Origin of the sequence: Shewanella sp. 5_MG-2023, assembly GCF_030547465.1 — a bacterium.
Taxonomy (GTDB): Bacteria; Pseudomonadota; Gammaproteobacteria; order Enterobacterales; family Shewanellaceae; genus Shewanella.
Map to the genome: position 1 here is coordinate 1 of NZ_JAUORC010000035.1, position 47,290 is coordinate 47,290.

Genomic DNA, 47,290 nt, shown 5'->3' on the forward strand with positions numbered 1-47,290 from the left:
ATGTCGCGATCACATGGTCAATGATGTTCCCGACATCATCATGACATTTCCCAAATCCCTATGGGTCAGATGTGAAAAAGCGACCTTATGTGCAGATACAACTGCGAGACGCTGCATTCTTTATATAAATCAAAAGGTCCATGTAAGCTCTGCCAAAACAAATAACATCCATGTTAAACGGCCAGTTCGGCATCTCTGCCTCTCGCTCAGAGCGTTTCACGCTGTGAAACTTCGCCATGTTTTGGTCAAATTTGTTCCAGAAAAATAATGAAATTCTTGCCATCCTTGGCAGTCAGAAGCTCGCTGCTGCATCTACACCGGGATTATTATCTCTTCGATTTGACTGTATTCGTGGCAATTAAAAAAGCTAAAAAAACCAAGAATCTAATCAGCTAAAGGACTCCCTTTGAATTGAGGACGCAGAGAAAATAGCGTGAGCTTGACAGGACGTCAGGCTAGCTTTCGCGGTGCAGGGATGCACCATCGGAAGCGTTAGCATTTTCACTCTTTATAATAAACAGGGACCGAAGTTATCAACAAACGAAGTTAAAAGCTGGATCAATCCCCATCGAAAATCATGCGCTTTTCAGCATTTTTCGTTAGGGCGCTGAGGGTTTGTTAAGGGCTTCTTTTGTAAAATGTGTGCGCTTTCCCCCTTGACTCTGCTCTTTGCAAAAGAAGGGGCGAAGCGCCACGACGTTAATCCAAACGGAGTTTGGAATTACAGGCTGAAACCCAGATATCAAAATCAGCAGTGGGCAGAAAACCCACGATATTAATCCAAACGAAGTTTGGAAATGCAGAATAAAATCCACAGGTCAAAATCAGCTGTGGGTGGAAAACCATGACGCTAATCCAAACGAAGTTTGGAAATACAAAAAGGAAACCAATGGTCTAAATTAGCTAAGCGCCGAAAAACGGTTTAAAATCACAAAAAATAGCAATTATTTAATGCTGTTAAGATGTTCTATTTTTTATCATTTACAATGTCAGTCCGACAAGAAATAATAACAACAATAACGATTTCTCTTGAGCTTATCTATGCCTACTTCTAATAACACTGAAATTTTTGCTAAAGCAGAACAACTATGTCACGACAATGGTGTAAAGCTAACGGCAAAAAGAAAGAATGTTTTAGGTGTATTACTTAACTCTAGCAAACCCTTATCAGCCTATGAAATCGTTGATATTTACCGTGCGACACACCAAGAATCATTAGCACCGATGTCTGTTTATCGTATGCTGGATATACTCAGTGAACTGCCTTTAGTGCATAAGCTATCATCTGAAAATAAGTACCTTGCTTGTTCACACATCACTTGCGCTCACAAGCACCAAGTACCGCAGTTTTTGATTTGTAAAAGTTGCGGCAAAGTGGCCGAGAAGGGCATTCAAGCCAGCGTGATCGAGGCTTTAAAAGAGAGCATTCAACAAGCGGACTTTCAACTGCTCAACTCTCAAATAGAATTACAATGCTTGTGTAATGACTGTGCTAACCCTAGTGAAAAGCCCAATGATTAACGCATTCTTTATATTTGACACTTGAGCCACTCAGCCCAACTGATAGATTCACCTCTGATATCCTCAACAAAAAAGCGACCCTAAGGTCGCTTAATGTCATTGTGGTACTAAAACAATGCAGTTTGAGTTTACACCGCGGACTTGCCCCTTGTCAGTCGGGACTAGTGACAAGGTTTAACGCTATCAAATTTAACTATCAAATTTAACTATCCAAATAGCGTTAGTGGCGATGCTAAGACAATGAAGTTTGGGGTTTACCGCGGAGTTGACTGATGTCAATGAGCAGTGAAAACCTTAAACAGAAGTCGTATTAGCAAGCCCAAGCAGCAATTAATACTGAAAATTAGAATTGATACTTAACACTCGCGGTGAAATTAATCGGCTCACCCGGCATAGTCCATAACCTGTGATAGGAGCTTTCAAAGTATTGCTCATTAAACAGGTTATTCACATCAAGCATTACACTAAACTTGCTGCTTAACTCTATCGCTGCGGATAGGTTCACTAAGGTGTATGCAGGTAAAATATAATCAGGTGATGTGGTTTCACCTAGACGGTCGCCAACGTAATTGACCGTAGCGCCAAAATAAGCTTCTTTACCCATAATGTCAGTATAATGTCTTAGGGCCACATGACCGACATGCTCTGCAACGTTGATTAAACGTGAACCTTTAGGGATTGGCACGCCCCAGTCATTATCAATCAAATCGTTTGCTGTTCTTGCATCGGTATAAGCGTAGGCTAACTCAATGCTGGTATCAGCCGTTAGTAAGGTGGTCAGCTGAAACTCAACTCCCTGACTTTCAACCTCACCTAAAGTCGCAGAAAGCCCTGTGTCTGGCTCTGCTGTTAACATATTGGTTTTGCTGGCATCAAACAGTGCAAGGCTACCGGAGAACCTGTCAGCGACATTTTGCCATTTAAGACCGACTTCGAAAGATTTAGTTTGTTCTGGGTCAAAAGCATTTCTGTCTGAATCAAGCCCAGGATTAGGTCTGAAACCTTCAGCGTAGCTGGTGTAAATATTGATATTGTCATCCAATTCATAGACAAAACCGAAACGAGAAGATACTTCAGTTTGATCTTGCTCTTGAGACTCATTATCCAGTTTATTGACAATGTGCTGATTAAAGCTATCGACTCTGAAGCCCAATAACAGCTTGGCTTTATCAGTCAACTCAATTAAATCTTGGGCGTAAAAACCAAGGCCTTTTTGCTCTTCAAAGGTTAAGGTTGTTGGTGTGGTTTCAGGCTGATACATAGTGTAATCAGGGTTATTAGGGTTGATTGAGTATGTCGCATCGCCTGAACCCCAAGCGGTTCGCCACACTCTATAATCAGTATCTAGCTGGAAGTTATAATAATCTAACCCAATTAATAGATTATTGGTCATTCCACCAAGCTCTACGTCACCGCTAACTTCAAAACGCGCCGAGAAGTCTTGCGCCTGATAATCACGCTCTCTTCTTTGTCTTGATAAGGTATTTGGGTCGCTATAAATCAGCTGGCGGCCGTCAGATAGTTCAGCATCTGAAGATTGACCTTTAAAGGATGAATCCCGATAAGCTAAACCGGCTAATAAGTGCCACGAGTTATTAAGCTGATGATTTAATAGTAGTTGGTGTCCTAGCGCTTCAACTTTATGGGCTCCGTCTCGGGTATCACCATAAAATGCGGCAGTATCGACAGCGTCAAAATCATTATCTAATACATAGACACCGCGATCTAACGGCTTGCTTTGATGTAGAATTTCCATTTCATAACTTAAGCTGGTGGCGTCAGAGATATTCCACAAAAGTGACGGGCTTAAATTCAAGCTTTCAATATCAACATGGTCACGAAAGGTATCTGAATCTTCGTAAAAGCCATTGATGCGGTAAGCAACATCGTCACTAATGCCTTTGGTGTGATCAAATTCCACTTGTTTTTGATTGAAATTACCTAAGGTTCCCTGAATATAACCTTGTTCATCAAATTGCGGCTTTTTAGTGATGATATTGACCGTGCCACCCGGTTCACCTTGTCCGTACAGTGCTGAGCCTGGCCCTTTCATTACTTCAATGGTTTCAATATTGGCGGTATTTCTGTTGCCGTTATAACCTCGCGAGTTAAAGCCATTTACTAAGTAACCTGTCGGGTTATTTTCGTCGCCCGAAAAACCGCGAATAGCAAAGCTATCAAACATACCGCCAGAGTTATTTTGCCTTACGATACTAGGCGAAAAGTCCAAGGCGTCCATGAAACGAGTAATGCCCTCGTTTTTGATGGTATCGGCATTAATTCTATCTACTGCTTGGGGAGTATCAATCAATGGTACGTTGCCTCGGTAAGGCTGCCAAAGTCTATTTACCTCAATGCGCTCAATATCATCATTAGTTTCTGAGGTTGGGTTATTGCTATCTTGCGCTAACGCACCATTAGAAATGACAATAATTGAATATAGAAAATGCTTTTTCACGTGCTTTGCCCTATCAAGGATGGATTAAAAGGCAATGTTATAACATATCATTTATTTCGTCAAAGTGAAGCCAGTAACAAACAGTCACTTTGGCCACTTAAGGGTTTTGAAATACATAAAGCTATTGAGAACGGCAAACAGAAAGTCCGCTGCTGGTACTTTTTAGCGGGGACAGTGAAAAACCAGTTAATCCCAAAGGAGTTTCGAGGTTCAGAAAGGGCGCATCTGGCTTAAACAGGAGATCTTTATTAATCCCATAGTTAAATACAAATAGTTAAATACAAATAGTTAAATACAAATAGTTAAATACAAATAGTTAGATGCAGAATGTTAAATAAAAACATTTAAATACAGTAGGTTAGGCGCAATCTGTTAGGTGGAATTAATTAGAGACAAATAGTTAGGTGCAATTTATTAGGTGGGATTAATTTGGGATATATAGTTAGATGCGATTTGTTAGGTGAAATTAATTCGAGACAATTAGTTAGATAGCATTATTAAACTATAAATAGTTAGCGGCAAATTGCGCTAATATCGCACCTTTTTCCTGTCGATTTAGAGTCCTTATCAAAGGCTATTTTAAGTTTTACCATTGAGTGTGTTACTGCTGCAGATAAGTTCACATTTTCAATCACGAAACAGCCTTTCGACTCGCATCTTTTATCAAAACCTATGTGTTCATCACCATGGGATCCTATTCCGTAGCTGTCAATAACGATAAAGGCGGGCGCGTTAAGTAGAATTTGCTCAATAGCATCACTGGTTAGCGCAGTATTCATAACGCCATAGTTTGGCGTGCCGTAACCATTTTGCTCAATGTTTGCGGTAAAAAGTACCAATGCTTTGTCTGCTAACGCTAAAGGCTCTAAATCATCCACTGACGGCATTTCGTGAGTACAATTTATAACAACGACATCGACTTCATACTGTGCTTCTAATGGCTCTGAATCGTAACAATCAATATGAGTACCTATGTGACCAAAAGCGCCGACGGCGTCAGACTGCTTTTTTGCCCATTCATAGGCAGGGTGGCCGCTTTCAATAACAAGGCTTAGCTTTTGTTCATGCATATGTCATCTCTTTAGGATTCATCGCCAACGAGTATTGGGCGGGGGCAACTAATGGGCAATATATAGATTATTATATGATTATATAAGCAGTAGTGTCCTAACTTATGTGTCCTAACTTATGTGTACTAACTTATGTGTCCTAACTTATGTGTCCTAACTTATGTGTACTAACTTAGAGTTTATGGCTATGCATTGATTACTCTGTTGCAAGCGCCAATGATAAGCAAACTTTAAATTAGACAATAAAAAGCCCCTTAGAATATTAATCCTAAAGGGCCGATTATTGCTCTATGTTGCAAGAGCTGTTTTGCGCTAACAAAACATCAAGGGTAAACGTCCAACGGATTTAGCAAGCAATTGCATACTTAATGCGTCTTTAGTTTTATTGCTGCTAACACTCACCTAAATTGTAGGTATTGATGCTAGCAACAACATAATAGCGTTTAGTACGATTTGTGCATTTCAACAAAGATACGTTTGTAGCTGTTGATTACGCGATCAAATAATTTAGTCATCTTTTAAATCTCCACTCAGTAATAATTTCAAATTAGTAGAGTTGGGGATGTAACTTGAAATCCATTCTGTTCAAGTCCAATCGACCTTCTCTCAACACGGGGCGAATATTAAAGCCTGCCGATGTTTTTCTCAAACGAGTTAAATTAATCTCACGCATTAGCAAAACTAATGAGTGAGATGTGGTTGCCTGCTTTGTTTTTGAACTATTATTTTTATTTGTTGTTTGTATTCAATTGTTTAATTATTTAAATTGAAGCCGTAAGGGTTAAAATATGTATCCCATGGTTTTGTTTTGATCTAATTTTGTTACTTAGGTTAAATTCATTAGCAAAACATGGATTAGGGAACACTATTTTAAAAAAATGTAAAAAAATCCCTAGCAATATTTGGGGTATTGGTCAATACATAAAAGTTGGTAGTTTGCGCTATTGCCCAAAACCCACAGAAAACCCATTAAGGGTGGCAAGTTTGATTGATTTGAATCAAATTTAGATGATATAAAATAGAGGTGTGCACCATTAATTATTTTTATAAGTAACTGTTTTTGCTGATTTTATGATTTTGGTGGGCTTGGTTTGTTTGCGCTGTGTCACCCTTTGCTATCTTGGTGTGACAAACGTCTCACTATTGTGGTGCTAAGGCGAAATAAACTAAAAACGAAATTGAGTTACGGTAGTCTTAAAGTAACAATTCATTAACCTGTTTTTTGGGTGCTGCTTTAGATTAATAAATTTATTTCCTGCAATAACACTTTTGTTTTTGAGGAAGTCGACATGACATTTGGATGTACTGGGTAAGGAGTCGCCAATGATTATTGAAGAGGTTGTTGAACTGTCACGGTTACAGTTCGCGCTAACAGCCATGTACCACTTTATATTTGTACCTTTAACCTTAGGTCTAGCGTTTATTTTGGCTATTATGGAATCCGTTTACGTGATGACTAATAACCAAATCTACAAAGACATGACTAAGTTTTGGGGTAAGTTATTCGGAATTAACTTTGCTTTAGGTGTTACCACCGGTTTAGCAATGGAATTCCAGTTCGGTACTAACTGGGCGTATTTCTCACATTATGTGGGTGATATTTTTGGTGCTCCACTGGCGATTGAAGGCTTAATGGCTTTCTTCTTAGAATCTACCTTAGTGGGTATGTTCTTCTTCGGTTGGGATCGCTTTAGTAAGCGTCAACATTTAGCGGTTACTTGGTTAGTTGCTATCGGCTCTAACATGTCAGCTTTATGGATCCTGATTGCTAATGGTTGGATGCAAAACCCAGTAGGGTCAGTGTTTAACTATGAAACAATGCGTATGGAAATGACCAGCTTCGCTGAAGTACTGTTCAACCCTGTTGCGCAAGTTAAGTTTGTTCATACAGTCGCATCAGGTTATGTTGCCGGCGCGATGTTCGTCTTGGCAATTAGTTCTTACTTTATCCTTAAAGGTCGTGATTTACCGTTTGCCCGTCGCTCGTTTGCGATTGCTGCAAGTTTTGGTATGGCGTCAATCCTATCGGTAATGGTACTAGGCGATGAGTCTGGCTATGAAGTAGGTGAAGTACAGCGCGTTAAATTAGCGGCAATTGAAGCGGAATGGCACACTGAGCCAGCACCAGCGGCCTTTACTGCAGTGGGTTTCCCAAATCAAGAAACCATGCACACTGACTACGCGATTAAGATCCCATACGTAATGGGGATCATTGCAACGCGTTCTTTAGATGAGCAAGTGACTGGTATTATCGACTTAATCGACGAGCATGAAATTCGTATCCGTAACGGTATGATTGCTTACTCTTTACTAGAACAACTTCGCGCAGGTAATGAAACAGAGCAAATTCGTGCTGATTTTGAAATGACCAAAGGCGATTTAGGCTATGGTCTACTGCTAAAACGTTACACAGAAAATGTAGTCGATGCGACAGAAGAGCAAATTAAAGCTGCCGCTAAAGACTCTATTCCTAACGTTGCCCCTATGTTCTGGTCATTCCGTATCATGGTTGCGTGTGGCGTGATTATGCTATTGGTATTTGCTGCGGCATTCTGGCAAAGCACCCGTCATAAAATTGAAGAAAAACCATGGGTATTACGTGCAGCGCTATACAGCTTGCCACTACCTTGGATTGCAATTGAATGTGGTTGGTTTGTGGCAGAGTATGGTCGTCAACCTTGGACCATTTCAGAAGTCTTACCGACCTTTATGTCAGCATCAACGCTAACGCCAGGTGATATATGGTTCAGTATCATTTCAATCACTGTGTTCTACTCAATACTATTAGTGATCGAAATGTTCTTAATGTTTAAGTTTGCTCGTCTTGGCCCATCATGCCTTAAGACAGGTAGATATCATTTTGAAAACCAAGATGCTTAATCTGAGGACCTGATTATGTTTGATTATGAAATGCTAAGATTTATCTGGTGGGCTCTGGTTGGCGTATTGCTAGTTGGGTTTGCTGTGACAGATGGTTTTGATATGGGTGTGGGTGCGTTATTACCAATTATTGGTAAAGACGACACTGAGCGCCGTATCATGATTAACTCGATTGCCCCTCATTGGGATGGTAACCAAGTTTGGTTAATTACTGCAGGTGGTGCGTTATTTGCTGCTTGGCCAACAGTATATGCCGTGTCGTTCTCGGGTTTTTATGTGGCAATGATGTTGGTGTTATTCGCCTTATTCCTGCGCCCTGTTGGTTTTGATTACCGCTCAAAAATTGAAGATCCAAAATGGCGTAAGTCGTGGGATTGGGCCTTGTTTGTCGGTGGTTTTGTACCTCCATTAGTTATCGGTGTTGCTTTTGGTAACTTATTACAAGGTGTACCGTTTGAGTTCGATGAATACCTACGTGCAACTTATCAAGGTGGCTTACTAGGCCTACTAAACCCATTTGGTTTATTAGCTGGCTTAATCAGTGCACTTATGATGATGATGCAAGGTGCTTCATGGTTACAAATGAAAACCGAAGGTGAGCTACGTGTTCGCGCTGCTAAAGCATCACAAGTGTGTGGTTTGTTAGTGACAGTGTTGTTTGCTGCTGCGGGTGTTTGGTTAGTAAATGGTATTGACGGTTATGTGGTTACTTCAGTAATCGATACTGCTGGTCCTTCTAATCCAACGGCTAAAACTGTTGCTATAGAAGCAGGCGCATGGTTAGTTAACTATGACAAGTATCCTCTGACTATGCTGTTCCCAGCATTAGGTTTGTTGATGCCAATCTTGGTGATTCTAGCAAGTCGCTTTAACCGAAGTGGTTTTGCATTCTTATTTAGCTCACTAGCTATTGCAGGCATTATCGTGACATGTGGCGCATCAATGTTCCCATTCGTCATGCCTTCATCGCTTGATCCAAATGTGAGCTTAACGATGTGGGATGCAACCGCAAGTGAAATGACCCTTAATGTGATGACTTGGGCGGCGATTATTTTCGTACCGACAGTATTAAGTTACACCATTTGGACTTACTACAAGATGTTTGGTCGCTTAAACCGCGACTTCATTGAAAAGAACAAAGCATCACTTTATTAATTAAGGAGCCATTATGTGGTATTTCGCTTGGATTTTAGGTGTATTACTGGCCTGTGCTTTTGGCATCATTAATGCGCTTTGGCTTGAAAACACTGAAAACTTAGACCGTATTAGCGAGTCTGAAGCTAAAAATAAGTAAGTGTTTTAAGTTGTAAAATATCAAACCCTGCCTAGTGCAGGGTTTTTTATTGTTTAAAATTAGCTGATGGGTGAAATAAGGGAAGCAAGCTTACAAAGGTTGAATGAGTTATCGTTTTTAAAGCGCTTAAATAGACTGGTACTGGGCTGCGGTAATAAACTGACCAAAGCTTTCACACCAAATAATGATGGTGTTGTAAGTTGCGATATCGACCTCTTTTGGTATTGGCACTAAGAAATTGTTGAAGGTTTTGATGTCGGCCACTTGCACCATCGTTGATTTTAAACGGTTAAAATCCGCTTCTGTTTCTACAAACTCTTTGGCCAAATACACTTTAAAGTCAGGACCTGGTGACAGCTTGCCATTCAGTGCAATAAATTCATCGCCTAGGGTCACTTTGCCTTCGCCCCAATGCAATGCGTCGCTATCTTTGAGGTTACGGCTGAATTGACCTGTAAAGCGTTGCACAGAGTCAATTGACTGCACTTGCTCGCGACTTGGTGCATCTGGTGCAGTAAGAATAGGTAAGGTATAAATGCCCGTGCCAAAGCCAATGGCGAGTACGAGTGCATGGGTTGAAAGCAGTGCGATAACGGTGCGTTTTTTCATTCTGTACCTGTTCTGTCATTAAAGTGGTAGTTAATCGTAACCTCATTATCAAATAAAGGGGCATGAACTTTACCGTTCATGCCCCTTATAACGACCTGAGTTAACAATCTTTTATTACAAACAAATGATTAAATTTTAAAGAAGTTAATCTTGGTTTTTAGCTCTCCTGCTAGCGCTGTTAGCCCGTCAGCGACTTCAACGGTTTCTCCGGCGCGCTCTTGCCCTTCATTGGCAAGGGACGACATCTGATGCAAGTTGCGGGTGATTTCATCAGCAACGGCGCTTTGCTGCTCTGTGGCGCTAGCGATACTGCTAGAGAAAGTGCTAGTGAAAGTCGCTTGCCCTAACACAGCACAATGCTTTGATTATGCATCAGTGCAGGGCGATATTACTGTAGGTTTAAAAGTTAACTTCTACACTTAAGCCGGGCTTATTATCATGTAATGCTATTTTGCCGTTATGCAGTTGAATAATGGCTTGTACTAAGGTGAGTCCTAAACCAAAACCGGCGATTTGACGACTTTTTTCGATGCGGTATAAACGCTGAAATACCTTGTCTTTCTCGCTATCACAAATACCTGGGCCGTTATCACTAATGATAAAACCGTTGGCGGTTAGCTCAACGTTAATGGCGGCATTAACGCCTGCGTATTTAGTGGCGTTTTCTAATAGATTATATATGGCCCGAAACAGGAGTGTGGCATCGCCTTGAATAGACAGAGCGAGAACGCTTTTTATGCTGACCACTTGCTGGTTTTCTTCCGCTAGCGGCTCAATTAAATCCACGGCATCGATAATGACGTCATGTAAATCAACCATTTTGAACTGTTGGCTATTATCGTGCTGTTGTTGCTGGAGACGGGTGAGTTCAAGCATTGCACTAAAGGTAAATAATATTTCGTCGAGCTTATTGAGCATATTCTGCAGCGGCTCAGTGGGCAAATTATGCTGTTGTTTATCCAGTAGTTCAGATTCAATTTGTTGCCTTAAATGGCCAAGCGGGGTGCGTAAGTCATGGGCAATGGCATCAGTAATGCCGGCAATGGTGTCAAAGGAGTGCTGTAATTGGCTAAGCATAGTATTGATATGCAATGCCATATGGTCATATTCATCATTTTGTTCAGAGACCGTCACCCGCGCGCTTAGCTCGCCAGATTCAACCCGTAATGCCACTTGGTTAAAGCTATTAATTCGCTTTAATACCCGCATAGAAAAAATCAAGCCTGTGAGTAAACCCAATAAAACAGCCAATAATAATGCCATGACTGAGGCACTGATAAATTGCGCTTTAAGTTCATGTAATGACTCATCATCGACCGCAATAATCAGCGTACCTGTAGCGGTTGAGTGAGCACAGCCTGAAACCAGTCTGATTTCATCATATTGATCAAGCCAAATAGGAAAGCGCGTTAAGCTTGGGCACTGGGATAGCGCAGTCGGGACTTCACTCAGCCTGCCTATAAGCTGTTGCTTGGTTTGATAACTGAGAATGTACTGCCGTGAGCTTTGGGCTTGCAGCTCAAATTGTTCACTAAATTGTTCGGGGGGTAATTGCTCAGCAAGTAAGGTTTGCTGCGCAATCAGGTTATCCATTTGCAACTGCTGTTGGCGGTTCATCTGCCCAATACTTAATTGGTACAAAACCACCAGTAAAATGCTGACAACCGCTAATAATAAAACGGTATATAAGCGGGTTAAACGCCAAACTGAATGGGCGCTTTTAACCCTGTGCCACCATTCTGTAACCAACGCCACGTACCGTTTCCAGTAAAGGGGGAAGACCATCAAATTCTACCTTTTTACGCAATCGTGCCATATGCACATCAATAACATTGGTTTGTGGATCAAATTGATAATCCCAAACGGCTTCAAACAGTAACGAGCGAGATAGTACTTGGCCACTGTGCTCCATTAAATGGCGTAACAACTTAAACTCTTTGGGTTGTAGTGAAATCTCAGTTAAGCCTCTAAACACCTTATGGGAAAGCAGATCCATTTTAAGATCGGCGACCTGTAACGTGCTGATGATTTTTTCATGATGGGTGCCTTTGCGCTGAATTAATATTTCAATACGCACCAGCAGTTCAGAAAGGGCGAAGGGCTTGATCAAATAATCATCCCCGCCTTCACGCAGGCCTTTTACACGCTCAGATACACTGTCTAAGGCACTTAAAAATAGCACTGGGGTTTGCTTGCCTGCATTTCTTAGGGTGCTTAATACACTTAAGCCATCTAATTTAGGCAGCATCCTGTCCAGTACAATTAATTGGTAATCACCCTCTAGGGCTAAAAATAACCCGTCTTGGCCATTATCCGCTAGGTCGATTTCATAGCCTTGTTCTTGCAGGGCTTTTTGCAAGTATTGCTGGGTTGTTAGATTATCTTCAATAACAAGAATGCGCAAAATACTCTTCCTCAAGGGGAGTTACCTCCCCAAAAAACAATGCTGAATTAGTGCTTTATAACAGGAATGATGGTGCCAGTTTTTACATCCACTATGATGCGTTTTGCGCCTTCTTCACCCATCAGTTTAAACTTGTAGAAAGTAATGCCTTTTTTGTTCTCTAATTCAAATTCAAAGATATCAGCCTGGTATTTTTGCTTTAATGTAGCAATGGTTGTTGCTAAGTTAAAGTCTGAAGCTTGCAACTCTTGTAATGCTAATAGCTCATCATCATCTAAGCGGCTTAGACTATTTTTGGTTTTGTGTTTTAGCACTGCGCCATCTTCAAGGCTGAGTTCAAGCTTATGCTTCTTTTGGGCATCAAGATTGACGGCTTCCATTTCATAGATGGCTTGATTGTTATGCTCATCAATTTCAAATTCAGTAATGTGCTTTGCATAATCAGTGCTGACCTTTTCAATCGCTTGCTCTAAGCTGAAGTTAGCCCGTTGCATTGCCAGTGTTGCCAATACGTCGTCTTCTTGTCCTGCGAATGCCGATAATGAGGTAATGGCCAATGTGGCGCAAATGAGTTGAGTCAATTTCATGTTATTTCCTAGTGATTTGTCTGTTGAGAACTGAATTGTACGCGTTAATCCATTTCAGCAGGGTGGACAAAAAATTACAAAAAGTTAATGTTCGAATTTAGGCTGCAATACAGGCGTTGATCTAAGTGTAGCGTAATGCAATAAGCTACTGCATCAACATGGTTAGGCAAATATAAAAAACGGCGCTTAATAGCGCCGTTTTTTATTGCAGAGGTAGCGACTAATATTAGGCGCTTAATGGTGTAAGGCTTGGCTGTTGCTGTGGCCTTTTCTTCATTAATAAAAGGTACATAGTCGGTACCCAAATCAAAGATAACAAGGTGGTGAGTAAGGTGCCGCCAGCGATAGCAATCGCAAAGGGAGGCCAGAAACCGCCGCCTGCGATAATCAGTGGCAAGAAGCCGCCAATGGTGGTGATGGTGGTTGAGCCAATATGTCTGCCGCAGCCGCTAACAATGTTGATGATGGTTTCAAGGTTGCCAAGTCTTGCCTCTGGCATGTCTTCAAGTTCTGCCAAAATAACAATAGCGGCATTAATGGCCAGCCCCATTAGGCCTAATAAGCCGATAATCACGGTAAAGCCAAACGGAAACCCAAACACATACACTGCCAGCAGACCAAGTCCTGCTGATTGAAATGCGCTTAATAAGATAATCGCAGTTAATCTAAATGAGTTAAAAGACAGCACCACTGTTGCCAGTAATAAGGTCACCACCACTACGATGTTTGACAGTAAATTGCCCACCGCTTCATTGCGTTTGGCGCTTTCACCGCCGATCTCGATATGGTAACCCGCTGGCAACTCAATTTGGGCGAGTTTATCTTTAACATCATTGAGTACTTTTCCGGGCAGTACGCCACTGACAATGTAGGTTTCAATGGTGTTAACCCGCTCGCCATTGCGCCTTGGGATCCCGCCGCGACTGACATTGATTTCATTGTGGGAAATGGCTGACAGCGGAATAATATTGCCATTATTAGACAGTAAATTAAGCTCAGATAAACGAGTGGCTTGCTCTCTTGAGCTATCTGCTAACCTTACTCTTACTGGTAGCGATTCAGTTTGCTCTAAAATACTGCCGCCTATGATACCTGTGGTAGACATTTCAATTTGTTTGGCGATATCAGTTAAGCTTAAGCCGCTCATTAAGCTGGCATCTTCATTGATTTGCATCCACACCTTTGGTGAGCCTGCACTTAAGGTGGCGCGGGTATGGATCACATCTTTGGTTTGCATAAACAAGCCGCGGGCCTGTTCTCCTAGCTGAGTTAATACATCTAATGATGGCCCGTAAATGCGTAATTCAACTGGGGCGTTAAATGGTGGGCCCTGTTCTAGTTTTCTCACTAAAATTTGCGCTTGGGGAAAAGCATCATCAAACTCAGCTTGTAGCGATAAAATCAGTCGATTCGCCGCATCAAAGTCGGTCACTTTGACCATGGCTTGGGCGTAGTTAGCCGCCCCTTGTTGGCGCTGGGTCAGGTTGTAATAAAACGATGGCGTATTGCCGCCAATGACCCAAGTGCTCATTTCAACATCTTCAAGCACCCGTAAACGCTGATCAATTTGTTCAACTTGCTGACGGGTATTGGCTAAGCTCACATATGGCGCTAAATACACTTCAATTTGAAACATATCCCGATCCGATGGCGGGAAAAACTGCTCGGTCATTTTAGTTGAAGCAACAAAACCGACAACCGGCAAAATACCAATCAGCACAGCGGTGATCACGGGTCTTTTTAAGCCAATGCGTAAACTGGTTTGAAAAGCATGACTAAGACGCGGGAAGGCCATGCCTTTTTGATACCACGCCATAGACGCATTATCTTGGCTAAAACGCCCCGCCAAACCAGCAATGATGGTGTGTGAAATTAAGTATGAGCCCAGTAGAGCAAACATCACTGAAATGGCGATACCACCAACAAACTCACCTGCTGCGCCGGGCATTAAAACTATCGGAGCAAAGGCCAACATGGTGGTAATGGTTGAGCCCGCAAGCGGCAGCCATAAGTGGTGCAAGGTTTTACTCACGGCTTCAAGTTTACTTAAGCCTTGTTTGCGGCGCTGGGCAATAGCATCAACAATTACAATGGCGTTATCCACCATAATCCCCAGTGCCACCACTAAACCAGTGACTGACATTTGGTGGATGGGCAGTCCGGTGTACTTCATACAGGCGAGGGTAAACAAGGCCGTTAGCGGCAGTGATAATGCCACAATCAGCGCATTTCTTAGCCCAAGGGTGAGCATCAGTACCAGTAAAATAATCACAAAGCCTTGGATTAAATTAATGACTAAATCCCCTAGGCGCACACTGGTATAGCCTTGTTGATCAAACAGCCATTGCACTTGAATGTTAGCCGGTAAGTTAGCGCTAAAGTCATCGACCACTTGGCTTACTTGCGCTTGCCATTGATCAACTCGGTTATCGTCAAGCATTCGGGCCGACACCAATACCCCTTCAGCGCCATTAATCAGCGCAATGCTGGTGGCAGGTGTTTTAGGTTGACGGCTAATATTGGCGACATCACCTAGGCGAATGATCTGACCATTAGTATCAATTTTTAACGGCACTTGGCCCACGCGAGTGATTGAATCAAGCTCGCCTGATACTTCTATCAGCGCTTTAAAGGTAGCGTTATGGATTTCACCAGCTGATATTTTACTGTCAGCATTAGACAAAATAGCGGCAATAGCAGCGGGAGTTAATTTAAGTTGACTGATTTTATTGCCATCAAGCTCAACCAGAATTTCTTCATCTGGGGTGCCAGACAAGTTGACGAAGTCAGTGCCATTAAGTACCCGTAACTTGCTTTGCAGCTCTTTAGCATAACGCTTGAGTACGTCAGTTCGAATTGGGCTGTCGTTTTGCCACACTAAGCCTAAAATCGCGGTGTTGGCGTAACCTGTTTGGTCATCCAAAATGCTGTTTTGCGCCGGTAGCGGCAGTGTAGATTTACTGTCGGCGACTAAATCACGGGCTCGAGACCAAACCGGAGCTGTGTCAGTTACCGTGTCTTTAAGCTCTAACTGGATAACGGAAATGCCCGGGCGCGAGGTAGATTGCACTAGCTTTAATTCTTCTAAGCGGCGCAGTTGATTTTCTAACACTTCAGTGACCAAAGCTTCCACTCGCTCAGCCGATGCGCCGGGGTAATGAGTCACCACCGAAGCAAAGCGGTTGGTAATGTTAGGGTCTTCAGTGCGGGGTAAACTGCTAATGGCGCCTAACCCCGCCACCAATAGCAGGGCAATCATTAAACTTGCTAGCCTGCCATTTTCAACAAAGGCCTTAATCATAATGACCTCGCAACAGCTTGTGAGCTTGGGCTAACAATTTGGCCAACCACCAATTTATGTAAGCCCTGAGTGACTATGACATCATTTTTATCAATCGCGCCATTAATAAAGGCTTGTTGCTGGTTGGTGTAAATAATATCAACGTCGCGGCGCTCTAGTTGGGCTTGTCCGTCAGCATTTTTGGTGACCACAAACACATTCCATAAGCCTCGCATACCATCAGTGAGTGCGGAAATGGGCACCCAGTAACCGGCGCTATTGACCTGTTGTTGGTATTCAAGATAAGCGATTTCACCATTGATCATGCGGCTGTTATTGGGTAAGTCTACCCGCAGCTGCACAGTGCGAGTGACCGCATCGATTTCTGCGCTGATCCCGGCAATGGTGCCAGTGTAGGTTTGATTGCCAACAGTGATGTTGACGCTTTGATTGGTTTGCATGGTCATCGCGACCGTGTTTGGCACCCCAATATAAGCCTGCTGCTGGTTGTTACCAATTAAGGTAAACACCGGACTACCCAAGGCGATAACTTCGCCGATATTATGGTGACGCTTACTGATGTTGCCATCAAAAGGCGCCACTAATGTGGATTTTGCTAGCTTTAATTCGGTGGCATGAAGCGAGGCTTGTAGGCGTTTTTGATTGGCTTGCAGGCTGGCGACTTGCTGCTGGCTTTCATCAAACTGCTGCTGGGATACATACTGCTTTTTCTTCAGCTTAACGGAGCGATTAAAATTACTTTGCGCTAAATCTAAATCGGCTTGGGTTTGCAGTAGTGACGCCGCTAATTGTTGCTGCTCAGCCTGAAGTAATTGGGTATTAAGCTTGGCCAGTTGTTGCCCTTTAATGACGCTATCGCCACTATCAACAACAATGTCGCTTAATTTGCCCGCCAGTTCAAAGCCTATGGCGGTGGTATCGCTTGAGCGCACAATACCCGTGTATCGCTGCTGCTGAAGGTAACTGCTACTGGCATTAAGTGGCTGGGTCATCACATTAGGAATAGTTACTGTTGCCGTATTGGATATTGCGGCCTCATTACAGGCCGTTAACAAAATCAAACTGATGATAATGCCAAGCTTATTGACGCGACGCTGTACGGTGACTTTATTCATGGTGAACATTCCTATTGCTACTGCAACTTCCTTAATTTTAATTAAACCAAGGCTTAATAGCATTGACCAATTGAATACATCATGTGATGCTGGGCTAATAAAGAACTAGACTGTCTAGTCTATTTGGGTTTTAGTTTATTTCTATAAAACTAGACTGTCCAGTCTAATTTGTGATTAAATGTTATTTATTGTTAAGGTGTGGTTGCGCTTGTAGCGAAAACAAACATAAATACAAGAAGATGTGATTATGATAAATGAGGCAAACTCAGCACCGTGCAATCATGGTGCGGTGAAAACTCGTAGCGAACAAAAACGAATGCGGATTTTAGATGCAGCCATTGAGCTTTTTTGCGTGCAAGGTTTTCCTAATACCAGTATGGATTTGGTCGCGAAAAAAGCTGAAGTCTCTAAGCAAACGGTGTATTCACACTTTGGTTCTAAAGATGAGTTATTTGTCGCGGCGATAGAATCTAAGTGTGTGGTGCATCAACTGACCGGCAACTTATTAAATGACTCACTCAATGCTGAGCAAACAATAGTTACCTTTGCGAAACAGTTTAGTGATTTGGTTGTGAGTGAAGAAGTATTAGCAGTTTTCAAAACTTGTCTTGCTCATGCTGATAGCCATCCAGAGCTATCAAAGCTGTATTTTGATGCCGGCCCTAAGCATATTTTAGCCTTGCTGGCGGATTACTTTACCGCGGTGAATCAGCACGGTGAGTATTATTTCCCCCAGCCCCATGACAGCGCCGTTCGCTTAAGTTTAATGCTTTTTGGTGAGCTGAAGCTGCGTTTAGAGCTGCGCCTAGATGCCACAGACTTAATGCCTAAACGGGCGCAATATATTGAAGATACCACGGAGATGTTTTTAAAAGCCCATCGAGTGTAGCAGCGGTAAGCTGGGTTATCGCAAACTGGCTTAGATAACATGGTTTTCAGCGCTGAAAAGTGTCATAAAATATTGAAATAGTGATCCAATTTAAAAGCGTTCCAGTATAGACGTTATGATTTATACCTGATAATTTCGATCGATATAATAATGAGAAAGGAAGCGATTAATGAAAACGATTTCAAGTTTGTCCCTCGTGCCAGAGCAAACTGCCTTTGAAGTTAAAAAGCGTTATTCAAAAAGGCTTTCTATTCCCTATGTTGCCAAGCTAGCAGCAGTGTCTAGCTTAGCGTTTAGCGCAACCGCTTCTGCCTACGATTACTCACCGTTTAAGTTTCATGTATCGCGCACTTCAACTGAAGCGGCTCAAGTCGGCAGCTCAGATACCGAACTGCAACGTGATGTATGGCGCATGAAGCTGTCGGCATCGATGCCTATTGGCAAAGAGTGGTCTATCGGCGCCAATGTAGGTTATGACAACCTCGATTATGGTTTTAAAAATGTTGGCGCAGGCCTACTGCAAGGTAACGTTACCCCTTGGAGTTCCATCAATAAATACAGTGCCGGTTTATCTTTAAGTTATCGCCCTAATGCCCAGTGGATGTTTTTATTCGCACCGAAATTACAATATTCCTATGCTAATACGGCATCGTCTTCAGATGCGCAAAGTTATGGGGTTGTGGCTTCAGGTATGTACCGCTTTAAGTCAGGTAACATGCTTGGGGTTGGGGTGGCGTACTTAAATGATATCTCTGAGGTAAAAACCATTCCTTACCTAGCGGTAAAATGGAACATAACCGACAAACTGTCGTTAAGTAATCCATTCCAAGCAGGCTTTAGTGGCCCAGCAGGTTTGGAGCTATCTTATAAACTTGATGACAAATGGAATTTTGGTTTAGGGGCTTCAAGACGTACCGAGCGCTTTCTAGTGACTGATGCTGAGCAAACTATTGAAGTAGAAGAGTGGGTTAGTTTTATTCGTGCGGGCTGGAATATCAGCAAGAAAGTATCGATTAATGCCTATGGTGGTTACTTCTTTGCTGGTGAAATGGAGCTAAGTCAACCTAAGGTGTCTGATGATATTGAAAATCAAGCGGCAGCAGGTTTAGCCATTGATATTAAGTTTTAAGCTTTATTAACTAGCCTTTTAGCAAAGGTGTTACATAAAACTAGCTATAAAAGCGACCATCAGGTCGCTTTTTTGTGGCTGTGGATTAAGCGCTATTAACAGCGTTTATTTTGCCAACATGTTTTTGCGTAAGCTTTTTTGAGCAGGCTCATCGCCTAGCCAAATCTTGATTAACGCTTGTCTAAACGCTTCATTGGCAATTGTGGCTTGTTCTTGACCATTTTTAAAGCTGGTTACCCCAGCGTCTTTATGGGTGACAAAGGTAAATTGATCGCCTTTGCGGACTTCTTCGTTAAATAGTCCCATAAACGCATCAATACTGCTTTGAATGGATGCGCTATCGCCATTGGTGGCTGCATCAAAACCTTCGACAATGGCATCAGTCATTTTATCTGCGGTGATCATTCCAGAAGTGATATTGAGCCTAATCACTGATATCGGCTGGGCGATAACCGCATCTACATTGGTTGCAGGTGTTGCTAAGTACAAGCTGCCAACATATAAGTCCATAAAGAACTTGCTGCGCACCCCTGCGCCATTAAGGGCAAGCTGTTGCTCTGCAATCGTCATATTATCCGCCAGCTCAACACCTGAAACGGTTTTAGCTTCAGCCATTTGTGGTAACACTAACGCAGCGGTGAGGGCAATTATTGAAAGTCGTTTCATGGGCAACTCATTTTATAAAGTGTGATTTATACGGGCTGTATGCTGATTTTGCACAACAAGATTACGAACGCGTTCCTAGCTTATATTGGCCATTTTGCTCGAACATAATGGCTTGTTTCTTTTTCGGGGCGATCAAAATTGGACCATCATCGAAAAACAAAAAGGCTTTCCAGTTTTGAGCAAACACTGCCCAGGTGGTTTCGATGATTTGGTATTTTTCATAACAGAAAAATACTTGGGTATCGTCACTCCAGTCAATAAACTCAGCAATCGGTTCTGGCAGGGTATTATCTTCAGAGTCCCATGCCGCTTGCCAGTGCTCGGTTTGCTTCCAAGCATCTTGCTTAGCGGCCCAGTCACCCTTAGAAAATAATTCAGCACGATTACACTTATTACTTATCCATTGATTCCAAACCATCATGGCACTTTTGTCCGTTAACGGTTTGATTAATGCTTTGTCTTCATCAGCAACAGGCAAATCTTTATGGTTAAAAATCCACTTGCGCTTATACACATCTAGCGGGATGTAAGTGTGTGCCAAAAATAGCTCCTAGGGTTTAAAGGGTAATTAAGTGGCCAATTATAACTTTTCGCTATAAATAGTGCTAGCTATTGCCTAGCTTTGGGATAAGAACACAGAGAAGGGCTTTATTGAGGCTGGCTTGTTTTGGGAACAGCCTGTATTGCATCGCTTGATATTGAAACAGGCAGATTGAAGCAGGCTCATTACACAAGCTTGCCAAGAGGGGTATCATGACTTCAGTGCGCCCAATACAGCGCACTGAGATCAGTTTTCCCTATAGCGGCTTATAATTTAAAACGGCGAATAAGAGAGTGAAATACCTTGATGGTTTTTTCTAACTCCTCACTGGCATTGAGTGACTTATTGGCCGCAGAGCCCGTATCGGTTGCCCCATCAGCAATTTCAATAATTTGCTGGTTGATGTGCTCTGCAACAGCGCTTTGCTCTTCAACTGCTGAGGACATTTGAAAGGTCATATCGGTAATATTCGTCACCGCACCTTTTATTTTTTCCAGTGATGAGCGAGTTTTCTCAACTACTTCAAGGCCATTTTTAGTGGCAATTTCACCTTGGTGTGACATATCAACAGCGGCATTAGTACGAGCCGACAACTGCTTAATGACACTGTGGATTTGGTCGGTTGATTCACGGGTTTTTAAGGCAAGGGCGCGCACTTCATCGGCGACAACACTGAAGCCACGGCCTTGCTCTCCAGCCCGAGCCGCTTCAATGGCAGCATTGAGAGCCAGTAAGTTGGTTTGTTCAGCAATGGAGGAAATTAAATTGGCCGCTTGACCGATTTCTTCAGTTGAGGTGGCTAACTCTTTAATCGTAATAGCAATGCTGTCAACCGCATGACTTAGCTGGTGGATTGAGCTTAGGGACTCATCGGCCAGCGCTGCGCCAGAATCAACAAAGCTAATGGCATTTTCTGCACTGTGAGAGTTTTCTTCAATTTTTTGGGCGACTTCTTGAATAGCTTGGGACATCTGGGTGATCGCTGAGGCAATTTGTTGAGTCGCTAAGCCTTGATGCTCTACCGCTGCTTGAGTCACTGACACTTGAGTTTTACTGATATTGGAAATTTTGTCTAAGCCACTAACTGACTCATCGATACGAGTTAATGCTGTGCGGCAGCGGGCTATTTCACTAATGAAAGCCATTTTAGCTTGGGCGCTGGTGCCAGTATCATCAAAGTAGGTTTGGGCAACAGTTTCATTGGCAAATGATTTAGGGCTAATTAATAGTAGTTTATTCCACTGACTAGCTTGTTGCTGCAAACTCCAGCCAAGGCTTACTAGTCCAGCGATTAAGCTGGCTGTAGCCGCGACGCTGTTACCTTGCCAAGCAAGCATTAAGGTGAGTATTAGTGAGGGCAGAATAATTGGTAATGCTTTAGTGAAGCCCAATTTTAGGCGACTGCGCAGCGATGATGCTGACTTGCCAGCATTGATGCGCGCATAAGCACTGCTCGCACGTAGTTTTTCATCGGGTTCAGCTTGCACTCGTACCGACTCATAGCCCACCAGTTTATTACCATCATAAACTGGAGTGACAAAAGCACTCACCCAGTAATAGTCTCCATTTTTGCGGCGATTTTTTACCAGCCCCATCCATACCTTGCCAGACTTTAATGTCTGCCACATAGTTTCAAATACCGCTTTGGGCATATCTGGGTGGCGAACAAGGTTATGCGGCTGACCAATTAGCTCTTCTCGGCTATAGCCACTGGTGTCGATGAATGCTTGGTTACAGTGGGTAATAACCCCTTGTGGATCAGTGCTGGAAATTAATGGTTTATCAGGTGAGAACAGATATTCTTTATTACTTGTTATACGTGCTGTCATATTTTTTCTTATTATTTTGTGACTAAGATCAAGTAAACTCGGGTGGTGTGATTCTGACCTCACTTTAAGGTAAGTGCAATTTAAGCAACAAATAATTAACAGTGTAAGTTCGGTTAGTTACGGTTTTATCGATAACAAAGAGATTTTAAGTGTATTAGAAACAGTTATCAAAACAAGCGTTTAAATATTCATCGGTTATTTAATGGGCGATTCAAACTGTTACATTTGGCTGGGTGATATTAGGATGCTTTTAGCATTAGTTGCTGATTTTAAATACCTTACCTATCCCAATAAATCATATTGAGAAGACAAAAAAGCCCTGATGTCGCGAGCTACATTAGGGCTTTGTTACTGTGTTATCAATAAATCAGCGGGCTAGTATTACAAACCGTTGATGTACTGATCAACCGTTGACTCTGGCACCATAGTGGCAAGCTCTGATTTAACGTTTTGGTTGCCTTGTAGCAATTGCTCAAACTGTTTTATCAATGCCAGCTTGTCTGGTGAGACTCTATCGCCTGCCCCAATGTTGGTTAAATCAATCATGAAGCCGTCAAATAAATCAGCTAAATCGTCAACGATATCCATGTTCAAGAATTGGTCTTGATTATAAATACTTGGGTAACCTGCTTTTTGCTTATCAATGGCAAAAGAGTCACCTTTTAAGTTTTTAATGCTGGTGGATTTATCACATGACAACATACAGCCATTATCAATTCGTGGTTTTTCACAGCCAACACTTTGTTGGAAGAAGCATTGTCTGCTGGCCATTAACAAAATTGGATGATAAATGCTGTAAAGCATTTTAAAGTCTTTAGGTCGGGCTAATTGCTTCATTTGTTGGCGGTTAATTTCATTTGAAATAAACGCACCGCTACAATCAAAGCCTTCTTTTAAGGCTAATAAAGCGTATGAGTTGGTGGTATTTAAAAATGGTCCAGCAATCCATTTAACACCTAGCTTTTGGGCGTGATAAGCAATACCTGTATTGTTAGTTACGATAAGCTCAGGTTTTACTTGTTGTAAAATATTAAGCGCTGCATCGTAATCTTTACCAATCAATACTGGCGGGAACCATGGAATTAAGCGTGGGTTTTGCTTGAAGAATTCCACATATTTAGTGCAGCCACGTTTATAGGCATCTGGCAGTTTGAAATAAATATCAGCATCGGTTGCTTGGGCTAGTGCCACATCCGCTTCATCACAAATCAAAATAGATAACTGTGGCTGGGCTGTTTCAGCGTCAGCTTTTACTGCCACTTTAGGGTGGCGTTCAAGTTTTGGTAACTCAACCGTTGGGATCACTTCAATGCCATCGTTTAAATAAGCTAACAGCTGATTTTTAAGGGTGGTGATCTCGCGATATGGAATACTTAAGCCATCTGCTAAACCACTGCAATCTAAGCTGATTAATTCATAATTGGCGTTATTGATATTTTTAAAACGCTTTTCAATGGCTTCTTGGTCAACACTGAGTTTTTCGCTTGGCAGCATACTACTGCTTGAATGCAGCACTAAGGTTTGCTGCTCTGCCGAGGCCAGTTTACTGCTCATTTGTTCAGTGGTAACAGTCAGGCTTAAGGGCTGACCTTGTTCACTGGCAAAGGCCAATGATAGCTTGATTTTCTCAATACTTAAGTGGGCAATTTTATCATCCACAGAGGCATTAATTTGCTGCTTATCGATTTGCAATTGCTGCTGGGCATCGTGGATTTGCACCACTGAAATCGACTCACCTTTTTCTGCTTTTAATTGGTCAACCAAATGATTTTTAGAGTTATCCCGTGGGTTATCAATAAACATTGATTGGTTTAAATCGCCGCGTAAAAAGGCGTTGGTAAAGTCGCGGTTAAATACTTTATATAAGCGCTCGCCATCTTGGGTCAATTCACCTGTTTCAACATAGCCATCAATTTGCTTACGGAAACTATCAATCACAGTATGTACGTAACTGGCACCTTTAATACGGCCTTCAACTTTAAATGAATACACTCCAGCTTCAATTAACGCCGGTAGGTCAAAAAAGGCGGAGTTATCTTTAATGTTTAGCGGAAAATTATTACCTGATTCAGTGGTTTCATACTCTTCACGACAAGCTTGGCTACAGCGGCCTCGGTTACCTGAGTTACCCGCGCTGGCTGAGGTTGAGTAACATAAACCTGAAAACGCCACACATAATGAGCCATGGACAAACACTTCAAGGAGCATGTCATGCTCGCGGCCAACTTCTGCAAGGGTAGTGATTTCACGTAGGTTTAATTCACGAGATAAGTTCACCCGCTCTGCGCCTAAATGCTTTAAAAACGGGATTTGGCCTGCATTGTGGGTGGTTAACTGGGTTGAAGCGTGAATAGCTAAAGTCGGAAAATGTTTTCTCAGTACATACAGTAAGCCCAAATCTTGCACAATAACGCCGTCTAAGGTGGTATTTACCAACTTATTAAGTAACTTCATTAAGGTTTTAAATTCTTGCTCAAGAATAACGATATTCAAGGTTAAGAAGATTTCGCAGTCGTACTGATGGGCAAGTCGAATGATCCCAACCAATTGGTCAAAAGAAATATTAGCAGCGCGATTACGAGCGTTAAAGGTATCTAAGCCGCAATAAACAGCATCTGCACCAGCAATAATTGCGGCTTTAATCGCCTCGACATCACCGCCAGGGGCTAATAATTCAATCTTAGGTTTCATGTTTTAGACTTGCTCCGTTAATTTTAATGCAGGGATGTTACCCGTATATTTTACTAATGAATATGGTTAAAGTAGATAATTAATTAGCCAGTGTGCATATATGTAGTTGGGGTTAACATATAACAATGAATAAAATCATAGACTTACCTGTACTCTATTCTCTAAGGAATTGCCCCTTTGCCATGCGAGCAAGAATTGCCATTTATAAGTCAAATCAGCCTATTTGGCTTAGAGATATTGTATTAGGTGACAAACCCGCTGAAATGTTAGCTGCTTCCCCTAAGGCCACAGTGCCGGTGATCGTGACCCCAAAAGGGCAGGTGATAGAAGAAAGTTATGAAGTGATGTTGTGGGCATTAAGCCAAAGCGATCCTGATGATTTACTGTTTGCCACTGACGCCGCTAAATTTGATTCGATGCTTGCGCTTATCTATCGTTTTGATAGTGAATTTAAGTCCTGCCTTGAAAACTACAAATGCGCCAAACGCTATAGCGAATCAAATATTGTGGAATGTCGTCTGGCCTGTGAAGTCTACGTACAACAACTTGAGCTGTTGTTATCCGAGCATGAATTTCTGTTTGCGGATCGTGAGAGTTTAGCTGATATCGCATTGTTACCTTTTATCAGGCAATTTGCCCGAGTAGAGCGGCAATGGTATTTGCAGTCGCCATATCCACATGTAAGAGCATGGCTTAATGCTTATCTGCAAAGTAAAATGTTCAGTAAAGTGATGACTAAATATCCTCTATGGCTTGAAAGCCGACAAGATGTAATATTTCCTGATTAACACTTTTAGCTGCTATTGAGCGCATATTTAAAAACACAAAGTTAAAACAAAAAGCCCGCAAATGCGGGCTTTATCTGTAGTTAACACAAGTGCTTAAAGCACTTGTGTTAAACCAGTTGAGCTAATATAAGTGCTAATTAAAGCGCTACGTTGATCCACACTAAACGGTGGTCTGAAGACACCGACTTTCCGCCGCCGCCCCATTTACCTACACGTTCGTCATTCATCATTAAACGACCTTCTTCGAAAGTTGCAGGCCAGAACACCCCTGAGTCAGTGACATTCAAATCACTTGATGGAATAACATGGTCTAAGCGTAAACCTGAAGTACTAGTAACCGCATCTGGGTATTTAGTGTCCCAGTTTTCTGCACGACATTCACCGTTAGACAAACACTCTGGTCCGCCTAAGCTACTTGGTGCGTAAATTCCGTGAGTAGCAAGTTGGTTAACTTGGTCACTGTACATTAAGTCTTTGATGGTATCTAAGTAGCCGTCACCACTTTCAGGATCAGCATTCAAATCACCCAAGATAACAAATGATGCATCGCTATCGATACCGCCTTTGTTACCTTCATCATCGTAAATATAGCTACCTTCACCTGATGTGTAATCGTCCCAGAATTTGATTTCAGCACGGTTAAGTAACTTGTTATTTTCAGTTACCGTATCAAAAATAGGTGGTGTTGGGTGCGACATTAATAAGTGAATCACTTTATCGCCATCTGCTGTAGGAATAATAATAGGTGCATCAACATGGTTTTTAGATGACATTGGTCTTTCTGCCCAAGCTTCAGCAGTGTACCACTCATCGCCACAAGCCATTCCTTCCGGAATTGGATTGTTTTCATCGTCACAATTAATAATTGTTGGGTTAGTTTCACCAGGCATATCCTTCCATTTAAAATCTTGGAATGTGCGGATATTATCTGTATCAATTGGGTATTGAGACAGTAAGCTGAATGCATATTGACCGTGGTAGAAACCGAAGCCCCAGGCGTCATCAGGTAGCGCCACTTTGCCATCACGGTTTAAATCGTGACCACTTAATAGGCCTGTATTAGTGGCGAAGTTTTCAAAATAACCAAACTGGATTGGCTCAAGGGCTTTAAATTCTTCAGACGTTGAACCTAAAGCATTTTGTGGCACAGTCAGGTAGTTTAAACGGAAACCTTGGATTGCTTGTTGGTTTTCTGCTGTACCATCGTTATTGAATTCACCCATCCATAAGATTGCAGGTCGTTCAGTTTGGATAATTGCTGCAACGTTACGAATTTGAATAACCTTTTCTGCCACAGCGAGTTCTTCGTCGCTAAGTGACTCATCGAACCATTTATTCATTAATTCATCTTGCTCAGCGACGGTTAACGCCATTTCAGCGACAAGATCTTCATAAGTAAAACGATCGAAAGACAAGTTATAAGCACCGATGCGTACATCAGTTGTTTCAGGTGCTGGTTCACCTGGATAGTAATTATTAGTTTCGTCATTGCAACCAGCAAGTAAAGCAACACTCACTGCCATGGCAGCAGCTGTTTTTAACACTTTCATTTTTAACCCCATTATTATAAATATATGCCTCCTTTCTTGGAAGCTAAGGGATTTTAAACACCTGAAAAGCTGGCTAACAAGTATAAATTGAAGCTGTGACTAGCTTGTTGCCACAGGGCTTTTTATTTTAAAGTTACGTTTCGCGCTTGGTGTTATTGTGTTTTTGTTTGGTTGTATTTGTTGGGGTTTATCAGCAGTAACTAAACTGATACATACTGACATTAGCTTTTAGTATGCTAGCGTATAAGCGAAACAAAGCGCTTTAATGAAAACTACTTTCACTTTTAGATGCTGACTTTAAAACCCAATGAGCTGCTAATTAATATTTTTTAGCTTATGTGACAATAAATAATGTAAATTTCCGGCTGCTTATTCAGCAGCGCGAACGATTTAATTAATGATTTTTCGGTTGCACCATCAAGTGCCTGTCATTTCCCTATTTTGTAAAACATATAGAGAGGTAAATCATGAGTCGCTTGTTTTCTTCTGATAGCAAACAACAACATCAGAGCCAGCTAGATAGTAAGTTGCCAGATGCTAGTAACAAAGTGCCTTTAGGGAAAAAGATCTTCGGCTGGTTAAAGCAAATCGTCATACTGATTGTGTTCGTGATGGTCATTACGGGTTTAATGGATTTATGGCGCGGCAAAGACATTCAGCATGATAACTTACCTGAATTACAGGGAGTAACCCTTAAAGGTGAAAGGGTCGATGTATTGGCGATTAGCCAAGATAAGCCGGTGTTGGTGTATTTTTGGGGAAGCTGGTGCCCAATATGCCGCACAGTAAGCCCAGCCGTTGAAACCATGTCGGCTTATTATCCGGTGATCAGCGTGGCAATGGCGTCAGGCAACAATCATGAAATACAAGCTTACCTTGATGATAAAGGCTATAGCTTTGAAGTGATAAACGATCAGCAAAGTGAACTCAGCAATGACTGGTCGGTACAAGTCGCGCCAACCATTATGGTATTTAATAAAGGTAAACTCACATCCTATACAACAGGGATGACTAGCGTAGTGGGCCTGTGGTGGCGCATGCTGCTGGCATAATTTAGTTGTTGATAGCTAATCAGTTGTAGATAGTTAATCGGTTGTAAATAGTAAAAGCTCCCAAAGCAAAAGGTTCGAGAGCTTTTATTATGATATTTAAAACGAGTTAACAGAGATCTTTTATGGTGGTAGAGCTACCATTATCCATCACTGAACGAATACCATTATCTCGTGATGCGACACTGGCATACATCTGACTGGTACCAATAATTTGATGATTAGCCGCTTTAAGGTTGAAATAGGGCTTATCATTTTTAGCGGTTTCTTTAGTGAATTTATCTTCGCTTTGAGAATTGACTTGCACCGAGGCGATACCATTATTAGCGCCACTTTTAGCGGCATATAGCTCACTGGTCAGTATCACCTCGCCATTGCCAGCCTTTAATGCAAACTTGAACTGACCATTATTGCCTTTGCTTAACTCGAACCATCCAGACATAACACGCTCCTAATTACAGTGCACATAGTACATATAGTTAGTGCATACCAAAAATAGTATGCACATATGTTTTATGAAATTAAGTCTAGTAAAAAGAACCTTTAACGGTAGCAACTTTAGTTGGAGTTTCAGCAATAAAATGGAAGGTGCTTGAGCGTTACAAACTTGAACTGAAAATCCGAAGGATAGCGAACGCTCAATAAAAAATATGGTCTCCCCACAAGGACTCGAACCCTGATCGATCGCTTAGGAGGCGACTGCTCTATCCTGTTGAGCTATAGGGAGACTAAGCGCAATTATACAAGTTTTAATCTTGATTAAAAGGCTTTAAATTTAGTTGCTTAAATCTTAATCACGATATCTTGTATTTGAATATTCCCTGTTGCGTCTATGCCTTGTAATACTGCGGTGGCACTTTCTTCTGATACTTGATCAATGGTGACTGTTGCGCGGTTTGGTGTGGCAACGGCGCGCATTAAATTCACTCTGTCAGGGATGTTTTGTTGCAATACAATTTGAAAGCTATCACCGGCTCTCACATGGTGCTTACGGCCTAAGTTAATAATTATTCTATTGCCTTGTTTAGCCACAATTTGTCCCAGCAGTGGGCGACAATTTAGCAAATTATCAATGTCAGCAGTGCTTTGCTGCATAAGCTGGTTAACCGTTTGGCCATAGCTTGAGCGCCAAAAACGTTTAGTGGTGGGTGATACGGTTTCGTCACGTTCAAACTCCCACTGCGCCTGTGCTGAGTAATCTTTACTCCAGACTTTTTCACCGCTAATAGCGTGATACAAAGTTAACTTAAAGCTGATTTGTCTTTGTGGGTAGCCGTGAAATAAGCCAAACATTAATCCTGAGGTGGGCTCGGTTGACATATCGAGGATTTCTGGTTGTAAGATATATTGGCTATCGGTGATTTCGCCTAACCAACTTGGGATGCGATTACCTTTAAAATTGATTAACTCATTGCTGTGATCTAGTGCTTCATCGGCGTGAATGCGGGCAAAGCTATTATGGGAGTGACTATTTAGTAGCACGCCATACTGTTGTGATAGTGCTTGAGTAAAGTTTAATAACTGACCATAACGTAATTGAGCGCGATCTTGAATACTGGCCTGAGGCACCATTATTGCCGCTCTTAATTGCTGACCTCGGCATTGCTGAGCTGAGTCGTCTTGAAGATCTAATCTTAGTAATACAGTAATGTCAGTGCTGGTGAGCATTTCAGATACCAGTTCAATATTATTGTCTTGTCCTATATGACTAAACTGAAATGCATCTTGGCTTAACTGCCCCTGACCCGAGATGTATTGACTATTAACGTTAACACCAACCCCAGCTTGCATGCTGGCATAGCTTAGCGCTTGGCTGATCGCCACTTCACGCGCCTTATCTACATTGCCATTAATGATATTCGCATGGCCTGTTACTTCAATAATTTCAGCTTTTAACGGCAGACTCAAGATACTGACAAACAGCAATATGGCTGCGGAGTAGAGTCGCTGGGTTGTTTTACTGCATATTTTCATATTAATCACTTGCTTAAAGATAACGATGAACGACTAATACAGTGCCAAGTTTATGGCGTTAAAGTACTAGGAGCGATTGTTTGAGAATAAATGCAAAGAATGTGCCTGTTATTGGTTTTCAATATATAAGTCGTTAAGCCAATGCTGAAAGGGATTAATTATCTAAAGTTTTTATCCTGATTGCCGATAGTGTTTTTAGAATTCATTTTTAACCTTTAGGCCTCAAACGCCTTAGCCCATAGCAATGCTTGAGTTAAATACAGGAATGCAATATGCGCCGAATTGGTTTACTTCCAATCATGATGTTGATGACAGCTTGTGCTGGCTCACAACCGACAGAGTATGATGATTTATCTTATGTCAATGAAGGCTATGAGATGAATTTTTGGTATGAGTCTGAGCCCAAAACGGATCATGTTATTCACTACGATATTCAGCAGTCAGGCATAGCGCCCAAAGCTGGGGTTAACCGCTTGGCGGAAAAAATTGTCAATGAATTAGTGCTACAAAACGACAGCTTACGAGCTGATCAACCACTGCTGATCACCACACCTGTCATGCTTGATGATTACGGACAAACTAATTTGCTGGGGCAGCAATTGCAGCAAGGCATGTTGACTGCATTTCATGCCAATGAATTTAATCTTGTTGATATGAATGTGGCTAGTTCACTTCGCGCCACTGCGGAGGGTGAGTTTATTTTAAGCCGCGACTGGAAGCAGCTTGCCACAGATTTAGCGGTATCCCATGTGGTCGTAGCCACCATGGGCACTACCTCAGAGGGCGTGGTGGTCAATGCCAGAATTGTCAATACTAGCAATAATCGAGTAGTGTCAGCGGTACAAACCTTTGTTAAAACCCACAGCCTGCCAGGCTATTTAACACCTGCCAATAAGGTGATTTCAAAAGACGGCATCTTGTATCGAAACGAGCATGCAGGTATGGCAAGCGTGACTATTTTAGGAGATAACCAATGAAGGCAATACTGTTTGCAGCCCTGACAGCAGCACTCACCTTGTCCGGGTGTGCGGTAAACGACAAGTATGTGCAATGGGAAACCGAGGCGCCTAAACAATTTCCTAAACTAACCGCTATTGGTTATGCGCCGTTAACAACGCAACCGGCAACAGAGCAATCTCACAAGGTGTTAATGGCGATGCAAGCGTCTAAAATTGCCGCTTATCGTGAACTGGCTGAGCAAGTGTATGGCCAGCAGATTGATGCCAGTAGCCAGGTCGATGATTGGTTGCTGAATAAGCAAACCGTTACCGCCAGTGTCTCGGGCATGATTAAAGGCGCTAAAGTGGTCAAAAGCTATCCGGCTGGTGATATGTATGTGACTGAGTTAGAACTGGATTTTTCACAGGTATGGAGCCTATATCAGCAGCAAAATAGGCCTAGAACGATTAAGCATGTGACTTACTTTTAGTTAAATTTAATTATTTAAATCCAGTCATTTAAATTAACTTAACTGAAGTACAAAAAAACCGCTCTTTGAGCGGTTTTTTGGTTTTTAAAACACAATCTAGCAACTCGCAGGGCAGTTAATTACCGCCTCGATTATGCTTTAAGGTTTTGCCCTAAAGAGGAAATCGTTGAAGTTCGGCCTTTGTCATTATAGGTCAGGCTTGATGCATTACGGCTCATTTGCAGCGCTTGAGAGAAGCGATTAAGGCTGGCTATATTAAGCTCAATTAAGCTGGCATTTTGACTATTGATGGCCTTGCACTCGTCTAGAATCGCTTTGGCTTCTTCGACTTTAACAATGAGTTCTGGCTCAGCGTTTAATAATGCTTTTTCTGGGTGAGAGGCTAACTTTTCATCATTAAGTTTGAGGTTGTTTAGGCAGTCAACCTTGTCTTTTGCCAGTGACAGTAGTTTATCTGCGTCACGTTCAGTAAGGGCTAATTTTTCTTCAGATACAAGTAATTTCAGCGACGACAAGGTGTCGTGCTGAAAAGATAACAGCTGTAGTAATTCAGTCATAAGTTACTCTTTATTAAAACCCACATTACCCGTTAAGTAATGTGTGGCCGATAATATCAAGAGTAACGATGAGGTTACTCTTGGTCGAAATTTAATCCGTCAAGATCAGCTTCAAAGCTAGCAATGTTAGCAGCTAACTTTTCAGGATCGACTTTGTAGCGACCTTCTGAAATTGCTAATTTAATTGCATCAACTTTGCTTTGGTCAACTTCTGGTAAAGATGCCATATTACTCTGCACTCCCTGCAGCTGCTGCGCTTGTGCAGTAATACTGACCGAATCCGTTTTTACTGGGGCAGCCGTGGTCTTAGCCGCTGAGTCAGCTGTTTGCGTTGTTGCTCCTGCGTCGCGATTGGTGCGCAACTGAGCATGAGAAGCTGTTTTTAGATGGTTAATATCAATTGCCATGTGAGGCTCCAGCGTAATGTTAGGGTTTTCCAAACAGGTTATCGGCCTTGTCAGAAAAAACTTTAGAATATTTTACATTCTAACTTCAACTTCGCCAACGCCTGTGACAATGACATCTAATCGCCTGTTAGAATTGCTATTTCTGACTCTAATAGCATCGCCAATATTACCATCTCTTAGTGCTTCTCCGGCAGTTTTTATTTCAAATGCGTTTGTTTTAGCATAAATAGATACCGAATCTCCTTTGCAAACAAAGCATAAATTATTGTTTAGCAAAGGCGCTTTAGCTGACACACGCCTTTTTGAGCGGGTACCGAGTAATTGTGAGATCTCAGAAAAAAACTGCCCGCGGATACTGTGTTGGTCAACATAGTTAATTGCCACATTATCTGCTGTGATTAACTCACCTTTTTCAATAATTCCCAATGCTGTCACCACTGGATACATAACCTCAACTTTAACCGAGATAAACATTTGCCATGGGTAGTCATAGTCAGGGCTGATACAGCTAATTTTGACTGTGTTGGTGCGGCTAATTTCGCGGTCACTGGCCATTTCAACACTAATGGGTGGCAAACATCTTGGCGGTGTTAATCGGCCATCAAGATTTTGCGGGCTAATGTTGATCACCGCATTGGGCTTTTTAGCAATTTTTTTTGCTACTACCTCTTTAGCTAATTCAGTAATGGTCGATAGAGAGTAAGTTATGGTGGCATCTTCACTGGCGTTAACCGGTAAAGATAAAAAAATAATGATCAATAGTAGAATGTTTTTCTTCATAATATTCTAACTAGCTTGATTGGCCAGGTTACCTCTAAACTTCAATTTTAATTAGCAATGATAAGGCTAAACATTCTCAATGTTATCTTTGTCAGAAGTTTGACTTTTTTCATTGAAATCGTCGCTTAAATGCGATGTGACCACAATCAAGCAAAAACTATGCCTATAGCTAAATTTAAGCGCTAAACCAGCAAATTGGCATAAATTACTGTGTTACAATTTGCGAAAATGGTTTTACTGTCGCTTTAAAACACTGGTTAACAGTGAACTCTAATAATAAATCCCACTAGGGAAAGTATTCATAAAACAAGGCAGGGTTATGTCGAGCATTCTTGATTCAGTTAATAAACGTACCCAACTGGTAGGCCAAAATAGACTGGAGTTACTGCTTTTTAAACTTAATGGTCGCCAACGTTTCGGTATCAACGTTTTTAAAGTAAAAGAAGTATTACAGTGTCCGCCACTGACAAAGTTACCCCGTTTAAGCCCAATGATTAAAGGCATTGCTCACATTCGGGGCTCGACTATTTCAGTGATTGATTTAAGTGCGGCAACCGGTGGCCGTCCGTTGGCATCGACTGAAAATTGCTTCATCATTATTGCTGAGTATAACCGCAGTATTCAGGGCTTTTTGGTTAGCTCAGTAGAGCGCATTATTAATATGAATTGGGAATCAATTATGCCACCGCCACAAGGGGCTGGGCGCAACTCTTATTTAACTGCAGTAACCGAAATCGAAGGTGAATTGGTTGAGATTTTAGATGTTGAAAAAATTCTTGATGAAATATCACCAGTAAAAACGGAATTAAGCCAAGCTGCCAGTGATGCTATTACCATTGATAAAGAGCAGCATTACCATATTATGGTGATTGATGACTCTGCAGTTGCTCGTAAGCAAATTATCCGTTCATTATCGTCATTGAACCTGCAAATTGACACCGCTATTGATGGTAAAGATGCCTTAGAGAAATTAAAAGCGATTGCCACTGAGATGGATAATGTTGCCGATGAAATTCCACTGATTATTTCAGACATTGAAATGCCAGAAATGGATGGCTATACCTTAACGGCGGAAATTCGCGACGATCCAAAACTTAAAGATATTAAAGTGGTGCTGCATACTTCATTAAGTGGCGTGTTTAATCAGGCCATGGTTGAAAAGGTCGGCGCAAACGACTTTATCGCTAAGTTTAATCCCGATGAGTTAGCGTCAGCGGTCAACAAACATCTCATTTTATAATAATTCAATCTACAACCTAGGGCTGATGATTCACCATAGATTGTAGATTTCACGTTTGTTACCAAGCGCTCGGTAACCAAACAAAGCGGCGGCTTTAGATTGCAAACAATGTAAAGCGCCTCTTTAAAATAGGATGTAAAAGTGCCGAACAAATCACTTGCTGAAGCAGAATATAATCAGTTTAAGCTTTTTTTAGAGCAACACAGTGGCATTGTATTAGGTGACAACAAGCAATATTTAGTAAAAAGTCGCTTAGCGCCTTTAATGGGCAAGCATGATTTGCCCTCATTATCGGAAGTGGTTAAGCGCTCAATGAAGCCAATGGAGCGGCATTTACGGGCGGAAGTGATTGACGCGATGACCACAAATGAAACTCTGTGGTTTAGAGACAAATACCCGTTTGAATTACTTCATGATGCTTTATTACCTGAATATAGCCGCTTAGGTCGGCCGTTAAAAATATGGTCAGCCGCTTGCTCGTCAGGGCAGGAGCCCTATTCATTGGCAATGACTATTTTAGAGTATCAGCAGCGTAAGCCGGGGGCATTGCCTGGTAGCGCGACGATCCAAGCCACCGATTTATCACCTTCAATGCTAGCACGTTGTAAAAAGGCCGAATATGACAGCTTAGCCTTAGCCCGTGGGCTATCAGATGAGCGAAAGCGACAATTTTTTGATCCAATGCCGTCAGGTCATATGAAAGTGAAAGATAATGTTCAGCGGTTAGTGAATTTTAGAAGTCATAACCTGCTTGAAAGTTATAGCTTATTGGGTAAGTTCGATATTATCTTTTGTCGTAATGTGTTGATTTATTTTTCTCCAGAGGCAAAAGCTAAAATTTTGCGGCAATTTGCTGCCGCCCTTAATCCCAATGGGATTTTATTTTTAGGGGCGTCAGAATCTATCTCAGGTTTAAGTGATGAATTTACGATGGTGCGTTGTAACCCAGGGATTTACTATCAAAAGAAAAATATATTGTAAGTTTATGAATTAATATGTTTTTAGTTAATAAAATGCCGACTTACGTCGGCATTTTTCATTTTTATCCTTTCTCATCTTAAAACCGCAATATTTTGGCATAAGGTTTGCTTTGTTAGTGACAGTTAGCTGATGGAGGCAATTTTATGGCGATTAATTTTGAAAATGGTTTAGGGGTACATCAATACTCGTTGGGCATACGTGCTCAAAGGGCTGAAGTGCTATCTAGTAATATCGCCAATGCCAATACCCCGGGTTACAAAGCCCGTGATGTAGACTTTGCCTCTGCCATGAATAGCGCCCGCTCTCATCAGCAAGGGCTGCAAATGAGTCAAACAACTGACAAGCACTTTGACCTTAAAGCGTTAAGCCAAGAGCATGTGCAGTTTCGGGTGCCAAATCAGCCAGACACAGGTGACGGTAATACGGTGGATATGCAAGAAGAGCAATCTGCATTTATGCAAAACTCTTTGGAATATCAAATGTCACTGGGCTTTCTTGAAAGTAAGTTTTCTGGCATGCGTAAAGCCATTAGAGGTGATTAATTATGAGTCTTTTTAATATTTTTAATGTGTCAGGCTCGGGTATGTCTGCGCAATCGGTGCGCTTAAATACCACCGCCAGTAATATTGCTAATGCCAACACAGTATCAAGCAGTGTCGGTGAGACCTATAGAGCTCGTCATCCTATTTTTGAGGCTGAAATGGCCAAAGCCAGTCATCAGCAAAATAGTTCTCATAGTGTCAGTGTTAAAGGCGTTGTAGAAAGCGATAAACCGTTATTAAAAGAATTCTCACCTAATCATCCAATGGCTGATAACGATGGGTTTATTTATAAACCCAATGTCAATGTGATGGAAGAAATGGCCGATATGATTTCTGCTTCTCGGTCATATCAAATGAATGTTCAAGTGGCTGATGCCGCCAAATCAATGTTGCAGCAAACGCTTCGTATGGGTAAGTAATATGAATTTAGTTGGAGGTAAACAATGAGCCTCGTTAATCCTTACAGTAGTCAGTCATTACCGCAGTTGCAGACGTCTACCACGGCTTCCACCGTCTCCACTAATTCAGTGGCGACAAACTCACAAACTACACAGGTATCAGACAGTAGCTTTTTAGATAGCCTAACTGCTGCGCAATCAGCTAGCACCACCGAAACTGGTGAAGCTAAAAGCCAAGAGCTAACCCAATCGGATTTCTTTGCGCTTTTGAGTCAACAGCTGTCAATGCAGGACCCGTTTAAACCTGTTGAAAACGATCAGATGATCGCACAAATGGCGTCCTTCGCGACCGTTGATGGTATTGCCAACTTAAATGCTGAAATTTTGAATTTGAACAGTGTGATGAGCTCAAGTCAGGCATTACAAGCCTCGGGCTTAGTGGGGCAAAAGGTGCTCATTCCATCAGATATTGGCCATGTCTCAGAAGAAAACCCAGTCATTAACGGTGTCATTAGTACGCCACAGCCAATCGATACCATTACCGTCACCATTGAAGACGAGTCAGGCCAAGTGATTAAAACCTTTGAGGTTGATGGCTCTGCAGGCGGCAACATTGATGTCAGCTGGGATGGCCTTGATAAAGATGGCGAACCCGTAGAAGAAGGCATGTATGCCATTAAAGCTAACGGTAAAGTTGATGGCAACGCCGAAGATTTAGCGGTTTCAACTTATGCCCATGTCACTAGTGTGTCTTTAGGCAGTGTCGCCAGCGGTCCGATCCTTAACCTCAGAGGCCTAGGTGGTATTCAATTGTCTGATGTACTGGCAGTGGCAGAAAGTTAATAACACAAACAATAATAAGCTGCCAGAAATCTGGCAGCCACACAGAACCTAATTTAAAGCGCTAAGAGGTGATTTATGTCGTTTAATATTGCATTGAGTGGTATCGCAGCTGCTCAAAAAGATCTCAACACCACGGCTAATAACATTGCCAACGTCAATACCATTGGTTTTAAAGAGTCTCGCGCTGAATTTGCCGATGTTTATGCTAATTCAATTTTTTCAAATGGTAATACCGCAGTGGGCGGCGGCGCAACCACAACTCACGTAGCGCAACAGTTTCAGCAAGGTAGCTTACTGTTTACCAACAACTCCTTAGATATGGCTATTAGTGGCGGTGGTTTCTTTGTTACTTCATCTGAAGCGGGCAGCCAAGATCATGCATTCACCCGTGCTGGTGCATTTAAAGTAAACTCAGAAAGTTTTATGACAGATTCAGCCGGTAACTATTTACAGGGTTTCCCTGTGGATGCTGATGGTAATTCGACTTCAGTGAGTTTAACCACCACCCAACCGATTAAAATCCCCGATACTGCAGGTAGCCCAGTGAAAACCGGTAACGTTGGTTTTCAAATGAACCTCAATGTTGGTGATGAAGAACTTGATCCCGCAAACTTTGATCCAGATGACGCAGATACTTACAATAACTCAACCTCAGTAACGATTTATGATTCACTTGGTGAGGCTCATATCTTGACCACTTATTTTGTTAAACCAGAAGGTGGTTCCCATACTGGTGAGAATAACTGGGTTGCCTTTTATGCTGTTGATGGCAAGCAAGTGGATATTGATGCGCCAACGGGTGGTTCATTCCCAACAGATACTACTGGTGATGGTATTGCTGATTCAACTGGTACCGCTGAAAACGCATCCGGCTGGAAAGGCTCAGTACTTACATTTAATGATGCCGGAACTTATACAGGATCTGATCCTGCGGTAGTGTCTACGGTTGAACTAGGTAGTAATGGCGCAGGTGTTATCGGCACCGGCGCTGACGGCTCGCAAAAGGTGAACATCGATTTTAATAATCCTACTCAATACGCCTCACCGTTTGAAGTGACAGAGTTAACCCAAGATGGCACCACAGTCGGGCGCTTAACCAATGTCGGTGTCGGCGATGACGGTTTAGTAACAGCCAGTTACAGTAACGGTTCAACCGTGCCATTAGCTCGGGTAGCATTAGTACGCTTTTCTAATGAGCAAGGCTTAACTCAAGTAGGTAATACCTCTTGGAAAGCCAGCTTAGACTCAGGCCCAGCACTAGCAGGTGAGGCCAATAGCGGCACTTTTGGTAGTATTCGCTCGTCAGCACTTGAGCAATCAAATGTTGATTTAACCACCGAGCTGGTGGATTTGATTTCAGCTCAACGTAACTTCCAAGCCAACTCACGTACCCTTGAAGTGAACAATACCCTTAACCAAACGGTATTGCAGATCCGCTAATTAATCTCGCGCTTTAGTAAACTCGCGCTTTAGTAAACTCGCGCTTTAGTAAAGAGTTGCCGCCATGGCAACTCTTTGCCTTATTGTTCACCTCATTCTTCACCTCGTTACTACAGCCATTAACCTGCCCAATATTGCTTATCTTGTAAATTTCCCCGCTGTTTATAACTGCAAATTTCATCTAAAACTCAAACCCTTAATTTTTTGGCACGTTGATTGCTAGTTCTGTGTATATCTTTTGTTATGAAGAAAGTTTGACGGAGCGGTAAATGGACAAATTACTTTATGTTGCCATGAGCGGCGCTAAGCAGAATATGAATGCTTTGGCGGTGCGAGCCAACAATTTAGCTAATGTGAATACTGACGGCTTTAGAGCTGATTTGGTTCAAGCACGCTCTATGCAAGCTTTTGGCGAAGGTTTACCGACTCGTGTTTTTGCAATGACAGAAAGCCCCGGGCATAACTTTGACTCTGGCCCACTTAAAACCACAGGTCGTGATTTAGATATTGCCGTTAAAGATAAAGGCTGGATAGCTGTGCAAGCTGCTGATGGCGGTGAAGCCTATACCCGTTCAGGCAGTCTAAATTTTGACACTACCGGCTTACTCACTAATGCGCGTGGCAATCCGATTATGGGGGAGGCTGGGCCAATTGTGCTGCCACTGCCGGTTGAAAAAGTGCAAATCTCCCCTGACGGTATTATCTCGGTTAGACCCCAAGGCGCCACAGCCGACATAGTCGAAGAAGTTGCGCGGATTAAATTGGTTAACCCCAACAACGCCGACATGATGCGCGGTGAGGATGGCTTGTTTCGTTTAACCACAGGGCAAAACATCCCTAATGATCCCAATGTTCAAGTTGAAAGTGGCGCAGTTGAAGGCAGTAATGTCAATGCGGTATCTGAAATGGTGGCGCTAATTGATATTCAGCGCCAATACGAAATGCAAGTGAAGATGATGAAAAACGCCGAAGATCTTGATCGCGCCTCGTCAGCTTTAATGAGAATTAGTTAGGAGTAATTATTATGCATCCTGCTTTATGGATCAGTAAAACCGGCCTAGATGCCCAACAAACCGACATTTCGGTTATTTCTAACAACGTGGCCAACGCCAGTACCATTGGCTATAAAAAAAGCCGCGCAGTGTTTGAAGATTTGCTTTATCAAACCGTTAACCAAGCGGGCGGCGTCAGTGCTGATAACACCAAACTACCTAATGGCTTAAACCTCGGTGCGGGTACCAAAGTGGTTGCCACGCAAAAGATGTTTACCCAAGGCAATATGTTAACCACAGACAATGCCTTAGATCTAATGATTGAAGGTCCAGGCTTTTTTGAAGTTGAAATGCCAGATGGCACCGCAGCTTATACCCGTAACGGCCAATTTAGCCTAGATGAAAATGGCCAAATTGTGACCCCAGGTTCGGGTTATGTCATCCAGCCTGCCATCACCATTCCTGATGATGCCACTTCAATCACAGTGTCATCTGAAGGTGAAGTTTCAGTGAAACTTTCAGGTGCTACAGAAAATACCGTCATTGGTCAGTTAGCCATGAGCGACTTTATTAATCCATCAGGGTTAGACCCACTAGGGCAAAACCTTTACACCGAAACCGGTGCCAGTGGCACGCCGATTCAGGGCACGGCTTCATTGGATGGTTTAGGGGCTATTCGTCAAGGGGCGCTTGAAACGTCAAATGTTAACGTGACTGAAGAACTGGTTAACTTGATCCAAAGTCAACGTAATTACGAAATGAACTCGAAAGTGATATCAGCTGTTGATCAGATGATGTCTTACGTAACACAGAACTTATAAGCTTTGATGATAAGAGAGGGGATGATGAATAAGGTTTTAGTCTTAGCATCAGCATTTGTGATGCTGGGTTGCAGCTCAACTCAGCAAAAACCCATAGCCGATGATCCATTTTATGCGCCTGTTTACCCAGAAGCGCCGCCAACCCAAATGGTGTCAACGGGTTCAATTTACATGGATCATCAATCATCCAGTTTGTACTCGGATATTCGTGCCCACAAAGTGGGTGACATTATTACCGTATTGCTTAATGAGTCGACCCAAGCGAAGAAAAGTGCCAATAACGAAATTAAAAGAGGCTCTGATTTAAGCGTCGATCCGGTTTATGCCGGTGGCAGCAATCTGTCGATTAAAGGAATTCCGCTAGATTTTCGTTATTCAGATGACATGAATACCAAGCGTGAGTCAGATGCCGATCAGTCAAACAGTTTAGACGGCAGCATCTCAGCCAATGTCATGCAAGTGCTAAACAATGGCAATTTAGTTATTCGCGGCGAAAAGTGGATTTCAATTAATAATGGTGATGAGTTTATTCGCGTTACTGGCATGGTACGTAGTCAAGATATCACTCCTGATAATACCGTTGAATCCACCCGTGTTGCCAATGCTCGGATTCAATATAGCGGTACCGGCACTTTTGCCGATGTCCAAAAAGTGGGTTGGTTAAGCTCCTTCTTTATGGGCCAATGGTGGCCTTTCTAAGGAGTTAACCATGAAAATCAAATCCCTCATTTTATTATTGCTCAGCATGGTGTTGGTGTCACAGCCAATTCAAGCCCAGCGCATTAAAGATATTGCCAATGTCCAAGGGGTGCGAAGTAACCAATTAATTGGTTATGGCTTAGTGGTGGGGTTACCCGGCACAGGTGAAAAAACCCGTTATACCGAACAAACCTTTAGAACCATGCTAAAAAACTTCGGCATTAATTTAGCCGATAATGTTAACCCTAAAACCAAAAATGCCGCTGTGGTAGCCGTGCATGCAGAAATGCCTGCCTTTATTAAGCCCGGTCAAAATCTTGACATCACGGTATCAAGTATTGGTGAAGCAAAAAGCTTACGTGGCGGCACCTTGCTGCAAACCTTCTTAAAAGGGGTTGATGGTAATGTTTACGCCATTGCCCAAGGCACCTTGGTGGTCAGCGGCTTTAGCGCAGAAGGTCAAGACGGTTCACGGGTGATACAAAATACTCCTACCGTTGGGCGTATTCCTAGCGGCGCTATTGTGGAGCGCAGCGTGATGTCACCTTTTGCCAGTGGCGATCACCTCACCTTTAACTTGCGCCGTGCAGATTTTTCAACCGCCAAAAACATGGAACAAGCCATTAATGATTTGCTTGGCCCCGGTATGGCAAGGGCGCTTGATGCTACCTCGGTGCAAGTGAGTGCGCCTCGTGATGCATCCCAAAGAGTGTCATTTTTATCGACCCTTGAAAACATTCAAGTTGATATGGCCGATGAGTCAGCCAAAGTGATAGTCAATTCGCGTACAGGCACCATAGTGGTGGGGCAAAATGTACGCTTAATGCCAGCAGCTGTGACCCATGGTGGCTTAACCGTCACCATTGCTGAAGCGACCCAAGTATCACAACCTAATCCGTTTTCGGATGGTCAAACGGTTGTTACAACCGATAGCACCATAGATGTTGCCCAAGACGATAGCCGAATGTTTTTATTTGACCCTGGCACCTCGCTCGATGAGCTAGTCAGAGCGGTAAATTTGGTGGGCGCTGCCCCTTCAGATGTACTGGCAATATTAGAAGCGTTAAAGATGGCAGGCGCTTTGCATGGAGAGCTTATCATCATCTAAAAATTGTCGGTATGACTATGGAAAAGCTGTCAAATTCATCGAACTATCTGGATCTAGGGGGACTAGATTCATTACGTTCCAAGGCCCAGAAAGACGAGAAGGCGGCATTACAAGAAGTCGCCAAACAGTTTGAAGGGATATTTATTCAAATGCTGATGAAAAGTATGCGTGAAGCTAACGCAGTCTTTAAATCAGACAGCCCGATGAACAGTGAAACCACCGAATTTTTTGAAAACATGCGCGATCAACAAATGTCGGTGGATTTATCAAACAAAGGTATGTTGGGCATCGCAGACATGATGGTGCAGCAACTTTCTCCCCAAGAAAGCGGTTTTACCCCAGCCTCAGTGCTGCGCGGTAATATTGACGCTAACAGTGCACAGTCATTAGTTAACTCTACGAATAAGCCGGTAGATTTTCTTAGCACAGTAGTGAGTGCAAATTCTGCCCCTGAGCGCTCAGAGGCTGATCAGTCAATGTTTAACCACACAATGCCTAATCACTCAATGTCTGATCACTCAACTGTTAATATCTCAACTGCGAACGCTGCAATGGCTAAGCCGATAATTGATAGCCAAGAATTAGATCAAGTTTTGGCTGGTGATCGTGTTGCCACTAGTGGCAATAGCTTGCCGCAATCGATGGCACTAACGCCGAATCAGTTTGACAGCCCGCAACATTTTGTCTCAGTGCTTTATCCCCATGCTGAAAAGGCCGCGAAACAGCTTGGCACCACCCCTGAAGTATTACTGGCGCAATCGGCATTAGAAACTGGCTGGGGTCAAAAAATGATCCGTCGTGATGACGGCACAGCCAGCAACAACTTGTTTAATATCAAAGCCGACAGACGCTGGGACGGCGATAAAACCTCAGTCAACACCTTAGAGTTTGAGCAAGGGGTGGCAGTAAAACAACAAGCAGACTTCAGAATGTACGACAACGTTGAACAAAGCTTTAATGACTTTGTGTCATTCATCTCCAATGGCGAGCGCTACCAAGAAGCCAAAAAAGTGGCAGCACAGCCCGCCAAATTTATTCATGCCCTACAACAAGCAGGTTACGCAACTGATCCTCAATACGCCAATAAAGTGTTGAAAGTCATGGAGTCAGTAACCAATGGACTTAAGTCCGTATTACCAAAAGAGACTAACTAATGGCTATCGATTTATTAAACATTGCCCGTTCAGGTGTTATGGCAGCCCAATCGCAAATGGGCGTCACCAGTAATAACATTGCCAATGCCAATACCGTGGGCTATCACCGCCAAGTTGCAGAGCAATCGTCATTAGGGTCCCAACAAATCGGTAGTAGCTTTTATGGTACAGGTACTTACGTATCTGATGTGAAAAGGGTTTATAACGAATATGCCGCAAGAGAGCTGCGCATTGGCCAAACCTCCATGAGTGGTGCTGAAACCCGTTACAGCAAAATGAACGAAATGGATCAGCTGTTCTCGCAAATTGGCGCCATGGTACCAGCCAGTTTAAATGACTTTTTTACCAGCATTAATAATGTTGGCGATTTACCGACAGATCTCGGTATGCGTAACAACATGCTTAGCTCTGCCGGGCAAGTGGCTAACAGCCTTAATCAAATGCAAAGCCACCTTGACTCGCAAATGAAGCAAACCAATGCGCAAATCGGCGCGGTTGCTGATCGCATTAATGAGATCAGTACTGAGCTTGCCAACATCAACCTCGAGATCATGAAGTCGCCAGGGGCTGACAGCCAATTATTAGACCGACAAGATGCGCTGATTTTAGAGCTAAGCGAATATTCTGAAGTTAATGTTATCCCGCTAGATAATGGCGCTAAAAGCGTCATGCTCGGCGGCTCAGTGATGCTAGTGTCCGGTGAAGTGGCGATGCAAGTCGGCACCACTACAGGCGATCCCTTTTCGAATGAGCCAAGGCTAACCACATCAACCGGTAATAGCACGTTAGTGATTGACGGCTCTAAATTAGGTGGCCAATTAGGCGAGTTATTTAACTTTCGTGATCAAACCTTAATTCCAGCCTCTCAAGAGCTAGGGCAACTGGCCTTAGGCGTGGCAGATGCCTTTAACCAAATGCAGCAAAATGGTTTTGACCTAGACGGCAATATTGGCAGCAATATTTTTACTGATATTAACGACTCAAGTATGGCAGCGGGTCGAGTCGGTGCCTACAGTACCAATACTGGTGACGCCAACCTGAAAGTTAATATTGACGATGTAGGCCAATTAACCGGCAGCGCATACGAATTATCTTTCACTGCGCCAAACACCTATGAGCTTAAAGACACCCAAACAGGCAAAGTTGAGCCACTAACCCTTAATGGCAATCAGCTTGAAGGCGGCAATGGTTTTAGTATTGAAATTGATGCTGGCAGTTTTGCTGATGGCGACCGTTTTGAAATTAGACCTAACGCGGGCGCTGCAGCAGGGCTCAATGTGGCAATGACAGATCCAAGAGGCATAGCTGCAGCTGGGCCTAATATCTCAGCTGACTCAGGCAACTCAGGTAACACCAGTGTAAAGCTCACAGACATTGACCGAACTCATGCCAGCTTCCCTGAAACGGGTAGTGAGCTTACCGTTAAAATTGATACCGCTAAAAATACTTTTCAAGTACTGGATGCCAACGGCGCCATAGTCGGCGCTGAAAAATCCTTTACCCCACCACAAATTGACACCGGCTTTGGTTTTAGTTTTGAAATTAACGACTCATCTTCAGCGGGGGTCACTGACAGCTATAGCTTTGATTTGTCCTTTGCCGAAGGCGACAACAGTAATGCGGTTGCTATGGCGCAATTGGCCGATGCCAACATTATGAATAATGGCTCAACCACCTTAACCGGGGTGTTTGAAGGCACCAAACTGGATATCGGCAGCAAAACGCAAGCTGCAGCGGTGAGCTTGGCCTCAAATGATGCCATGTATCAGCAAGCCTATAACCGAGTGCAAAGCGAGTCTGGGGTAAATTTAGATGAAGAAGCGGCCAATTTAATGCGCTTTCAGCAATCGTATCAAGCTTCAGCTCGCATCATGACAACTGCCCAGCAGATGTTTGACTCATTACTTAGCTCAGTTCGCTAGGAGAATTAATTATGCGAATTTCAACGGCGCAAATGTTTCAGCAAAACAGCTACAGCATAGCCAAAGGCCAATCTGAAACCAGTAAAACCCTCCTGCAATTAGCCACAGGTAAAAAAATTAATACCGCCGGAGACGACCCCGTGGCCGCCATTGGTATCGATAAGTTAAACCAGCAAAATAACTTGGTTGATCAATATGTCAAAAATATTGACTACGCTAAAAATCGATTAGGTGTTACAGAATCTAAAATAGGTAGCACTGAAACGCTTATCGATAGCATGCGACAACAATTACAAAAAGGTGCCAACGGCAGTTTATCGCAAAGCGAGCGGCAAATGATTGCCGATGAAATGAAAGTCAGCCTTGAAGAGTTACTTTCCATCGCCAATTCTAAAGATGAATCAGGAAATTATTTATTTTCAGGCAATAAAACCAGCTCAGTACCGTTTGCTTTTGATAACAATGGCGACATTGTTTATAGCGGCGACTCAGGTGTAAGGCAAAGTGTGGTGGCATCAGGTGTAACTATTGGTGCCAATGTTCCAGGTGATAGCATCTTTATGAATGCACCCAATCCTTTGGGCGATTATGGCGTCAATTATCTGTCATCTCAGCAAGGCGATTTTGTAGTTGATAGTGCCAAAATTGTTGATCAGTCAACCTATGTAGAAGATACCTATAGCTTTAATTTTGTCGCCAATGGTTCAAATGTTGATCTGCAAATTGAAGATGCTAACGGGAATATAGTCAAGACAGTGGCCAATTTTGATCCAAGTGTTCCTGTTAAATTTAATGGTATAGAAGTTGAAATATCAGGAACCCCAGCGGCTGGCGACAGTTTTACCATGGAGCCTCAATCAACAGTGAGCATTTTAGATGAGCTAAATAGCGCTATCGCCCTGCTAGAAAGCCCTGACGGCGCCAATTCTCCCCAAGGAAAATCAAAGTTGGCACAGCTATTGAATAATATTGATAGTGGTCAAAATCAAGTCAGTACGGCAAGAAGTATTGCTGGTAATAGTTTAAAAGGGCTTGAAAGCCTAGCGACAAATCACGCTGAAGAAAAAATTGTAAATGGTAGTGCACTGTCCATGCTAGAAGATTTGGACTATGCCGCCGCCATTACCGAGTTTGAAAAACAGCAACTTGCACTTAACGCAGTATCGAGTGTGTTTGCAAAAGTAGGGTCTATTTCACTATTTGATTACATTTAGTTTCATTATATTTAGTTTGATTACATCTAAATTGATGTGTTGTTCAAGACAGACTGAATAAAGAATTAATCGTTAAATTGTAATATTTAGCCAAGCTCCAAAGTCTTGGCAACAAAACTAAGAATGAGGATTTATCTATGGCTATTACAGTAAATACCAACGTAACATCAATGAAAGCGCAAAAAAACTTAAATAATTCGAGTCAAGCTTTAGCTACTTCTATGGAGCGTTTGTCATCTGGGTTACGTATTAACAGTGCAAAAGATGATGCTGCGGGCCTAGCAATTTCCAATCGACTAACTTCTCAAACAAATGGTTTAGAAGTGGGCATGCGTAACGCTAATGATGCAATTTCAGTGGCACAAATTGCTGAAGGTGCAATGCAAGAGCAAACGAATATGCTTCATAGAATGCGTGA

General features: G+C 42.5%; 42 protein-coding genes, 1 tRNA gene and 2 pseudogenes. 25 read left to right on the forward strand and 20 right to left on the reverse strand.

Annotated features, from left to right (window positions below; all coding sequences use genetic code 11):
• Positions 1-268 (forward strand): hypothetical protein (locus Q4557_RS17545; protein WP_303414322.1); only part of this gene is annotated, 268 nt, incomplete at its 5' end.
• Between the two features lie 773 nt (positions 269-1,041).
• Positions 1,042-1,521, forward strand: a complete 480-nt coding sequence (locus tag Q4557_RS17550; protein ID WP_102436250.1) for a Fur family transcriptional regulator — start codon at positions 1,042-1,044, stop codon at positions 1,519-1,521.
• 343 nt (positions 1,522-1,864) lie between these two features.
• Here the strand turns inward: Q4557_RS17550 and Q4557_RS17555 are convergent, their stop codons facing one another.
• Together Q4557_RS17555 and Q4557_RS17560 are read right to left on the reverse strand one after the other, a co-directional pair.
• Positions 1,865-3,979, reverse strand: a complete 2,115-nt coding sequence (locus Q4557_RS17555; RefSeq protein WP_102436252.1) for a TonB-dependent siderophore receptor — start codon at positions 3,977-3,979, stop codon at positions 1,865-1,867.
• A 512-nt stretch (positions 3,980-4,491) separates the two neighbouring features.
• Complete coding sequence (locus Q4557_RS17560; RefSeq protein WP_102475426.1) at positions 4,492-5,049, reverse strand: hypothetical protein; 558 nt, start codon at positions 5,047-5,049, stop codon at positions 4,492-4,494.
• A 1,323-nt stretch (positions 5,050-6,372) separates the two neighbouring features.
• Between Q4557_RS17560 and Q4557_RS17565 the strand changes: the two genes are divergently transcribed.
• Genes Q4557_RS17565 through cydX form a run of 3 tightly spaced genes read left to right on the forward strand, consistent with a single transcriptional unit; the run spans position 6,373 to position 9,223 of the window.
• Entirely contained in the window at positions 6,373-7,929 is a 1,557-nt protein-coding gene (locus tag Q4557_RS17565) for a cytochrome ubiquinol oxidase subunit I (RefSeq protein ID WP_102438741.1), read from the forward strand.
• Positions 7,930-7,944: 15 nt separating this feature from the next.
• A complete protein-coding gene (gene cydB / locus Q4557_RS17570) occupies positions 7,945-9,084 on the forward strand; it encodes a cytochrome d ubiquinol oxidase subunit II (RefSeq protein WP_102438739.1) in 1,140 nt (379 codons plus the stop codon).
• A gap of 13 nt (positions 9,085-9,097) precedes the next feature.
• Entirely contained in the window at positions 9,098-9,223 is a 126-nt protein-coding gene (cydX, locus tag Q4557_RS17575; protein ID WP_102438737.1) for a cytochrome bd-I oxidase subunit CydX, read from the forward strand.
• Between the two features lie 126 nt (positions 9,224-9,349).
• Here the strand turns inward: cydX and Q4557_RS17580 are convergent, their stop codons facing one another.
• The 7 genes and pseudogenes from Q4557_RS17580 to Q4557_RS17610 all read right to left on the reverse strand — a co-directional run bounded on the left by Q4557_RS17580 (position 9,350) and on the right by Q4557_RS17610 (position 17,239).
• Entirely contained in the window at positions 9,350-9,832 is a 483-nt protein-coding gene (locus Q4557_RS17580) for a DM13 domain-containing protein (RefSeq protein WP_303414330.1), read from the reverse strand.
• A 128-nt stretch (positions 9,833-9,960) separates the two neighbouring features.
• Positions 9,961-10,149, reverse strand: a pseudogene (locus tag Q4557_RS17585) (methyl-accepting chemotaxis protein); the annotation flags it as partial.
• Between the two features lie 82 nt (positions 10,150-10,231).
• The gene (locus Q4557_RS17590) at positions 10,232-11,587 is read right to left on the reverse strand and encodes a HAMP domain-containing sensor histidine kinase (protein ID WP_303414333.1); all 1,356 of its coding nucleotides are present in this window, start codon (positions 11,585-11,587) and stop codon (positions 10,232-10,234) included.
• Entirely contained in the window at positions 11,553-12,236 is a 684-nt protein-coding gene (locus Q4557_RS17595) for a response regulator transcription factor (protein ID WP_303414335.1), read from the reverse strand. Before Q4557_RS17595 ends, Q4557_RS17590 begins: the two co-directional genes overlap by 35 nt.
• Positions 12,237-12,283: 47 nt before the next feature.
• A complete protein-coding gene (locus tag Q4557_RS17600) occupies positions 12,284-12,823 on the reverse strand; it encodes a PepSY domain-containing protein (protein WP_303414337.1) in 540 nt (179 codons plus the stop codon).
• 226 nt (positions 12,824-13,049) lie between these two features.
• Positions 13,050-16,124: an efflux RND transporter permease subunit gene (locus Q4557_RS17605; protein WP_303414340.1), complete on the reverse strand. Its 3,075-nt coding sequence runs from the start codon at positions 16,122-16,124 to the stop codon at positions 13,050-13,052.
• A complete protein-coding gene (locus tag Q4557_RS17610) occupies positions 16,121-17,239 on the reverse strand; it encodes an efflux RND transporter periplasmic adaptor subunit (RefSeq protein WP_102475420.1) in 1,119 nt (372 codons plus the stop codon). Before Q4557_RS17610 ends, Q4557_RS17605 begins: the two co-directional genes overlap by 4 nt.
• A 247-nt stretch (positions 17,240-17,486) precedes the next feature.
• On the opposite strand from Q4557_RS17610, the gene Q4557_RS17615 reads away from it, so the two are divergent.
• Both Q4557_RS17615 and Q4557_RS17620 read left to right on the forward strand, forming a co-directional pair.
• Positions 17,487-18,128 (forward strand): TetR/AcrR family transcriptional regulator, encoded by a 642-nt coding sequence (locus Q4557_RS17615; RefSeq protein ID WP_303414342.1) that lies wholly within the window; start codon positions 17,487-17,489, stop codon positions 18,126-18,128.
• A gap of 169 nt (positions 18,129-18,297) precedes the next feature.
• Positions 18,298-19,257 (forward strand): DUF6268 family outer membrane beta-barrel protein, encoded by a 960-nt coding sequence (locus tag Q4557_RS17620; protein ID WP_133126422.1) that lies wholly within the window; start codon positions 18,298-18,300, stop codon positions 19,255-19,257.
• 105 nt (positions 19,258-19,362) lie between these two features.
• Here Q4557_RS17620 and Q4557_RS17625 read toward each other — a convergent pair whose 3' ends face one another.
• The 4 genes from Q4557_RS17625 to Q4557_RS17640 form a co-directional block, all read right to left on the reverse strand.
• Complete coding sequence (locus tag Q4557_RS17625; RefSeq protein WP_303414345.1) at positions 19,363-19,923, reverse strand: chalcone isomerase family protein; 561 nt, start codon at positions 19,921-19,923, stop codon at positions 19,363-19,365.
• Between the two features lie 61 nt (positions 19,924-19,984).
• Complete coding sequence (locus Q4557_RS17630) at positions 19,985-20,464, reverse strand: DUF2947 domain-containing protein (protein ID WP_102475418.1); 480 nt, start codon at positions 20,462-20,464, stop codon at positions 19,985-19,987.
• Between the two features lie 266 nt (positions 20,465-20,730).
• The gene (locus tag Q4557_RS17635) at positions 20,731-22,293 is read right to left on the reverse strand and encodes a PAS domain-containing methyl-accepting chemotaxis protein (RefSeq protein WP_303414348.1); all 1,563 of its coding nucleotides are present in this window, start codon (positions 22,291-22,293) and stop codon (positions 20,731-20,733) included.
• A gap of 381 nt (positions 22,294-22,674) precedes the next feature.
• A complete protein-coding gene (locus Q4557_RS17640) occupies positions 22,675-24,984 on the reverse strand; it encodes a peptidase U32 family protein (protein ID WP_303414351.1) in 2,310 nt (769 codons plus the stop codon).
• A gap of 125 nt (positions 24,985-25,109) precedes the next feature.
• Between Q4557_RS17640 and Q4557_RS17645 the strand changes: the two genes are divergently transcribed.
• On the forward strand, positions 25,110-25,772 hold the full coding sequence (locus tag Q4557_RS17645; protein ID WP_303414353.1) for a glutathione S-transferase: 663 nt from the start codon (positions 25,110-25,112) through the stop codon (positions 25,770-25,772).
• Between the two features lie 137 nt (positions 25,773-25,909).
• Here Q4557_RS17645 and Q4557_RS17650 read toward each other — a convergent pair whose 3' ends face one another.
• Positions 25,910-27,322, reverse strand: a complete 1,413-nt coding sequence (locus Q4557_RS17650) for an endonuclease/exonuclease/phosphatase family protein (RefSeq protein WP_303414356.1) — start codon at positions 27,320-27,322, stop codon at positions 25,910-25,912.
• A gap of 467 nt (positions 27,323-27,789) precedes the next feature.
• On the opposite strand from Q4557_RS17650, the gene Q4557_RS17655 reads away from it, so the two are divergent.
• The gene (locus Q4557_RS17655) at positions 27,790-28,374 is read left to right on the forward strand and encodes a protein disulfide oxidoreductase (protein ID WP_102438710.1); all 585 of its coding nucleotides are present in this window, start codon (positions 27,790-27,792) and stop codon (positions 28,372-28,374) included.
• Between the two features lie 106 nt (positions 28,375-28,480).
• Here Q4557_RS17655 and Q4557_RS17660 read toward each other — a convergent pair whose 3' ends face one another.
• The 3 genes from Q4557_RS17660 to Q4557_RS17670 form a co-directional block, all read right to left on the reverse strand.
• Positions 28,481-28,813 carry a YegP family protein gene (locus Q4557_RS17660; RefSeq protein WP_102438708.1) on the reverse strand — a complete coding sequence of 111 codons (333 nt, stop codon included), beginning with the start codon at positions 28,811-28,813 and terminating at the stop codon, positions 28,481-28,483.
• 209 nt (positions 28,814-29,022) lie between these two features.
• A tRNA-Arg gene (locus Q4557_RS17665) sits at positions 29,023-29,098 on the reverse strand.
• Positions 29,099-29,154: 56 nt separating this feature from the next.
• Positions 29,155-30,345, reverse strand: a complete 1,191-nt coding sequence (locus Q4557_RS17670) for a flagellar assembly protein T N-terminal domain-containing protein (RefSeq protein WP_102530792.1) — start codon at positions 30,343-30,345, stop codon at positions 29,155-29,157.
• Positions 30,346-30,617: 272 nt separating this feature from the next.
• Between Q4557_RS17670 and Q4557_RS17675 the strand changes: the two genes are divergently transcribed.
• Positions 30,618-31,322 (forward strand): FlgO family outer membrane protein, encoded by a 705-nt coding sequence (locus Q4557_RS17675; RefSeq protein WP_102440681.1) that lies wholly within the window; start codon positions 30,618-30,620, stop codon positions 31,320-31,322.
• Entirely contained in the window at positions 31,319-31,774 is a 456-nt protein-coding gene (locus tag Q4557_RS17680) for an LPP20 family lipoprotein (RefSeq protein WP_102475412.1), read from the forward strand. Before Q4557_RS17675 ends, Q4557_RS17680 begins: the two co-directional genes overlap by 4 nt.
• A gap of 131 nt (positions 31,775-31,905) precedes the next feature.
• On the opposite strand, the gene Q4557_RS17685 is transcribed toward Q4557_RS17680, so the two are convergent.
• From Q4557_RS17685 to flgA, 3 genes are all read right to left on the reverse strand, one after another.
• Positions 31,906-32,331 carry a flagella synthesis protein FlgN gene (locus Q4557_RS17685; protein WP_102440679.1) on the reverse strand — a complete coding sequence of 142 codons (426 nt, stop codon included), beginning with the start codon at positions 32,329-32,331 and terminating at the stop codon, positions 31,906-31,908.
• Positions 32,332-32,405: 74 nt separating this feature from the next.
• Positions 32,406-32,738 carry a flagellar biosynthesis anti-sigma factor FlgM gene (gene flgM, locus Q4557_RS17690; RefSeq protein WP_102440678.1) on the reverse strand — a complete coding sequence of 111 codons (333 nt, stop codon included), beginning with the start codon at positions 32,736-32,738 and terminating at the stop codon, positions 32,406-32,408.
• Between the two features lie 72 nt (positions 32,739-32,810).
• Entirely contained in the window at positions 32,811-33,518 is a 708-nt protein-coding gene (gene flgA / locus Q4557_RS17695) for a flagellar basal body P-ring formation chaperone FlgA (protein WP_102440677.1), read from the reverse strand.
• A 319-nt stretch (positions 33,519-33,837) separates the two neighbouring features.
• Between flgA and Q4557_RS17700 the strand changes: the two genes are divergently transcribed.
• From Q4557_RS17700 to Q4557_RS17765, 14 genes and pseudogenes are all read left to right on the forward strand, one after another.
• Entirely contained in the window at positions 33,838-34,758 is a 921-nt protein-coding gene (locus Q4557_RS17700) for a chemotaxis protein CheV (protein WP_102440676.1), read from the forward strand.
• A gap of 141 nt (positions 34,759-34,899) precedes the next feature.
• Positions 34,900-35,739: a protein-glutamate O-methyltransferase CheR gene (locus Q4557_RS17705; protein WP_102519869.1), complete on the forward strand. Its 840-nt coding sequence runs from the start codon at positions 34,900-34,902 to the stop codon at positions 35,737-35,739.
• Between the two features lie 143 nt (positions 35,740-35,882).
• The gene (gene flgB, locus Q4557_RS17710) at positions 35,883-36,281 is read left to right on the forward strand and encodes a flagellar basal body rod protein FlgB (RefSeq protein ID WP_076540181.1); all 399 of its coding nucleotides are present in this window, start codon (positions 35,883-35,885) and stop codon (positions 36,279-36,281) included.
• A gap of 2 nt (positions 36,282-36,283) precedes the next feature.
• On the forward strand, positions 36,284-36,700 hold the full coding sequence (flgC, locus tag Q4557_RS17715; protein WP_102439333.1) for a flagellar basal body rod protein FlgC: 417 nt from the start codon (positions 36,284-36,286) through the stop codon (positions 36,698-36,700).
• Positions 36,701-36,724: 24 nt separating this feature from the next.
• Positions 36,725-37,522, forward strand: coding sequence for a flagellar hook assembly protein FlgD (gene flgD / locus Q4557_RS17720; RefSeq protein WP_102439332.1), 798 nt, complete (start codon positions 36,725-36,727; stop codon positions 37,520-37,522).
• 75 nt (positions 37,523-37,597) lie between these two features.
• Positions 37,598-38,962 (forward strand): flagellar hook protein FlgE, encoded by a 1,365-nt coding sequence (flgE, locus tag Q4557_RS17725; RefSeq protein WP_102439331.1) that lies wholly within the window; start codon positions 37,598-37,600, stop codon positions 38,960-38,962.
• 269 nt (positions 38,963-39,231) lie between these two features.
• Positions 39,232-39,975 (forward strand): flagellar basal-body rod protein FlgF, encoded by a 744-nt coding sequence (gene flgF / locus Q4557_RS17730; RefSeq protein ID WP_076540191.1) that lies wholly within the window; start codon positions 39,232-39,234, stop codon positions 39,973-39,975.
• Positions 39,976-39,986: 11 nt separating this feature from the next.
• Positions 39,987-40,775: a flagellar basal-body rod protein FlgG gene (flgG, locus tag Q4557_RS17735; protein WP_102439330.1), complete on the forward strand. Its 789-nt coding sequence runs from the start codon at positions 39,987-39,989 to the stop codon at positions 40,773-40,775.
• Positions 40,776-40,799: 24 nt separating this feature from the next.
• Positions 40,800-41,474 carry a flagellar basal body L-ring protein FlgH gene (gene flgH, locus Q4557_RS17740; RefSeq protein WP_102439334.1) on the forward strand — a complete coding sequence of 225 codons (675 nt, stop codon included), beginning with the start codon at positions 40,800-40,802 and terminating at the stop codon, positions 41,472-41,474.
• A gap of 10 nt (positions 41,475-41,484) precedes the next feature.
• Positions 41,485-42,582, forward strand: a complete 1,098-nt coding sequence (locus Q4557_RS17745; RefSeq protein WP_303414375.1) for a flagellar basal body P-ring protein FlgI — start codon at positions 41,485-41,487, stop codon at positions 42,580-42,582.
• Between the two features lie 17 nt (positions 42,583-42,599).
• Positions 42,600-43,736 (forward strand): flagellar assembly peptidoglycan hydrolase FlgJ, encoded by a 1,137-nt coding sequence (flgJ, locus tag Q4557_RS17750; RefSeq protein ID WP_303414378.1) that lies wholly within the window; start codon positions 42,600-42,602, stop codon positions 43,734-43,736.
• On the forward strand, positions 43,736-45,658 hold the full coding sequence (flgK, locus tag Q4557_RS17755) for a flagellar hook-associated protein FlgK (RefSeq protein ID WP_303414379.1): 1,923 nt from the start codon (positions 43,736-43,738) through the stop codon (positions 45,656-45,658). The genes flgJ and flgK overlap by 1 nt, the downstream gene beginning before the upstream one ends.
• Positions 45,659-45,669: 11 nt before the next feature.
• Positions 45,670-46,872, forward strand: a complete 1,203-nt coding sequence (flgL, locus tag Q4557_RS17760; protein WP_303414381.1) for a flagellar hook-associated protein FlgL — start codon at positions 45,670-45,672, stop codon at positions 46,870-46,872.
• 137 nt (positions 46,873-47,009) lie between these two features.
• Positions 47,010-47,290, forward strand: a pseudogene (locus tag Q4557_RS17765) (flagellin FliC); the annotation flags it as partial.

Excerpts from the sequence above, each read along its gene's own strand:
- Q4557_RS17680 (WP_102475412.1), top strand. The coding sequence starts at position 31,319 with ATGAAGGCAATACTGTTTGCAGCCCTGACAGCAGCACTCACCTTGTCC.
- Q4557_RS17580 (WP_303414330.1), bottom strand. The coding sequence starts at position 9,832 with ATGAAAAAACGCACCGTTATCGCACTGCTTTCAACCCATGCACTCGTA.
- Q4557_RS17660 (WP_102438708.1), bottom strand. The coding sequence starts at position 28,813 with ATGTCTGGATGGTTCGAGTTAAGCAAAGGCAATAATGGTCAGTTCAAG.
- Q4557_RS17745 (WP_303414375.1), top strand. The coding sequence starts at position 41,485 with ATGAAAATCAAATCCCTCATTTTATTATTGCTCAGCATGGTGTTGGTG.
- flgC (WP_102439333.1), top strand. The coding sequence starts at position 36,284 with ATGAGTCTTTTTAATATTTTTAATGTGTCAGGCTCGGGTATGTCTGCG.
- Q4557_RS17675 (WP_102440681.1), top strand. The coding sequence starts at position 30,618 with ATGCGCCGAATTGGTTTACTTCCAATCATGATGTTGATGACAGCTTGT.
- Q4557_RS17615 (WP_303414342.1), top strand. The coding sequence starts at position 17,487 with ATGATAAATGAGGCAAACTCAGCACCGTGCAATCATGGTGCGGTGAAA.
- Q4557_RS17645 (WP_303414353.1), top strand. The coding sequence starts at position 25,110 with ATGAATAAAATCATAGACTTACCTGTACTCTATTCTCTAAGGAATTGC.
- Q4557_RS17605 (WP_303414340.1), bottom strand. The coding sequence starts at position 16,124 with ATGATTAAGGCCTTTGTTGAAAATGGCAGGCTAGCAAGTTTAATGATT.
- flgH (WP_102439334.1), top strand. The coding sequence starts at position 40,800 with ATGAATAAGGTTTTAGTCTTAGCATCAGCATTTGTGATGCTGGGTTGC.
- Q4557_RS17565 (WP_102438741.1), top strand. The coding sequence starts at position 6,373 with ATGATTATTGAAGAGGTTGTTGAACTGTCACGGTTACAGTTCGCGCTA.
- Q4557_RS17600 (WP_303414337.1), bottom strand. The coding sequence starts at position 12,823 with ATGAAATTGACTCAACTCATTTGCGCCACATTGGCCATTACCTCATTA.
- Q4557_RS17625 (WP_303414345.1), bottom strand. The coding sequence starts at position 19,923 with ATGAAACGACTTTCAATAATTGCCCTCACCGCTGCGTTAGTGTTACCA.
- flgM (WP_102440678.1), bottom strand. The coding sequence starts at position 32,738 with ATGGCAATTGATATTAACCATCTAAAAACAGCTTCTCATGCTCAGTTG.
- Q4557_RS17640 (WP_303414351.1), bottom strand. The coding sequence starts at position 24,984 with ATGAAACCTAAGATTGAATTATTAGCCCCTGGCGGTGATGTCGAGGCG.
- flgF (WP_076540191.1), top strand. The coding sequence starts at position 39,232 with ATGGACAAATTACTTTATGTTGCCATGAGCGGCGCTAAGCAGAATATG.
- cydB (WP_102438739.1), top strand. The coding sequence starts at position 7,945 with ATGTTTGATTATGAAATGCTAAGATTTATCTGGTGGGCTCTGGTTGGC.
- flgG (WP_102439330.1), top strand. The coding sequence starts at position 39,987 with ATGCATCCTGCTTTATGGATCAGTAAAACCGGCCTAGATGCCCAACAA.
- Q4557_RS17560 (WP_102475426.1), bottom strand. The coding sequence starts at position 5,049 with ATGCATGAACAAAAGCTAAGCCTTGTTATTGAAAGCGGCCACCCTGCC.
- flgA (WP_102440677.1), bottom strand. The coding sequence starts at position 33,518 with ATGAAGAAAAACATTCTACTATTGATCATTATTTTTTTATCTTTACCG.
- flgJ (WP_303414378.1), top strand. The coding sequence starts at position 42,600 with ATGGAAAAGCTGTCAAATTCATCGAACTATCTGGATCTAGGGGGACTA.
- Q4557_RS17685 (WP_102440679.1), bottom strand. The coding sequence starts at position 32,331 with ATGACTGAATTACTACAGCTGTTATCTTTTCAGCACGACACCTTGTCG.
- flgD (WP_102439332.1), top strand. The coding sequence starts at position 36,725 with ATGAGCCTCGTTAATCCTTACAGTAGTCAGTCATTACCGCAGTTGCAG.
- flgK (WP_303414379.1), top strand. The coding sequence starts at position 43,736 with ATGGCTATCGATTTATTAAACATTGCCCGTTCAGGTGTTATGGCAGCC.
- Q4557_RS17670 (WP_102530792.1), bottom strand. The coding sequence starts at position 30,345 with ATGAAAATATGCAGTAAAACAACCCAGCGACTCTACTCCGCAGCCATA.
- flgB (WP_076540181.1), top strand. The coding sequence starts at position 35,883 with ATGGCGATTAATTTTGAAAATGGTTTAGGGGTACATCAATACTCGTTG.
- Q4557_RS17635 (WP_303414348.1), bottom strand. The coding sequence starts at position 22,293 with ATGACAGCACGTATAACAAGTAATAAAGAATATCTGTTCTCACCTGAT.
- flgE (WP_102439331.1), top strand. The coding sequence starts at position 37,598 with ATGTCGTTTAATATTGCATTGAGTGGTATCGCAGCTGCTCAAAAAGAT.
- Q4557_RS17650 (WP_303414356.1), bottom strand. The coding sequence starts at position 27,322 with ATGAAAGTGTTAAAAACAGCTGCTGCCATGGCAGTGAGTGTTGCTTTA.
- Q4557_RS17700 (WP_102440676.1), top strand. The coding sequence starts at position 33,838 with ATGTCGAGCATTCTTGATTCAGTTAATAAACGTACCCAACTGGTAGGC.
- Q4557_RS17655 (WP_102438710.1), top strand. The coding sequence starts at position 27,790 with ATGAGTCGCTTGTTTTCTTCTGATAGCAAACAACAACATCAGAGCCAG.
- Q4557_RS17620 (WP_133126422.1), top strand. The coding sequence starts at position 18,298 with ATGAAAACGATTTCAAGTTTGTCCCTCGTGCCAGAGCAAACTGCCTTT.
- Q4557_RS17550 (WP_102436250.1), top strand. The coding sequence starts at position 1,042 with ATGCCTACTTCTAATAACACTGAAATTTTTGCTAAAGCAGAACAACTA.
- flgL (WP_303414381.1), top strand. The coding sequence starts at position 45,670 with ATGCGAATTTCAACGGCGCAAATGTTTCAGCAAAACAGCTACAGCATA.
- Q4557_RS17610 (WP_102475420.1), bottom strand. The coding sequence starts at position 17,239 with ATGAATAAAGTCACCGTACAGCGTCGCGTCAATAAGCTTGGCATTATC.
- cydX (WP_102438737.1), top strand. The coding sequence starts at position 9,098 with ATGTGGTATTTCGCTTGGATTTTAGGTGTATTACTGGCCTGTGCTTTT.